Origin of the sequence: Paenibacillus selenitireducens, assembly GCF_002021565.1 — a bacterium.
GTDB classification, from domain to species: Bacteria; Bacillota; Bacilli; order Paenibacillales; family Paenibacillaceae; genus Paenibacillus_K; species Paenibacillus_K selenitireducens.
The window spans coordinates 1-57671 of record NZ_MSZX01000020.1 but is presented as its reverse complement, the minus strand read 5'-3'; the positions used below and the strand labels follow the sequence as shown (position 1 = coordinate 57671).

Genomic DNA, 57671 nt, shown 5'->3' with positions numbered 1-57671 from the left:
AAGAATACCATGTGCAGTTGTTTGATGTCCAACCCTCTGGTTTCATTAAGAAACCTATACATGGTGAATCCTTTGAACAGAAGCTTATGTCCGTCATATACAAAATAAAGCGCCAGCAAAACAAACCCAAGCTGCTGCCTGTGCACCAAAAGGGAAGCAAAGTTCTGTTTCCGATCCGGGACATTATGTATCTGGCCAGTGACCGCAGAAAAGTAATTCTCCACACGGTAGAGGGTCACATCGAATATTACAGCACATTATCGGAAGAAGAAAACAAACTTCCTGCGGAACATTTCGTTCGCATTCATCAGTCTTATCTCGTGAACTTCTACTATATTAAACAGATCTACTCCAAAAAAATCATTTTAATGAACGGGGAGGAATTGCCGATCAGCGAGAAACAAAATGCTGCGGTAAAAAAGAGTTATTTAAAATTCAGGGGGAGTCTGATTGGATAATATCATTCTTGAGGAGTTAGCTTATGCCATTACACTAGTGGCTCTCCCGTTTATCATCCATTATTTTTATAGCCGCTACTTTGTCTGCCGTGTGGAATCCAAACTGGTGATCCATGTAATATACAGTGTCTATTATTTGTTTGTGTTGCTGTTGCACTTCAGCCCATTCCCTAGTTTATGGCTGATCAGCCTCAATACAGGCTGCATTGTCCTCCTGTCTTTTTTCTATAAAGGAAATGTAAAATGGCGCATAGGCGCTGCATTGTTTATATTTGCCTTGATTGTACTGTCCGATGCGGCCATGGCGGCCGTGTATACCACCAGCGGCTATATCATTTCTCTATTTTTATCCAAAATTATGATGTTTATATTGGTGCAAATGACCACTCGTTTTACCAAATCATTTGGTGCCGGCAGTCTGAGTATATGGTATTGGATCGGACTGGTCTGTTTCCCGTTCATAAGTATCTTCGGGGTTGTTCTGTTAAACGACAACTTAACTCTCCGAAACTATCCAGTCTTTTATCCCGTTATTTCCAGTGGAATGTTCTTAATTAATTTTCTGATCATCCTCTTATGTGATCGTGTATTATGCATACAATCGGCTCACCATAAAAACTACCTACTGGAACAGCAAAACTCATACTATATAAACCAGTATCAGCTTACAAAAGAAAGACAGGAAGAAGTTTTCAAGTTCCAGCATGACTTCAAAAATATTTTATTGGGCTTACGCGCACAATTACAGGCAGGCGAAGGAAAAACGAGCTTAAAAGAGGTGGACAAACTTCTTGGCATCATTGAACAAACTTCGGGTAGCTGCAACAGCGGGTCCATCCTCATCGATTCGATCATCAATTACAAAGAGCAAGTGGCCAAGAAGCTGGGTATTTCTTTCTACCTGGATATCAGCATTCCGCCCCAGCTTGAGCTTAACACCTCTATAATCAGCATTATTCTGGGAAATACACTGGACAATGCAATCGAAGCCTGCAATCAACCTGGAATCGCCAAGCCCTACGTCAAATTTCAGATGCATTACCTGAATGAAACATTATTCATCAGAATCCAAAATCCATATCAGCACAAGATACGTAAAAATCGTTACGGAGAGCTAACGTCTACCAAAAACAATAAGCGTATCCATGGCATCGGTCTAAAAAGCGTTCAAAAGATCGTCGAAGAGTCCGATGGCATATGGGACATCTCTTATGAGAATCAGCTTTTTCAAATCGAATTTTGTCTATTTAATATTGAAACTTCACATCAATTTCAGCGAGCTTCGCAGCATTTCGAGCCAGTAGATGTCATTTTGTAATATCAAGTAACAACAAAATAGAGGGTGTCTCAAAAGTCATGTAAATGGCTTCTGGGATACCCTCACTAGCGGTATTTACCACGTATATTTCCGGTAGTACATTACCTTCTTCTATGATGTAATACTTTAGCGCTCAACTTCTGTCCTGCCTACGACAGCGCCAACATCGTATTCATATCTTCCTCGGCCGTAGTAATCAACTTCAATCCAAACATCTCTACTAGCACTTCCAACACGCCAGACGAAATAAACTCAGGCGGCTTCGGTCCGATGCGAATGTCCTGAATACCTAGGCTGAACAAGCCTAGCAGGATCGCGACCGCTTTTTGCTCGAACCAAGAAAGTACGATACTGACGGGCAGCTCGTTCACGGTACAGCCAAATGCATCAGCTAAAGCCAAAGCGATTTTTACCGTAGATCCGGAATTGTTGCATTGCCCTAGATCGATATAACGCGGAATACCTGTGTTCCCTACAGTGCCATAATCTACGTCATTAAAGCGGAATTTACCGCAAGAAGTGGTTAAAATGACCGTATCGTTCGGCAAGGAAGTCGCCAACTCACGGTAATACTCGCCACCTTTGCCTGGCGCGTCGCAGCCTGCAATGACGAAAAAGCGGCGGATATGCCCGTCTTTGACAGCCTGAATGATCTCGGGAGCGAGACCGATCACGGTTTCATGATGGTATCCGGTTGTAAGCACCTGCTCTGACTCCACATCGGCCGCTGGCAGCGATAAAGCACGTTCAATTAGTGAGGTGAAATCGTCATCCAAGATCTTGGCGACGCCTTCCAGACCAGCAACTTCATAAGAGAAAAAGCGATCCGCATACGTACCTTTAATCGGCATGACACAGTTCGTGGTTGCTAGAATAGCACCGGGGAACTGCTCGAACAGTCTTCGCTGATCATACCAGGCTTTACCGATATTCCCTTTTAGATGTGCATATTTCTTCAATGCTGGATAACCGTGGGCGGGTAGCATTTCCGAGTGGGTATAGATGTTGATGCCCTTTCCCTCCGTCTGCCGCAGCAATTCCTCCAGCGCATACAGATTATGTCCTGTGACCACAATGCAATGGCCTTCGATTTTATTCTGGCTGACGGTGATTGGCTGTGGAATGCCAAAACGATCCGTATGTGCGCGATCCAGTACATCCATAATCCGCACCGCAGCATTTCCAACCTTCATCGCCATATCCAGATGCTCCTGCGTATTAAAGTTGGAATTGGTCAAGGTCATGTATAAGGCTTCGTGGGTGATACGATCCACTTCAGGATCGCTGTACCCTAATTGTCTGGCATGTGTCGCATACGCGGCAATCCCTTTTAATGCAAAAATCATCGTATCCTGCAAACTCGCTATCGTTTCGTTCTTGCCACACACCCCAACAACGGTGCATCCGCCAGTTGGCGTTTGTTCACACTGGTAACAAAACATATCGTTATCCTCCCCTATGGATCATCATTCGTAACCTCAGCGTAACAGAGGGATAATCCCCAAGGTGTGATTACACACACAATATTTGCAACGATATCGTTGCAATTTATGAACCCGATCGCAGCTTCCCCATCATCCTTACTTGTATAACTCATATGATCTGTGTGTGGCATTTTTTATAATTTGTACACAAAAAAACGCTAGGTAAAAACCCAACGTATTTGAAATGATTACACGTCTTGCAGATCTGCGATCGGCTTCCCTAGCCCTCTCCAACATGCTGGAATGTCTTCGATATCTTCAATATAAATCGCAAGAATATATTTAGACAGATTGTGAACCTGCTCTTCAATGAGAACTTCCCGAACCTCGGAGGCTTTTGTTGGCACGGTATTATTCACGATGCTTTTGAAATGTTGTAATGGTAGGAATATATCCCGGCTCTTCTTATAGGAACAGCGGGCCGGAAACCGTGGTGAACTGCCCGAATCATATTTCGTTATTTTAACGACCGGATAATAATCAAATAATAAGGAGTACGCATCAATTTCTAAGACGACAAACCTCTCTTCCGGTTCCCTTCGCGCATACGTGTCCATCATTTTTCGGCAATCTTTTAGTGTTGGCCAAAAAAACACATGCTGATCCAGGCAAGCTCGAAATTGTTCCTGTGTGTTGGCAGGATCAATCATTACATCAGGAATCTTGATATGAGAATTTATCGTTATCGCGTAATCCTGATAGTTCACTTGGATTGGCTCCGCGCGCCGCTCACCGATGGACCATGGATGAATCTTATTGCTTGCGAATAAAGCATCAAAATGCACGATTGCCTGTAAATTGCTTGCCCTCGTAAAGTGATAAAGACTTGTTCTGTTGTTGGTTTTTGTGATTGTAGCAATGATCGTTTCTCGCATGATTCCACTCCGATTCTGTACACCTAACTACTCATAGGATTCCAAAAACGTGTGTAATTCAAACCTCTCACCCATACGTTTTCTCTTCGCTCGTAAACAGATGGAGGCCTTGAATTAACATCGCCACACTTACTGCGTTCCAATGAAAGAATAATAGATTCAGGACGATCGGAATACAAGAAAGAAGCTTCAGCTTGAGATGCTGCGGCCGAATGAAATCAAATTTCGTCCCAAAAGGCGATAATGACAACGTAAGAAATAGGGTGATGACATCGACCCACACCACATAATCCGACATGAAATAACCGGCAATCCACGGACTTGCCACAAATATCAAAGACGTATAGAGAACGCAAAGATCCGACGACGGTAAATGATGTCCACCCGAATACTTTCGGATCATGCACAAACCTAAGGCTGCAGCCAGCGTCGCCCAGAACGTATTGGCCCAAAGGGAAATCACGAGTGTCAACAAGACGATGAGGATGAAGTTCACGATGACTTTATTCCCAATATCGATGTGCTCCTCGTCATACACGCCGTCCACGTCTTTTCTCATCATCCATCTCGTCAATAAGCCTGCCAAGTAATAGACCACGGTGCAACCATCCCCCTATTCATTTGTTTAATTATCCTAAAATCTCAACTTTTGCAGCTCTCTTTCCTTCCCTAATAATATTCCTGAACAGGTCACGCAAAAAAGATTGAATCTTGTAGAAACGTGTCGTATGATTCAGATACATACATAATTAAGGTGGCATGAATCTATGTTTCAGCAAGGTACTGAAGTATCATTATATTATTTAGAATTTACATCTTTAATCGTTCTTTCCTTGTCTATTTTTAGACAGCGTCTAAAAGAAAATATATTCAAAATTCTGCTAGCTGCAGGTTTCATGACGATATTTTCCTTATTTATCGAGTTTTTTTCCAATAGCACGACGAATTTATTGTTCCGGATTCTTTTTTTATCCATAGTACTTCGGTACCTTTTCGCGTTGAAAAAATGGTATATCGCCCTGCTTCATGCATGTGTCGGGTACATCACAAACATCTTTATTCAATTCATTATCGCTACGGTAACGGTTACGACCGGCTATATGGACCTTGCAGAAACCACACAAGTTACGTCAAAAGGATATATCATGAGAATCTTGTCTGTCTTTATTGTACTAGCCATTTGTTCCTATATAAAACTATTTAACGGCGGCATTAATTTAAAGGCTTCCAATACTTCAAGATTAAAAATTTTTACGATTTCGTCTTTCGTCTATGCCTTTTTCATCGTTATCTCGTTCATCATCTTTAACCGGTTTGCTAGTCATATTCATTTTATCATTCTTTCGCTAACGATTTTGCTGTCCGTAACTACCGTATTCCTCATGTTACAACACAAAGAGGAGACCAAGGACAGCTGGATATAAAACGTAATATTCCATAACAAATATCAGGAAAGGAGGGTGAATTAACTCATGAAAAAACTAGCGAATAGAATCACAAACTCATTCACGAAGTTAGCGAGTACGATTGGCGATCCAAAGTCTGATGATAAACCTATCATCTTTTTTCATGATCCATCAAAACAAAAAAAAGCTCAAAACACTTTAAAGCAAAAGCAAAAATAATAGACATCATCGCAAAAAGGTATGTTCCTCTCATGAATTTGAGAAGAACATACCTTTTTTTTACTGCGTCATTTTCATAGGACCTATACATGAGAACGGATCGAAGCGGTCAAATCATTCACTAACCGTCCGATTTCTTCCGGTGTCAGATGAAATTCATGTATTGTCCACTCAATTAGCATCAAATGTACAATCGAAGACAAGGATTTATGGGCATATAATTTGTACGTATTCGTTGGCATTTCTATGATCTCTTGTTCTGGTGCAATGCTGTTGAATAGCTGATCGAAGTAATCACAGATACTTTTATAGATAAGCTGTCTAATCTTTCGATCTTTGATAACGATGTTATGTATCAATGCGGAAGGCGCGTAAAGTCTCCAATTGCGAAACAGTGTAACGAACATCTCCTCATTGACTTCAAATATACTACTAACATCCTCCATCATTCTCTTCATGAATTTATCTAAATAATTCAACAGAATATCGTCCTTGTCTTGATAATTACGATAAAGGGTTTGCCGCGCAAGCCCTGCCCGATCTGCAATTTCTGTGATCGATATGTGAGAGTACGGTTTCTTCTCCATGAGTTGAAATAATGCGGTTTGGATCCATTCTTGCGACCTTAAAGCTAGCTTGTTGGGCTGCCCATTCAAAGTGTGACACATCCTTATATCTGTCTATTTTTATCATGATTAACCGATGAAACATTGCATGAAAAATATATTTATATTAATGTTACAACTATACCACATGTTACACATGTCACATTACTTTGATAAAGTAGCTCTTCACATCAAATGAGGGGGATCTCTGTGATTTTTCAATTGATAATGATAATCATTATTGTAACATCGTGAACGAAAGGGGACGTACTTCATGTTCAGATCAAAAAAATGGGTGGCCTTCACCCTACTCATTGCCATGTCTTTGCTCTTTGTCGCATGCGCTAATCAAAATGTAGTCAATTCATCGGAAGAAAGCAGCAATGAAGCGCCTGCCCGTACCATTAAACATGCGATGGGCGAAACCAAAATTACAGGAACCCCGAAGCGCATCGTTGTTTTAACGAATCAAGGCACAGAGTCCCTCTTGGAATTAGGGATTAAACCCGTCGCCGCGGTGAAGTCTTGGATAGGCAATCCATGGTATGATCATATCAAAGATCAAATGGACGGTGTACAGGTCATTGGCGATGAAACGCAGCCGAATCTTGAACTCATTGCCAGCTTAAAACCTGATCTTATCTTAGGAACGAAGGTTAGACAGGAAAAAGTGTATACGCAGTTATCCAGCATCGCGCCCACTGTTTTTACAGAAAATCTCGGTGACAGCATGATTGAGAATTTTCAACTGTATGCACAAGCGCTCAATAAAGAAGCCGAAGGGCAAGCTATTGTAGATTCATATCATCAATCTATCGAGCAGACGAAAACAGCGCTCGGCGATAAAACGAAGTTGCGTATTTCATTGGCAAGGTTTCAACCAGAGAAAGTGCGCGTATACTACAAAAACAACTTTGCAGGCATCATCTTGGATCAATTAGGTTTCACTCGTCCAGAAGCGCAGAACAAAGATGAATTCTCCGCCGATATTACCAACGAGCAAATTCCAGAACTTGATGGAGACGTATTTTTCTACTTCACTTCGGATCGTGAGGGTGAGACGGGTGCCACGAAAACGGCAAAGGAATGGCTGGAGAGTCCCTTAGGAAAAAACCTGAATGTCGTTAAAAACCAACGAGCCTTTAACGTGAACGAGCCGATTTGGAATACAGCAGGCGGTATTATCGCCGCGAAGCTATTAATCGAGGATATTCAAGCTCGGTTTGAGAAATTGAATGTATAATGTCGAATGAAGCTGTCAGCGATGGGAAATCTCAACTCATCGCTGACAGTTTTTTTGTACAAAAAAGCCCCAAACAGATAATAAATCTCATCTATTCGAGGCTCGATCACAATTCACAATGACTTCACAATCTTAGTACGCGGTCCAGCCGGCATCCGCCGTAACAACGGTTGCATTCACAAAGCTAGAATCTTCCGAAGCCAGGAATAAGGCCACTTTCGCAATTTCTTCAGATTCACCCACTCTTGGGTTAACGTTCATTCCAACCATCGCCCGCTGCATCCCAAATTCATTCGGTTGATTGATCGAAGTACTGATATTCGTATTCACCGCACCGGGAGCGATCGCATTGCAACGAATACCGGATGTCGCATATTGAAACCCTACGTTTTTCGTCAATCCGATAACGGCGTGCTTCGCAGAGGTGTATGCTGCTCCCGCTCTTGAGCCCATCAATCCGCCTGCCGAGGCTACGTTAACAATGACTCCGTTTCCTTTTTCCAAGAAAATAGGAAGCGCTTTGCGGATTGCACGCATCGGACCTGTTGTGTTAATAGCAAAAATTCGTTCCCAAAGTTCATCTGTTACTTCTGCCGCAGGGACAAAATTATCCATGATTCCCGCATTATTCACTAAAATATCCAAGGTGCCATACGTGCTCACAGCCGTGTCAATGAGCTGTTGGATATCTTCTTCTTTCGTAACATTCGCAGCCACTGCGATCGCTTCGCCGCCGTTCGATTGAATCACTTCAACGGTTTTTTGAGCAGCTTCTAAATTTATATCGGAGACAACGACTTTGGCCCCTTCCGCAGCGTACAGCGCAGCAATCGCCTTGCCCATTCCTGATGCTGCTCCAGTAACGACTGCAACCTTATCTTGAAGTTTCATGTGTATGTCCTCCCTATTCTCAAATGATGTTCCAAAGTTAATTTTATTGAACAAATGTTCATTATTTAACTATTTATAGTATAATAAATCATAGACTCTTTTTACAATAAGCAAAACAAGTCCCACCTGTTGACTAACGAACAGATATGTCTCGTTTCGTACACGAACTCGTAATATTGCACAAAGGAGCATCATTATGCCTAGAAAAACAACTACAACGGATCGAAGAATTCAAAAATCGAAGATGGCTCTACAAGAATCCCTGCTCTCGTTAATGCAGACGAACGATTTCAAAGAAATCACCATTACAGACATCGTCCTCCGAGCGAACCTAAATCGAGGAACCTTTTATAAACATTATCAGTATAAAGAGGAACTGTTAGACGAGATCGTAGATGATGTCATCACGGATCTCATCGCATCCTATCGTGAGCCGTATCAACATACCGATACATTTGCTTTGAAAGACTTAACCTCTTCAGCCATTAAAATATTTGATCATGTGGAGAAAAATGCGACATTCTACACCCTTGTCATGAAATCCAGAGCATTATCCGGGTTTCAGATTCGAATCGGCAATGAATTGAAGCAACTCGCTCTACAAGATCTCGATAATTGGCAGTCCAATCCGGACATCAATTATGAGTTGTATGCCAGCTATCAAGCCTACGCCATTTTAGGCATGATTATGGAGTGGATCCAGGATGATTATAAATACACCGCGAAATATATGGCAAAACAATTGCTTGCGTTCCTTCAGGATCGTCGGATGAATACCGTTTATCGAACGAAGAGACAAATGCCGCACCCTACGGGACTTCATCAAGAAGGCGATCGTCCGGATGATATCCATGCAAAATAATGCCTCAAAACACATCTGTGCGCTTAATCAATTAGATCCGATTATTTATCACGGATATGCATATGACGTTCCGCTTCCGTCCAAGGTACGCTATATGCTTGTCCTTTCGAACAAAAAATAGAGGAAGACGTATACACCAGATCGGCATTCTTATCATATTTCCGCTCAGAAATCACGGCTTCCGCTTGATGACAGGGCTGATATCCGGCCAGTTGGAGCGTAAGAGCCCCCTTGCCCTTCGTGAAAGAAGCCAGCTCCAGTCCGTACTGCATAAAGGTTGCTACAGGAGCGATTCCTGTCAGAATGGCTTTATCCTCATACATTTCCGGTGCGTCAAAAGAACCGTGTGCTTGCTGAATGTCGGACATCACTCTTCCGATATGAACCAAATCCACTTTAATTTTAAACGTATAATAAGGCTCTAGAAGCACCATCTCAGCCTGTTCTAATCCTTGACGTAAGGCTCTGCGGGTCGCTTCCCTGAAATCACCGCCGCTGGTGTGCTTATTATGCGCCCTCCCCGTCATCAACGTTACGATAACATCGGTCAGCGGTGACCCTGTTAATAGTCCGTGATGCTCTGCTTCTGTCACATGCTGCAAGATTAAGTGTTGATAGCCATTACTCAGATCATCCGCATGGCAAGCGTTCATGGCGACCACACCGCTGTTCGGGACACCCGGTTCCAGCTTCAAGTGGACTTCCGCGTAATGCCCTAGCGGTTCAAAATGTCCATACCCCCGCGACTCTTTCGTTATCGTCTCATAGTACAATATTTCTGGCGTTCCGAAGCTGACCATCATCCCAAAACGCTCTCTAACAACCTGTTCCAAAACCTCAAGCTGTATCGCGCCCATCACATGTACATGCAGCTCCTGAAGTCCTTCATCCCATGTCACATGAAGGGAAGGGTCCTCCGCATCTAATACTTGAAAGCAATGCAGCACTTCCCGCACAGAATAGGTTGCAGGATAGATCACCTTCGACTTGAGTGCTGCAATCAATTGATACTCCGCTCGGGTATCCAGATATCCAAGCCCATCTCCAGCACGCGCTTGCGTTAGTCCAGTTACGGCAATCAGCTGCCCTGCCTTTGCATAATCTGCCATCGTATATTTATCTCCATTATAGACCCGGATTGAAGTGATCTTCTCCGTCATCTCTTCGCCGTTCCCGTTCGTATAAGTCAACTCATCCCTGACCGACATCTGTCCTTGCGTTAATTTCATAAACGTGACACGGGAACCTTGCGGATCATGACGTATCTTGAATACCTTGGCTGCAAAAGCCTGATTATCATCATACACAGTACGGGTCAAATGCTCGACATTCTCCATAAATTCGGTCATCCCTTGATCTAATAAAGCGGATCCGCTCATCACCATAAAGAGTGCGCGTTCCTGAATGAGCTGAGCCATGGATTCCGTCACTTGTGAGGAACGCGCCTTCCCCTCAACGTAAGCTTCGAACAATTCTTCATCCCGCTCCGCCGTAAATAGAATAACGTCCTCCGTCATCTCCCCATGCAACAAAGATCCATTGACGTGTAGCGCATGCGGTGTCAGTTGGGCGTGGATTTCGGATAATACCGCCGATACATCCGCACCGCTTCGATCGATTTTATTGATGAATAAGACCGTTGGAATGTTATACTTCTCCAGCAGCTGCCACACGGTTTCCGTATGTCCTTCAACGCCTTCTACAGCGCTCACAATGACAACCGCGTAATCCATGACCTGTATTGCCCGTTCCATTTCTGCTGAAAAATCAACATGTCCCGGCGTATCCATGAGGTAATAGGTTGAGTTTTTGTAGGTCATGACGGCTTGACCCGCGAAGATCGTAATTCCGCGTGCTTTCTCCATGGCATGACTATCGAGAAAGGCATCTTGGTGATCCACCCTGCCTCGACTGCGGATACTATTCGTATGATAAAGGAGTTGTTCCGCAAATGTCGTTTTACCCGCATCGACATGAGCTAACAACCCTATTGTTTTGTTCATGGGTATCATCACTGCCTTACCACATCCTGTCTCGTGTTCATATTCTAATATTAGCCGTCGTTGGCTTTCAGCTCAAATGATTTTCAAACTACCTTCCCATGGACTCTCTGGGAACGACAAAAAACACTAGCCCGAAGCTAGTGTTTTGAAATAGCTACAAGCTAGTGACTCGGTCATTTACTGCAATTGATCTAACGCCATCAGAACCGCGCCTGTAGATGCATCATTCTGTGGTGTGATACAGTTCAGCTTCGGATAACGTTGCTTCAGCATGTCGACGAACGCACGCTGAACATACGTATTTTCCAATAAAACACTACCGGCCATCGCGAGACTCGCTTGCTGCATCATCAACTGCTCCACCACCGGCTCGGCCAACTCCAACAAAGATTGTGCGCTTTTGCTCGCGATATGCAGTGCTGCTGTATCCCCTTGCAAGCAGGCATCCGATAGAATCGGAGCCAATGCAGCAATATCCTTCTTGTTGGTTCCCTTGTCATACACGAATCCGATGATCTGCTGTAAGGAGGACACCCCGAGTTGTTCATACACCAATCGGGTGATCAACGTCTCGGGCAATCGGCCATCTTGGGCACGTACCAATGCCGAGATCAAATCTCGACCAATACTATAGCCGCTGCCTTCATCATCGATCAAATATCCACAGCCGCCAGCACGATGAGTTAATCCGCTGTCATTTTTGCCATAACAGATCGACCCGGTTCCTGCGATGAGGATGATCCCGTACGGGCGGCCATGCGCACCCCATAAAGCCGTTTCTTGATCTCCTGTAATCCATAAGCCATGCTGGTAACCGGTTGCTCGAACCATGGCTTCTAATCTTAATCGTACCGTAGGATTGCTAACACCAGCCGTACCTACACAGACTTGAACACAATGATCGATACTGCCACAAACCCTTGCTATTTCTGCAAAAATAGACTGTAAACTATTTCCGATACTTTCTTCATCTTGACCATTAAAGTTCAATGCACCAGAACGAAAGGTATGCACAATACGACCGGTTTCATCTGCAATGCTTACCGCAGTCTTCGTGCCGCCTCCATCCAACCCGGCAACATATCTCAACATTTGCTCACGTCCTTTTATAGCTGTTCAGGCTTAATACAAATGATAGGGCTGCTTCATTTGAGCGAACGCTTCACTCTCCGTTCGGAATTGCTCCAGAAGTCGAGGAACATCTACAGACGCCTCGCGATACACGTTGTCGCCGCCTAATAGATCTATAAAAGGTCTTGACCCTTCTTGGATCGGCGGCAAAAAGGAAAAGGCTTCATAATTCTTCTGTATCGTATACATGAGCGTGACGCCTATCGCTAGCGGTTGCACCGTATGACGGTCGATGATATGAATCTGCACCCCGCTGCATAGCTCCCCTTGAAATTTCGAACATGTCGGTTGATAATACACAGGGCGGAAGATCACGCCAGGAAACTTCTTGCTGTTCATCTCATTCGCAAGTTCCTCAGCTTGTATGAACGGTGCGCCAATGATTTCGAACGGTGCAGTCGTTCCTCTTCCTTCGGAAATATTCGTTCCTTCAAATAAGCAGGTCCCAGGATACAAGAGCGCTGTATCAAACCGGGGAATCCCCAAAGACGGCATAACCCATGAACGTCCCGTATCCGGGAACTGCATTCCCCGCGCCCAGCCATCACAACGAACTACATGTAATGGAGCATGCCATTTCATCTGATCATTCACCATCGTAGCGATCTCGCCAGGTGTTAGCCCATAACGAACGCACAACGGATAGTTCCCCACAAAGGATTGATACCCTTGCTTTAAGATGTTTCCTTCCACGGTCACCCCATCCAGCGGGTTTATGCGGTCCAGAACAACAAATTCCTTGCCTGCCGCAGCACAATCTTCTAACGCGTATAACATGGTATAGATAAACGTATAATACCGAACTCCAACGTCCTGAATATCATATACGACCATATCGACATCATCGAGCATTTCTCTGCTGAGCCGTTTGGAATCCTTGCGATACAAGCTATACACCGGAATGCCTGTCATCGGATCCGTGTACGTGTCCACTTGAGCTCCCGCGGGCTGATCGCCGCGCACACCATGTTCTGGCGAGAACAATGCGACAAGATTAAATTGCTCATGCAGAATTTGAATCGTCGATTTGAATTCGCTGTTCAACCCCGTCGGCGTCGTAATCAACCCCAAGCGTTTCCCTCTCAAAAGATGGACGTAATCTCCGATGCAATCAATACCGTTACGAATCATCATGGCCTCCTTCGCCCCTTACAATTCTGACTTCAATACGCGCATCGACTCCTCAGGAATCATAAAAGTTTCGGCATACTCTTTTCTCGCTTCAATTCCTCGAACCCGAGCTAAATGTTTGTAATATTCGAGATACGGGAATGATTTACTGCCGGTGACGAACCAATGCAAAGATACGGCCTTCATCCACAAATCATAAGCTTCCTGCGAAAAATCCACATATACGTAAGGCTTATAGTCGACCGCATCCTCCCAATTCTCAGCATAATAGAGTCTGGAAGCAAAAAAAGACGGTTTTTCCCGTTCAAAGGAGGCTAATCCCGCAAAAAAACGTGCGTCATTCACAATTCGATGTGTTGTCATGTGGTCCTTATGCATACTGTTCTTGAAATGGGTAATGATGATATTCGGGCGAACATCGCGTATAATATCACACACCTTGAATCGCATTTCTTCATTATCTTGCAATTCGCCATCCGGAATATCTAAGACGATTGACGCTCCGCCTAGCATCTCTGCAAACGCTTTGGCTTCATTCACTTTCTGCTCCCGATATTCCATCACATCTCTGCCTGCGGGAACACCGCGTTCACCCGCCGTCAACGCCAGCGTGACGATCCGATCCCCTTTCAGCGAATGACTCGCCAATACGCCGCCTGCCGTTAATTCCATATCTCCCACATGACCGCCTATAGCTAAGACCGTTAATTGTTGTTCGCTCATGAGCTAGAACTCCCTTCTCATCACGGAAAATGATTTGACCGTCTTAAATCCCGCCTTTTCATAGATGCGCATGGCTGGGTTTGTGCTTCCCGTATATAACGACATGTATTCTGTTCCAATCTGCTGAAATGCTTCGCATAGCTTAAAGAACAGCAAACTCCCCAAACCATGTCCTTCATGATCCGGATGAACGCCAATACCTGCGAAATAACCTCGGCCATTTGCCTGACGTATCACTGGACCCGCAAATCCGACAACGTCGCCTTGAAGTGATGCAATAACAACGGGAATACCCGCTGCGGTACATTGCCCAATTTCCTGCTGCCAGCGTGAATTATTCAAACCTCGGAGCATGTTCTCCACGCCGAAGTGTTTGTCCGCATCGAAAAGTTCTACGCTATAGCCTTCTTCAGCCGCGCGTTCTTCTTTCAACTTGATGTCATCTGGAATCGTGAAAAAAGACAGAAGCAAGTACATCGCGCACTGTCTTGCACGTTCTCGATACCCTTCTTGAATCAGAAATTCATAAAGTCTGCTGTCTACAGGAACCCCCGGCGCATTATTGTGTTCATGACGGGGCGTATTCGGAATATACCAAGGCAATAACATTGGATTAAAGAACAGAATCTCCGCCTGCTTCTTCCCGACTTCGCGGAACCGATGCTCCAAGGCTTCCAACATCTTTTTGTAGTTCTCATTGGTATTCCATTCGCTGGATAACACGACGCATGTGATGTACCCTGCATCTTGTCCATACGGTAAATCTTCTCCTGTGCAGCCGCAAGCAAATCCAATCACTTGATCTGATTCCAACAGAACAAATGTGTTCTCACGATCAAAATACGGATTCGCTAGAAAAATATCCTCAAAACTCTTTTCCGTTACCTCTTTATAGCCGTCTTTCACGGCCTCCCTGTTCCATAAAGAAATGACCGCTTGAACATACTGGTTATCCCAACATTTGATCATATGAAAGGCTCCTCACCAATATAGGAATCTAATATGATATTTTCCCCAGGATGACAGCGCGTTCAGCCCCAGTCACATTCGGAAGCGTATTGGGCCGTCTAGCTAACGTATAGTCCGCCAACACGGCGAACGCGATCGCTTCTTTGGCGTCACTATTCTGACCCATCTGCTCCTGGGTGAACACCTGCACCCCCATCGGTTCCATCTCTTGCCGAATGAATGCCATAAGCACGGGATTATAACTTCCGCCGCCACCCACGAGCATAGCATCTGCCTGGTGATCCATCTGGATATACCGGCGGTAGGAATCGCCGATCGACCATGCTGTCAACATCGTGACCGTGGCTACAATATCTTCAGGTGCCATGCCAAGTTCACGAGCATAAGCTAACAATCCCTCGATATAAGGTGCGCCAAACTGCTCCCGACCCGTAGACTTTGGCAAAGGTCTTGTATAATACGGCTCTTGCTGCAACCATTGAAGAAGATCTGGATGAATGTTTCCCTTCTGAGCAATGGCTCCCCCCATATCCATTTTTTGTTCGCCATGGGTTAGACGTTCGACGACACCATCGATGAGCATGTTGCCAGGCCCCGTATCAAAGGCATACACATGCTCTGGCATGCAGTTGGCAGGAATCACAGTCACGTTGCCAATACCGCCAATATTTTGCAGTAATAACGTACGATCAACCTCTCGATACAACAGATATTCTGTGAATGGTACCAAAGGAGCTCCTTGCCCACCCACAGCCATATCTGCCGGGCGAAAATCCGATACACAAGGAATTCCAGTTCGTGCTGCAATCACAGAACCTTCTCCAATTTGCACCGTATAGTGCAGATCGTAGCCATGTACCCGCGCAAGCGTCGGTGCGTGATAGATGGTCTGCCCATGTGACCCGATCACAGAAATATCCTGTACAGCAAGCTTCGCTTGCGCAATAACAGCAAGTGCAGCCTCCGCATATAATTCGCCTAGCAAAACGTTCATGCGGCCCACCTGATCGATGGTTGCATGTTTCGGGTCAAATAGAGCAAAGATATCTTCCCTAATCTGCCTGGGATAAGCTGTATTCTCAAATGCGACGAGATTAACGCGGGGCGGTTCACCCGGATGACCGCAAAGCTGAACAACGGCCGCGTCGATCCCATCCACGGAAGTACCGGACATCAGGCCAATAGCGTAGCGACAGGGTAGACCTTCGTTCATGTCCTCACGCATTAGCCTTTCACCGCTCCAACCGTTACGCCTTTTAAGAAGTACTTTTGCAAGCTAAAGAAGAGAATAAACATCGGCAGCGCCGAAATGGTCGCCCCGGCCATCATCGGAGCGAAATACGTCGTATTTGCAAAGCGGAAGTTTTTCAAGCCGACCTGAATCGTCTGCATATCCATCGTATTCGTGACGAGAAACGGCCAGAAGAACGTATTCCAACTGTCCATGAAGGTGAGTATGGCCATGACAGCCAACACGGTTTTGGATAAAGGTAATACAATTCGGAAATAAATCTGGAACTGATTACAGCCCTCAATCTTCGCGCATTCGAGAATCTCTGTTGGGATGCTGCCCATGAACTGCTTCGCAAGAAAGATATTATAGACCGTCACGAGCCCCGGAAGAATCAAGGCGCTGTACGTATTCTGAATTTCAAAAATGTTGACGATCAAAATATACAACGGCACTTGGGTCACCTGATAAGGAATCATCATGGCAACTAACAACAACGTAAATAACGCATTTCTACCTCTAAATCGAAGCTTCGAAAAAGCATACCCGGCCAGGCTGGCAAAAAACACATTGGATACCATGACAGCAGTTGCTACAAGGGTCGAATTCCCGAGCCAACGCAACGAATACTTGCTGTATTCAAAGAAAAACTTATAGGACTCGAACGTAATTTTGCCAGGGAATAAGGAATAGCTCATCGATGCTGCTTCGACTGGATCTCCAAAGGAAGAAATGATCATAAAATAGATGGGGAATAACGTAGCCATAGCGAACAGCACAAGTACGATGATAATCACGGCGTTTCTCGTATATTTTGCCGCAGACTTTCCAGAGTGATTGTTATATAATGCCATATTTCATGCTCCCCCTTCCTCTAATATTCCACGTCATTGCCCAGGAACTTGAATTGAGCCAAGGCGATTCCTGCAATAATCGCAGCTAGAATTAAGGATTGCGCTGCTGCTTTGCCGAATTCAAAGTATTTAAATGCATTATTAAAAATTAACAAACCTACCATTGTCGTTGCATTATCCGGGCCACCGCCCGTCATGAGGTAAGCATTCTGGAACACTTGGAACGAACCGATAACACCTGTCACCAATAGAAATAACGTCGTTGGTTTAAGACAAGGAATGACGATATACCATAATTTCTTCATGAATGAAGCTCCATCGAGCTCTGCCGCCTCATAATAACTATCATCAATGCCGAGTAATGCGGCCAAATAAATAATAATACTCGTACCGTGGCTGGATAACCACGCCATAAGCACCAAGGAGAACATGGCTGTCGCACTTGATCCAAGCCAGTTCTGGTTGCTGATTCCAAAGAAGTTAAGGAGTTGATTAAATATTCCCGAAGGCAACGGATCGTAGATCCACAGCCATACCACGGATAGGGCAACACCTGAAGCCACGGCTGGCAAATAATACACCGCTTTGAATGTCGTCTGCAATTTCTTCCGTAACGGCAGGATCATAATGGCTACCGCGAAAGAGATAAACAATCCTACAGGTACGGTTAACAAGGTATACACAACGGTATTCACAACTGATTTCCAGAATAAAGCGTCTTTAAATGTCACGATATAATTATCAAACCCAACAAAGGTAGAACCCAGCGGCTTGTATTTCTGAAAACTAATGATAAATGCACTAACGACGGGGTAGGCCGTAAACATGGCAAAAATCACAAGAGCAACTGCGATGAACGCGTATCCCCAAGCTCCGTCTCCTTTGATTCTCCGTCTTTTGATCGGTTTAGCTAATTGAGTCATATCGGATACCCCCTTTCCCTTGCATACCAGAAATAGTGATCGGATAGCCGCACATCAATTCACGCGACTATCCGAAGAATGTTGCTAATTATTTGACAACGCCATCTTCACCAAAAGTTTGAATGGCAGCTGTTTTCACAGCTTCATACATCGCATCCGGCGTCATTTCACCAGAAATCAGCGCTTGAAGTTTAGGAACGATCACTTCATCTTCCAATTTAATAGCCTTCGCACCCAAATCCGTTGGAATATCTGGACGTGCAGGTGCCGCTTGTGCAAGCATCGTCTCTACTGCCGCTTTATTGAACTCATCTCGAGTTACCGGCATGCTTTCAGCCGCCTTTTTACCCGATGCTGTAATATGAGCGACGAAGAGGTCATTATTGGTCGATGCTGCAACCTTACCGCTCGCTAAGAAGTAAGCCGCTTTGACGACGTTGGCTTTATGTTCTGCCGTTGGTTCTTTCTTTCCGCGGAAGGTGACATATCCGTCAACCGCTGCGCTGGCTTGCATTTTTTCACCTGCGAATGTTGGAACAGGCAAGACGGTATATTGAACTTTAATACTTCCTTTCACAGCACTTCCGTCGTTAGCTTCAATTTTGGCATTGTTTTTATTCGCAGAATTCTCGAACGTAGCCAAGCCTTTTCCTGTAATCATCGTCTGACCCGTTAAGAACATGTTCCAGCGTTTACCTGCGTCAATCGAGCTAAGCTCTTTCGGCATAGAACCATCGTCGATCATTGCGCGGATATCTTTTAAAACTTCAAGGAAGTTCTTGCTGGTATACGCGTATTTCAGATCTGACGTGAACGGGGAAGGCATGCCTGCATTTTTGATCAAGATGCCCAGATAGTCTTTGGACGTAACCCCTGCTGTTGCGAATACAAAGCCATAACGGGACGTCTTTCCGCCTTCCGATACGACGCCTTTTTTGATCGCTTCACGGAATTCATCGAAGGTCCAGCCCTCTTTTTGCACCTTTTTCCAATCGATTCCTGCTTTTTCCAAAAATTCACGATTGCCGCCTAGTGCATGAATTTCCATGTAAGCCGGGAAACCGTACAGACCGGTGCCGTTCTTCATATATTCCAGCGGCACTTTATCATAATCCTCAACCATTTCCTTTGTTGCCGTATCGGTAATATCCATCAGCATGTCTTGCTGCATATATTTCGAGATGCCGTCAGAACCGATGAATGCGATATCCGGAGGGCTGCCTGCATTGACCTGTGTATCTAACTTCTGTGTCATGTCTTCCCAGCTCGCAGGTTCAATTTTCAAGGTCAAATTCGGATATAAGGCATTAAAATCTTTTTCCATTTGCGGGAAATTGTTCTGATATTCAGAGGAAACCGGTGGGAGCAGCGCCGTGATGGTGTCTTTTGCATCTGCACTTACGTTCGTTTTACTCCCTGTATCGGACGGAGTCGGAGGATTCGCTTCCTTCTTAGTCGAGTCACCACAAGCTGCTAGAGACGATAAAGCCAAAGTCAAAGCAAAGATCGATGCTAGCACACGCATTTTTCTTTTCATAAAAAACATGCCTCCCCAAAAATTTCTAATTTTTTACACCACTTTGATAAAGGTTCGAATGGCTCTCTTCAAGCTGCCATCGCATTGATGCAACACGTTTTCTGCTTCTGCTGCATCCAGACCGGTCTTAATCATCATAATCGCAAGCTTACAACTCATGGAAGCGCTTTCTAAATACTTATTAGCTGTAACCTCATCAACGCCTGTAGCTTCCTGGATGATCCGAACGGATCTGTCATACAATTTGATATTGCTCGCCTTCAAGTCGACCATGAGGTTGTTATACGTCTTACCGAGCTTCACCATCGTACAGGTGGTCAACATGTTGAGAACCAGCTTCTGTGCTGTCCCCGCTTTCAATCGGGTAGATCCCATAATCGCTTCCGGCCCTACTACGGGCGCAATACATACATCGCAGACGGGCTCTAATTTGGATTTCTTGTTATTCACAACACCGATCGTTGCAGCTCCAATTTCCTTCGCCTTCTGTAAGGCTGCAATCACGAATTGTGCGCTTCCGCTCGCTGTAATTCCAATAACAGCATCCTTGTCTGTCACGCCGCATCGCTCAATGAGCGCGATCCCCTCCTCAACATTATCTTCGCAACCTTCCACAGCAAGTCTCAGTGCCCCATCGCCTCCGGCAATATGTCCCTGCACGCGTAAAGGATCAATACCGAAGGTAGGAGGACATTCTGATGCGTCGAGCACACCGAGTCTGCCAGAAGAACCGGCCCCTACGTAAAGCATCCTGCCACCGTTTTTCAACACATGATGTAAGATGTCAACCGCTTGCACAATCTGCGGAATTTCGGCTGCTACAGCACCCGGAACCATCGTATCCTGTTCATTCATGAGACGTACCATTTCTTCTGTTGAACATTCATCAATCGTCCGTGTTCTGTCGTTGATCTCTTCCGTAGTCAAACTCGCCAGATATTCATCCATAGCCATCCTCCTATCCTGTTTATTTAAAATTCTTAATTTCATATTATCCAGAATTTTCATATTGGTCAACAGTTTTTGAAATAAAATTTTATAATAAAATAAAGTATTGTTATTTTATTTTGGAGCATGGACAAAAAAAACACCGGCTCCATGATGCTTGGCCGATGTCTTGATAAGCTATTTGCGATGTTTGCTCGCCAAAATATTATGTGTCTTGGTTAAATATTTCTTCACATTCTTGTATTCTGCGCTTGCTACGCCAGCGAACAAAATATCGACGACGGTCAGCATGGCAATACGCGATCCCATGGCGCCGCTGCGGATCGTAACTTCCGGCGTAGAAATGCTCAGAACAATATTCGCCTTATCTGCTAACTCGCTTTTATTATACTTCGTAATGGCAATCGTTGTTGCGCCGTTCTTTTTGGCGATTTCCAGCGTATCGAGAATTTCCATCGTATCCCCTGAATTGGAGATAAAGATCGCCACGTCATTTTTCTCCAGCAAGGTGGCCGCAGTCAGCTGACTATGTCCATCAGTATAGGTATGGCACATCTTATTAATCCGCGAAAATTTCTGCTCCGCATCAATGCCTACAAGTCCCGAAGCCCCTATCCCGAAGAACACGATCCGCTTGCATTCGCGCAGCACTTTGACGGCACGGGCAATCTCATTTTTGTCGATGACACTCAATGTGTCTTCAATGGATTTACTATTGTTCCGCGAAATATTCGAGATAATAATGGACAGATCGTCTCCAGGCTGAATATCTGTATACTGATGTTTCTGTTCTTCATCCATGGAACCTAGTGAAGCCGAAATGCTTACGATAAAGCTGCGGTACCCGGTGTACCCCATCGTTTTGCAGAATCGCAGCACCGAAGCATCGCTCGTCTTGGTCAACTGCGCTAAGCTTTTAATTGATAGATGAGGAATCTCTTCCAAATTCTCTAAAATGTACTCGGCTACGAGTCTCTCAACTGGCGTCAAGCTTTCTTTCATATCACGAATCTTAATTAAAATATTATCGTTTATCGACATATGAATTTTCCCTACTCACCCTATATTCTCCGAACCAAAATCAATATCATCATAAGCGTATTTTTGCAAAAAAACAAGTTTGTTCATCAAATCAAAAATATCGTTTTCTGTTCATTTCATGAAAATATATTTCAAAATGTATGCTTCACATTAAAATTAAATTCTAAATTATATTGCACCGTTTCAAAACGCAGTGTTATAATAGCACCGAAATTACCTAGAATATTCTGACAAATATGTGTTGAAGGGTGGATCCGTCGATGAGCAAGAAATTAAAGATCGCGATCATTGGTTCAGGCAGTACTTATACGCCCGAATTAATCGAAGGCATGATCAAACGCAAAGATGTCTTACCTATAGATGAGCTTGTACTTATGGACATTGACGCAAGAAAATTAGAAATCGTAGGTAAGCTATGCGAGCGTATGATTCAGGCCGAGCATATCCCTTGCCGTGTCGTCATGACGCAAAACTTGGATGAGGCCTTGCAGGATGCCGATTTCGTACTCTCTCAAATCCGTGTAGGCAAACTTCCTGCTAGAGTGCTCGATGAAACGATTCCTCTGAAATACAATTTGATAGGTCAGGAAACATGCGGGATCGGCGGCTTTTTCAAAGCGATGCGCACGATTCCGGTGATGCTGCATATTGCGGATCGCATGCAAGCGTTATGTCCTGATGCCTGGCTCATCAATTTCTCGAATCCCGCAGGTATTATTACCGAAGCCCTGCTCAATCACTCCAAAGTGAAGATGCTCGGTCTATGTAACGTTCCCTTCAATATGTTCAAAAGCATCCGCGAAACCTTGCAGTTAGATGATCCTCACTTCACCTATGTGGGCCTGAATCACTTAAGTTGGATTACAGCGATTGAACAAGCGGGTACAGATTATCTGAAAACAGCGCTAGATATGGGTCTCAATAGTGAAGCAATGAAGAACATCCCTTCCAGCGGTTTCAGTAAAGAAATCATTCAAATGGTCGGAGCGATTCCTTCCTCCTACTTGGAGTACTATTATTTCAAAGAGAAAAAACTTCAATTGCTGAAGGAAAGTGAGTTAACACGCGGCGAGAAGTGCATGCAAATCGAAGAGGAACTTCTCAAGATTTACTTGGACTCCGAACTGCACGTGAAACCTGAGCTTCTCTCCACCCGCGGCGGCGCCAACTATTCTGAAGTCGCTATTAGTCTCGTGGATGCCATCTATAACGATAAGCAAGAGGTACATGTCGTGAATCTGCTCAATCAAGGTGCGCTAGATTTCATGGAGGACAACGATGCCGTCGAAGTCTGTGCCGTGATTGGCAAGGATGGCGCGGTACCGATGAAAGTTGAGAACTTCCACAATCCGCATATTGCCGATTACATGCGCATGGTCAAAGCTTATGAACGTGAGACGGTAGCTGCTGCCGTATACGGCAGCGAAGATGCTGCTATGCGTGCCTTATTGATGAATCCGCTAGTCGGTGACTACCATACTGCCCATGCGTGTTTCCAAGAGCTAAAAGCTGCTCATCAAACGTACCTCCCTCAATTTTTCACCAAGGAAACGCCTGAATGATGGACCATAAATACATTATCGGCGTGGATGGCGGCAATAGCAAAACGGACTATTTTCTATTTCATATCCAGGGCAATTTCATCGATCACATTCGTGCGGGTACATGCAGCCATGAGCAATTCTCGGATGGTTATGCTAGCACCTATCGCATCATGGGTGAACACATTCTTGAATTACTTGCCCGAAATCAATTATCCATGGAAGATATCACGGCAGGTGCTTTCGGGTTAGCCGGCGCGGACATTCCATCCCAGAAGAAGCAATTATCCCGGGTCATAGAACAGATCGGATTCACGAATTACGCCGTAGATAACGATTCTTTTCTTGGGATCAAAGCTGGGAGCGAATCGGGAATTGGCATCTGCTCGATTAACGGATCCGGTACCGTTACTGGCGGGATCTCACCGTCCGGAAATCGGCTGCAAGTCGGCGGGCTAGGCAGCGAGCTAACCGGTGACGAAGCTGGTGGATTTTTCTTAGGGAGACGGGTTCTGCGTGCTGTATATGATGAATTCTACCGGATGGGTCCACCTACGAACATGACAGAACAAGTCATGACGCTGCTGCAAATCCCGAGTAAAGACGTCATGATTGAATACGCGATGAACAGTGTTCTTCAGAAGTCGCTTCCGAACACACAACTCATGCAAATTCTCTTCGCGTGCGCAGATGAAGGGGATTCTGTCGCGCTAGAAATTATCAACCACACAGCGAGACAACTCGCCAACTCTACGGTAGGCTGCCTGCATGAATTGGATTTCGAGAAAGAAGTCGATATTATTCTTGCCGGTTCGGTGTGGGTCAAAGCTGAGAGCCCGATATTACTGGAAACCTATAAATCCTATGTTGAACAATTAACAGATCATCATTGCCGTTACAAACTTCTGACCATACCACCCGCTACGGGAGCGGTACTCTGGGCGCTGGAACTCGCATACGGCCAACCTGTGAATCAAGAAACACGAAATCGAGTGATTCAAGCGGTAGAACAGATTCATGCCCATCATACGAATACCCGCCTCATTCATTAAGTACGGACTCAAAGCTCTGCGAGCTTTATGTCAATCACATGAATTAGAGATGGATAGTGGATCAGATGTTTTCTGAACCGCTATCCTTTTTTATGTGTCAACAATGATGTGTATCGTCATGCCATCCCTCAATGAAAATTTTTTACATCAAAATCCTCATGATATGGGAATTATTGTCATAGAATGGATTTAGCCCATGGGCCCAAAACCTTTTTTCTTATACATAAGATCGTTCGCATCCACTTGCCTCGTTTATTTGATACTCTGCATTCCTCGAAGCCTGGTAACACCCACAGTTCATGTTAGATCCGCATGATCATTTACGGGAATTGCCCTTTTCGTCTGCCTATCAGACCTTGTCCGTATATAAGCTCTTCTTAGAGTTTATATAAATATGTCCCATAGAAAGGAGCCATGGTGTCAACCACGACAACACGCAAGAAATGGATTCGGAGTAAAGCATTACCCACATTAAAGGAGGTTAATTAAACATGTCATCGATCCGTTATGCTCGTTCACCCTTTTCCAAGCTGGTTACGTATGTTGCAGCTGCGTTAATTGCGGTAATCTGTATGGTAGTCCTATCTGAAAAGGCTTTCTCTCACGGTTATGTGGAAGGTCCTGCTAGCCGAGCCGCCCTCTGTAAATCAGGACAAAATACCGATTGCGGCCCCATCGTCTACGAACCTCAAAGTCTTGAAGCGCCAAAAGGATTCCCTGCTGCAGGCCCAGCCGATGGCAAAATCGCTAGCGCGAACGGTGCATTCCCTAAACTAGATGAACAATCGGCAACACGCTGGTCGAAGGTGAATATTTCTCCTGGACAAAATACGTTTACCTGGAAGTTAACCGCAGCTCACGCGACAACCAGTTGGAAGTATTACATGACGAAAGCCAATTGGAATCCGAATGCCCCACTTACACGGGACTCCTTCGATCTGACGCCTTTCTGTTCCGTGAACTACGGCGGTGTTCAACCACCCTTCTCGTACTCCAATACTTGTGATGTGCCGGTCCGCAGCGGGTACCATGTTATCTTGGCCGTCTGGGAGATTGCGGATACGCCAAACGCTTTCTATAATGTCATTGATGTGAATTTCAGTGGCACCAACCCTGTAGACACACAACCGCCTACGGCACCCGCTGCTCTTACTTCAACGGGCAAAACAACCAACAGTGTAGCCCTGGCATGGAATGCATCGACAGATAACGTTGGCGTTACGGGGTATAAAGTATACAACGGATCTGCTCTCGTAGCTACAGTATCCGGTTCGACATTGAACTATAACGTTACCGGACTCACTGCAAATACGGCTTATACCTTCAGTGTCAAAGCCGTCGATGCCGCAGGAAACTTATCCGATTCGAGCAATGCATTAAGCGTCACCACGAACGCAAATGACGGTCCCGATACAGAAGCGCCTACAGCACCTGGCGGTTTACACGTCATGGGGACACCGACTTCCTCCAGTCTTCAATTGATGTGGAATGCTTCAACAGACAATGTTGGCGTTACAGGTTATCGTATTTACCAAGGATCCACATTACTTACTACGGTATCCGGCACTTCGACGTCTTACACCGTAACTGGACTTAGCCCGAGTACAACCTATTCATTCAGCGTGTATGCGTTTGATGCAGCTGGTAATCAATCGACAGCAAGCACGGTCAACGGTACGACTGCAGAAGCTTCAACAGCACCAGCTTGGGCTCCGAACACGGCGTATACCGTTGGCACGTTAGTAACTTATAATGGCTCCGTTTATGAATGTCGTCAACCTCACACATCATTGAACGGCTGGGAGCCTTCGAATGTTCCTGCACTATGGCTGCTGAAATAATCTCATTTACTCATTTACCGAATAAAAAATCCACGAGGTTTACAACCCTCGTGGATTCCTTATGTTATGAATCATGACGATTTCCACATGTCTTTGTTAGACTACTCTTCGCCCTCATCCAACAACAGCATTTCATCGTAATTAATATGCTGACGCAATTCCAATGCGGTTTTTGCGCTTACTTTATGTTCGTCTTCGAGCTCCTGAACCAAATCCCGTTTAATTTGAATGCCGCGAAGATTCACTTGGGTCAGTTGATGCTGGAACTTTTCACTTTCAACATCTTGACCGCTTAATTGCTGCATTCGACGGGCGTAATGCTGCATGACGAACAATGCTTCTTGAGAATTCTCTTTTGTACGATGTGCCTTAATGGCATCAATCGCTTCTTGATACAAGAGATGTTCGATTTCACGAAATTGATGGACCGCCTGTTGAATCTGATTGACATAGGGTTGCGCCTTGTGTCCCATTTTCTTGGACTCTGCTAACTTCCTGAAACGACGCTTCACGAAGTACATTTTAATATGAAACAATCCCCGACGCAGATTCGATAACAGGGTGTATTGCTCGCGTCGCTGATGATAGTAGTCATAGATAGACTGCATTTGCGGTGAAATTCTTCCCTCACGGATCAAATCCGCACACTTATTTCGCTCCGCGTCCATAGCGATTTGTCGGATCTCCCGGATTTTCTTCTCCGATAAATCTTGAACTCCGCCTTGCTCCGCATAGGCCAGTTGCTCACTGAACCCTTTTAGCACCATATTTGTTGCGACTTGATTCTCAGGTGTTGCTTCGGCGCCTAATAATTGGATGGATTTAGAAATCACATATTGGTTCGCTTTTTCCCATGAAAACTCCTGATCCGGCGTCGTCTCCACGTTCCCCTTGGCATTGAAGAAAGGAAGCGCGATGGTCGCATAGATCAGACTAATCAGGATCACACCCGCGGAAATGAAAATGATCGTGTCTCGCAATGGAAACGGAATCCCTGCAGAGAGTTCATAGGGAATCGATAAGGCTGTTGCCAAGGTGATCGTCCCATGGATTCCGCATGTCGCTGCGATAAAAGCATACCTGCCTCGAGGTGTGTGCTCTTCAGGCAGCTCATTCACCGGCTTGCTTCCGCGAAATATTTGCTCAAAGATGGACACTTTTTCACGACCATTAAATTTCTTATGGAAGATCAGCACCCATATATATCGAATCACAAATAATCCGATCGCGATAAGCAGTGTTAATAGCAATACTTTGCTCAAACCTACTTCATGACTCGCTACCATCCCACGATAAGCATCCGGCAATAGAAATCCGAGTAACACGAACACAAATCCATTCAGGATATAACTGAGTACGGACCATGTGTTGCTCGAAATGATCTGCAGCTTGGTTGTCGTCTGCTGCAACCGATCACGTTCTATCCCGTGTATGATACCTGCGGTAACCACCGCCAAGATGCCAGACACATGTAATTCCTCTGCTAGCAAATAGATCACGAAAGGTGTAATTAATTGAATAACGACGAGGGTATTCACTTCTTCAAATCCATATTTCCGTAAGGATAAGCGTAATTTGACGAATAGGCCGCCTAACAGAAATCCAGCAATAACGCCGCCAATTGCAACGAAAATGAAATTGATCGCAGCGCCTTGCACCGAAAAGACACCCGTTAATACTACGGCAAGCGCTACTTTAAAGGAAACAATCCCTGCAGCATCATTAAGGAGAGACTCTCCTTCTAAGATCGGCATTAACCCTTTGGGTAACGACATGCCCTTAGTAATGGATTTCACTGCAACCGCATCCGTGGGAGACAGAATGGCTGCCAACGCAAATGCTGCCGCAAGCGGCATGGAAGGAATGAGGTAATGAATTACATATCCAATGCCGATCACCGTGATTAAGACTAGTCCGAGCGACATGAGGAGAATCGGCGTTTTATACTTCCACATCTCGACTCTGGACACCGCTCGCCCATCTCCGAAGAGAAGTGGAGCAATAATACAGACCATGAAGGCCTCGGGTTCAAACGTAAGGGATAAATGCAGAGGGAGCCATGATACGACAGCCCCTATTGCAATTTGAAATAATGCTACTGGAATCTTAGGAAACCTTCGATTCAGTACTGTAGCTGTGACAACGACGAGGGTAAGAGCTATTAATAAGATAAGAAAATGCATAATCGTGTAAGAAGTACTCTCCTTTACAAATGTAGTTGTTTCCAAATTGGAAATACTTTGGTCGCCTCAGGCAAGGTCGATAACGTTGTCATTTCCGCCACTTGCATCATCACGTCCCATATTTGCTGAATAGCGGGAGAATAATGTGCTTGATCTTTGGCAGACAATGACTTCCATTCAAAAATCTCGAGGATTGTCCCATCCTCGGATTGAAGGTGTAATGACGCGAATTCTGTGATATAACCTTCTAAACGCAGCGTTGGTACATGACGTTGTACGATATCCAGGAGCTCTCGCTCTTTGCCTGGGTAAGGTCGGTATAATGCGATCGTGATTTGTCCGTCTGACATGGGAATTCCCTCCAGTAACAGGTCTCAAAATGAACAGTTCTTCGTGTCATATTATGCACCAGTTCTCCGTAAAACTCTCCCAAGGATAGTACTATATAAAGATAGTACTGTTGAACGACAACGCAAGCCGATACAATGAATCTCATAGGGAAACTTTATTCCAATAAACGAGGTAGGTGCAGATAGATGGATTTTCAATCGATATTTGACCTGAATGCAAGTGAACTCTTTCATATGTATTCATCGTCTCACGTGATATGGATCATCATCTTCGTCATGATGGCCTGGATGCTCTGGCGGTTCCGACATCGGATTCGAACGAGCACCGCGACGCAACGCGTGCTTCGTTATAGCCTCATCGGTATGCTAATCCTGCCGGAAGGCATACGGTATCTGTGGTATACGGTAGAAGGTTACTGGGATATCCGCGTTCATCTACCTTTAGAATTATGTAGCATATCGTTGTATTTATCAATCATCATGCTCATCACCCGTAATTATCTGCTCTATCAAATCATGGTATTCGCTGGCGTAGGCGGAGCTATGCAAGCCTTATTAACACCTAATTTAGAATATGCTTTCCCTCATTTTATCTACTTTCACTTTTTCATTTGTCATCTGGCGATTATTCTTGCTTCGTTATATATGACATGGGTGGAGCAGTTCAGGCCTCGTCTCAAATCCATCGGGATTACGATGATTTTCTTGAATATTCTTGCCGTGGTTGTCGGAACCATCAATTACATCCTTCAATCGAATTACATGTTCCTAAGACATAAACCCAACACGGCGTCCATTCTAGATTGGCTCGGGCCCTATCCTTATTATTTGCTTGTTGAAGAGTTATTTGCTCTCACCGTTTTTCTGCTCCTCTATGTCTTCTTCCGCGAAAAAAAGAACGTCAGGCAATCTGCCTGACGTCATCCTTACTGCTTCAACGAACGTAGTTCGTTTTCGTTCTCTTGCATTAACTCGCCGACGAGTTGTATGTAGTCCATGGAGCGAGCGATATCATCCAACGCTGGAGAGATGATATACGATTTTCCTGTTAGCAGCGTGACGACTTCCATACGGGCAGGCATCATTCCGAACGTGTGGTAAGCGAATACCAGACACAAATGTAAGTATGATTTAATGACGTGAGGTTCATCGTGTATAAACCATTTTTTGATGATATAGGAAGGATGGTCTGACGAACCGTACCACTCAATGACATGGAACATCATCTGTAATTGCGTATTCAGCTCCTCGATATAAATGGACATATCTTGAAGCAAAAACATAGGTTGTTCGCTCCAGCCCTCCGCATCCAATAACATGAGGAGATGCGCTGTGATGACATGTTTCACGGATTGATGCTGCTCCTCTGATTCAAAACCGAACGTCTTTGCTGTCCATCTTCGCTCCATGATCCGTTGGATCACGGAACTCGTTCGTGAATTCATGGGCAGCGTGAAAAAGTCATTCAATATTTCTTGAACGCACTGCTCCACGTGTTCCTTCCAGCTCCATTTCATCCGATGCTCGGCATTCCGTAGTCTGTGATAGCAGCATGGGCAGCGAATATATTGTTCGAGTGCACGTTCATGAATAACAGGACAAGAGGATGATGGCTCGACTTCCATTTCATGATACATCACGTCGATATCCCTCCAATTATGAACGAAACAAGCTGCGGCCTAATTCCCTGCATTGTTCCTTTTCTGCCTCTGATGGACTCAACTCTACTTTTAACCCATCCGCGACGACGCTTGCGCCGCGCTCTTTCAATTTATCGATAAGAAGATCTACGGCTGCGCCATATGCCGGATAACCTGAATCGCAAGAACCAAAGACAACCGCTTTTTTCCCGCTTAAATCGAGCTCATCCATTTCTTCATAGAAATCTAGGAATTCATCCGGCAATTCACCGTCGCCCCATGTATAGGCACCCAGGACGATCCCGTCATATTCCAGCAGCTCGGATGCATTCGCATCGAAAACCTCTTTCACCGTAACGTCAGCGTTCCCTTCCCGTAACCCTTTCTCAACGGCCAGTGCCATCTCTTCCGTGTTCCCCGACATACTAGCAAATATCATAATCAATTTATTCATCACGCTATCTCCTTCCAATCACTTTAATATTCAACTATGATAATGATAATCATTTTCATTTGAATTATAACGTCGTTCTCCTCCGTTTACAAGTAGACCTGCAAAAAATTTTATGAGAAACTTATTTGGCTACTGGAACGTATGAGATATAGGACATTTTTCGGAAGGAGTTGCGTCGTTATCCGCATCTTACAAGAAGCTTCACGTTGGGTACTTTCCTTAGCGGTATCCTTTGTACTCGCACTACTCATTTGCACGTATATCATTCAACCGACTAAAGTGTCTGGTCACTCGATGGAGCCGACGCTTGCGAATTCTGAACGACTATTCATATTAAAATGGACACATACCTTCTCGATTACGCCGAATTATGGCGATATTGTTGTCATTGATAGTCGCGTAGATCGTGTACGAACATTTAAAGACGAATTGCTCGACAATCCTTTCTTTAATTTCGTGACACATCAATCCGATCAAGAAATTTTCTATATCAAACGCGTCATCGGTAAACCCGGCGACACGCTAGAATTCAAGAATCATCATGTGTACCGGAATGGCGAAGAGTTGAATGAGCCTTACCTCAAAGAAACGATGCTCTACACGTCGGAGCAGTCCTACACCGTTCCCGAGGATCATATTTTTGTCATGGGCGATAATCGAAATCATAGCAAGGATAGTCGCGAGATTGGATTCATTCCTTTGTCTCATGTCCTCGGCAAGAAGCTTTAATACACGAACAAAAAGAGATCTCCTACGGGAGATCTCAGGCGGTTGTGAAACCCTAACTTTTTGCAAATCCGTAAAAAAACGAACTATAAGATGAGGTAAACCATAGAAAAAGGCGAAAATGACACGCGCGGCTGCATGAATGCTGCGTTGAACCGGGCGTAACTCTTCTTACCTGTTATCATTTTTAATACTAACTTTGAGGAGTATTTTGATCTCTCATCATGTAATGATAATGATAATGATGGTGATGATGGACCATGTGATGACCATGTGAGGTTCCATGGGCATGATAATGGGGTTGCATATGTTCATGACCATGATGTGAATAAGATTGTGGATCGGGATCCCTTTGTTGAGATCCTTGAATGCTATACTTTTCTTGATTCATTGATTTTCTCCTTTCGTCTTTTGCTTAATTCATATTATGTCTACACATGATTAGTGATACTTGACCTAAATAAATTGGGCTATCGCTAACCCTATAAAAAATAAAGTGCCGAAAAGTCTGCAGGACTTTCTCGACACGCTGAGATCTCCCACGGGAGATCTCTTTTTAGATACAATTCGTAACTTTAAATCTTAAATTTTACACAATCTATGAATTTACACTTGACATGATACAATTTGTATCATAAATTACTATTAGTAGTATGTTTTACGATTGGATCATACTAGAAGTCGAAACCATTACCATTCTTTTTTAAGGAGTCCACTAAAAATGACAATGGGTGAACGTTTAAAGCAGCTACGACTACAACGAAATATTTCGCAAGAAGAAGTCGCACGAACCATTGGTATTACTCGCTCGGCCTACAGTCATTATGAGATCAATAACCGTCAACCCGTGTATGAAACACTGCTTAAGCTTTCCACTTTTTTCGAAGTTTCATTAGATTATATTGTTGGCGGAGACGCATTCGCTTCGACCTCCCAAGATACGCAAGAAATAATGAACATGCTAAATACGATGGACCATACGAAACGAAAGAACACCATTAATCTTATGTTAGATGTTTTAAAGCAAAGCAATAATTCCGCAATATAATATAAAGACATGATCTTTTATCGTAAAAAAGCCGGTAACGTAATATAAAAATGACAACCTTGTCCCAATTCACTCTCCACCCAAATGGCACCATGATGGGACTCTATAATTTCTTTGGCGATGGTCAGACCAATCCCGCTTCCCCCACCCGTTGAATTTCGTGAATAGTCTTTTTTATAGAATCGTTCAAAGACCCTTGTGATTTCTTCCTCCGATAATCCGATACCCGTATCAGCGATTTCAATCCGAATGCTCTGCTCCGCTTCCAAATAGCAAAAATGTATACGAATATCTCCGCCAATCGGTGTAAATTTCACCGCGTTATACACGAGATTGTTAAACACTTGGAACATGCGATCCAAATCCACCTGAAGGAACAATTTCCGGTCGCATGTTGTCCATTCTAATGGATATGTGCAATAGAAGTTTAAGCCTCGATTTTTCACTTCAAACTCATAGCCGTCTTCTATGTATTCGATCAACTCTTCGATCTGGATTTCCTTGCGTTCAATGGATACTTGTCCCGCTTCCAATTTAGCCAGCTCGAAGACATCGGAGATTAAATGATTTAAACCTGTGATTTTCCTTAACATCAATTGTATATAATCTTTGCGTTCCATAGGATCTGTAATGATATCATCACGAAGGGCCTCAAGATACCCTTGAATTAGCGTCATCGGCGTTCGCAAATCATGTGAAATATTCGTTAACAGCCGACGCCGGGATTCTTCCATACGCTCCATTTCGTGATTCGTCTTCTCCAAGTCAGCATTCATTTCCCGCAGTTCCAGCGTACGATCCTGAATCCGCGTCTCAAGGGTATTGTTCAGCTCACGTAACTTGAAAGATACATGCTCTACCTCATGCATAGCTCTTGTAAATCGATCGGAAATGATCATCGACTGGATAATAACAAATACTAATAGCCCATATTGTGAGATATCCCCGGTATACCAAACCTCATTGTAAAAAAGGACATCGTTCGCAATCGTAATCCCAAATACCAAAATCCCAACCAACGCGAGACCCGCATTGGAACGTCGATGATGAAACGCTCGAATTAATACAATAATACTCAAAACCGCTGTAAAGACCAGATGGGCCTGATAGATATATACATACTTTGTAAACACAATCGGCTCTGTCAATACAACGAAGATAGCGAGTAGTAGGGCAGTATACATTAATGCTTTTTTGATCCGAGGATACGCCTCCTTCGGAAACATCTCACTAATATATAAGATTCCAAATAGTGAACCTAACGCAAGACATATATATTCAGCTTGTAAGGATTGGCTCCAAGTCACCCCAATAAACCACTGCACGAGAAAGCAATCGCCTACGGCAAACATCCGTAGTCCGATAAACAGACCGACAAGGCCAAAATACAACGCTGCTCGCTCTTGTCTCCGCAACAGGAACAACCGCAAATGATATCCTGCCATCATCACGATCATACCCAGAATCAACATATCCTTCGATGAATGAATAAATTGATGCTGTATAATTTGGTCACTATGACCGTATTCGAATTCTTTCCATATCCCCCCTCGCCGGTGATCAAAGTTAGATACTTGAATCACAAGCTCGTCCATCTCACGATTACCATCCATAAAGACTAGCCTTGGCATTTGCTCCGGAATCGCTTCATCGGACGAGGTCCCTACCTTACCGACGGATTGTACGAGCGTACCGTTCAAATACATCCGATAAGCGGTTAATATATTGGGCACACGGATCGCGAAGATTCGATCTTCTGGTCGATGTTGTATGGAAAGACGATATGTAGCATAACCGCTTGAGGGTGTTTTGTCTCCATGATACATCCATGAACCGGGAACTTGTATAAAATTTGCAGCTGTCTTCGTCATGAAATCGCTTGGTTGAAGTAATTGAGACCAGGCAAACTCCCATTTCCCCTGAAGCATCACGGTCCCTTGTTCCCCAAAATCCCAGCTGCGTAGGTCTAATATCCCTTGTTGCGCAAGAGGAAACTCAGATGTCTGTCGATCTTGAAAGCTCAACCACCCCAAAAGCCCGATGATCGCAGTTAATATGATATACCCTAGATAACGTTTGATCCCATTCCCCTCCTATATTTTCCTATTGTATAAGAAAAGAGTCCTGGTGGCGATACTATAAAAAGATCAATATATCTCCTAATCTTCCACAAATTATACGATTTTTCACGTTTTCATTGCCTTCAAGCTGCACAATTCGCTATAATGTTCTTTGCGGAGGTGTAGTAAGTGGGTCCTATGAATATTCTTGTCGTCGATGACGAAGTCGAAATAACGGAGCTAATCTCTTTGTATTTGAAGAGGGAAGGTTTCCATGTTCAAATCGCTCATCGCAGCGAAGATGCGTTACAGATTGCCGCTGAATCCGAATTGGATTTAATTATATTGGATATTCTGCTGGAGGACATGAACGGCATTGAAGTGTGCAAAGAAATTCGTAAGCACTCTATGGTGCCGATTATTTTTCTAAGCTGTAAAAGCGAAGACAATGACGTTATTCTTGGATTAACGGTTGGCGGCGATGACTATATCAGCAAGCCATTCAGTCCAAGTCAGCTTGTCGCTCGCGTCAAAGCGCAATTACGGCGCAATCGATTTCCATATATTAACCGGGAGCGTCAACCCCAACAGCTTCTTTCATTCCCACACTTGGAAATTGACCTCTCGAGTCGCTCTGTTCGACAACAAGACCGTGTCGTATCCCTCTCGACGAAGGAATTCGATTTACTCGTCTACTTGGCTCAGACGCCAAATACGGTCGTAAAGATTGATCACCTTTTTCAACATATCTGGGGTTCCGAAAGTTTCGGAGATACACGGACATTAATGGTACATATCAGCAACTTGCGCAAAAAAATTGAACCTGATCCGGCGAATCCGACGTATGTTATTACGGTACGCGGCGTAGGCTACAAGTTCAATAGCGAAATATCATAATCATCACACAGCAAGGATACTAGAAACTGAAGGATGGGAATTACAGCATGCATTTAGCAAATGAATGGCAAGATTACGAACTTATTGACACCGGCGGCGGCGAGAAGCTGGAACGTTGGGGGGATATTATCCTACGTCGTCCAGATCCACAAATTATTTGGCCATTAGAGAATGAGACACATCAGTGGAAACAAGTACACGGACATTATCATCGCAGTTCATCCGGCGGCGGACAATGGGATTGGAAAAAAGAAATTCCTGAGCGCTGGACGATTTCGTTCGATAAATTATCTTTCTATATCAAACCTACCAGCTTCAAACACACGGGACTATTTCCCGAGCAAGCGGTGAACTGGCGTTGGATGATGAATAAAATCCAACAAGCAAATCGTCCCATTAAAGTATTAAACCTGTTCGCTTATACAGGTGGTGCTACGGTGGCTTGTGCTTATGCGGGTGCCGAAGTGTGCCACGTCGATGCGGCCAAAGGAATGGTACAATGGGCTAAAGAAAATGTTCATCTCTCAGGACTTGGGGACCGCCCCGTGCGCTTCATTACGGATGATGTATTTAAATTTGTTCAACGTGAAGAACGCCGCGGCAATAAATATGATGCGATTATTATGGACCCTCCTTCTTACGGTCGTGGACCGAACGGGGAAATGTGGAAGTTAGAAGATAACCTCTATCCTTTCCTACAGTCCTGTACACGCATTATGACGGACAACCCTCTCTTCGTTCAAATCAATTCGTATACAACAGGGCTATCCCCTACGGTATTGCACAATCTATTAAGCATGACCATGAAAGAACGCTTCGGCGGCTCCATTACTTCCGGCGAGGTTGGCATTCCGATTACGAACTCTGGTCTCAACTTGCCTTGCGGAATTTTAGGTCGTTGGGAGGCTTAAATCTTGAAGCCTGTGCATATTCTATTTGAAGACAATCATGTACTTGTCGTAGAAAAGCCGGTGAACATCCCCTCGCAAGAGGATGCAACCGGCGATCCTGACATGCTAACGATTCTTAAAGAAGACATTAAAGTTCGCTATAATAAGCCAGGGAACGTCTATCTCGGGCTTGTTCATCGTTTGGATCGGCCTGTTGGCGGAGCCATGGTCTTCGCCAAAACATCCAAGGCTGCGTCTCGCCTCTCTGAGACCGTACGCAGTCGAACCTTACACAAAGAATATATTGCCGTCGTGCATGGACATCCTCCGACCACTCATGGGAAGCTTGTTCATCATCTCCTTAAAGATGTACGGACGAATATCGTGTCTGTCGTACCGAAAGGTACACGGGATGCGAAGGAAGCTATTCTTGAATACCACGTGCTTGAACAAGCTGACGGTATGAGTCTTGTACGCGTTGTCCTGCATACAGGACGACCTCATCAAATTCGCGTTCAAATGAATGCGATCGGCTGCCCGCTCTTCGGAGATCAAAAATATGGGGCACATGTCAACAAAGCTGGCCAACAAATTGCACTCTGGTCCTTTGAGCTTGGATTCCCGCATCCTGTAACCAAAGAGTCCTTGTTGTTTCATTCCCTACCTCCTGACATGTATCCTTGGAATATATGGAGTGAATTACATGTTCAATCAAAATCCGATTTATAGGCGCAAGGCTCAACTTGCGCTTCTTTTTTTCTTCATAAGCTGCAGCTTTCTTCTGGCTAGTTGCCAGCATAACAAACAAGATGCACAGCCTGTGGATGCACAACCAAGTACGATCGTTCCTACGAGTCCGAAAAATGAATCAACAGATGCGGTGGCACAGAACGTGCAACAACCCGTCACAGACCCTTCCGAATCTGGTCCTGCGTTCGATTCAAGCACCGAGCCTGCGACACCCCCTGTAGAACATCCTATTGAAACTTACACGAAGGAAGCCAAGCTCGTCGCTGTAGGGGATATCATGATGCACATGCCGCAATTGCCATCTTACTACAATAAAGCAAAAGGCACTTATAACTTTAATCCATTTTTTACACAGGTTAAGCCGTTATTGACGCAAGGGGACTTCGTCTGGGCTAATTTAGAAACCCCGATTGCGGGAGCAGATCTAAGGTATTCAGGATTTCCGATGTTTAACGCCCCTGCTGAGGTCGCTGCGGCTTTAAAGTATGCGGGGTTCAACATTGTAAGCACGGCCAACAATCATGCCTTAGACCGCAAGGAAATCGGCGTCATTCGTACTTTAAAGCGATTGAAAGAACAAGGGCTGACCACCAAAGGAACCGCTGCCTCCCAAGCCGAAGCCAATGAACTGACGATCATCACGAAGAACGACATTCAGATGGGGATTCTTGCATATACCTACGGTACGAATGGCATTACCGTTCCTGCCGATAAATCCTATCTTATTTCCCTCATCAATCCGATTCAAATGAAACGAGATATCCAATCTCTACGCGATGCCGGAGCAGATGTTGTGGTTATTGCACTCCATTTCGGTATCGAATATCAACGGGAGCCGAGTGCGCGTCAACAACAATTAGCCCGCTCGCTGATCGAAGCAGGCGCAGATATCATCCTTGGCTCTCATACCCATGTGGTTCAACCTCTCGAAGAGGTCCATGTAACGCAGTTGGATGGAACAACACGTAAAGGTTATATTATTTATTCCATGGGTAATTTCATTTCGAATCAGAAAGATGAATACACCGATTATGGCGTGATCTTTAACGCGACCATACGCAAGACATTTCCATCGGGTGCGATTGATATTACTGACGTTACAGCCTTGCCCACATGGGTACAAAAAACCGGCACGGGAAACCAACGTAAATACGTCGTCCTGCCGGTTGAAAAGACGCTTCATGAACATAAACTTCCCTTGTCAAAATCGCAATACAGCGCACTTGCAACGAAGCTTCAAGCATTAAATAATCACATTCATTCCATGCCTGTGGTGATGCAAGCTGAAACGGAGAAAAAAGCGGGTTAGTTATTTGTAATTTTTCCGAGTAAATAAATGAATAATTGTTGATTATGAGCCGAGATGCGATTCAGAACGGAACCGATGTATTCGTTGCGAATCTGCAAACCTCGGCTCTTCTCTTGAATACCGCGCTCTGTGATTTGTATCCACACAATTCTTCGATCGACAGAATCACGTACCCTCTCAACTAATTCATTCTTTTCCATCCGATCGAGCAAAGTCGTTATCGCAGCTGGTGTCGTCTCCAAGTATGGCAGTAAATCGGAAGGCTTCATTTGTTCGCGCTGTTCCAGAACTTCCAGTACGGTAAGCTGGGATTCGGTCAGCGATGGAGCAAGTTGATCCTCCATATGATTTTGATAATCTTTGGATAGCTTTGACCAAAGTTTTACAAAGTCCGACGTGTGCATTCGTTACCTCTCCCCCTAGGACATATTCTGCGGTAGCTCTAGCTCGTCTCCATGTAGAAAATTATACCATAGAGTACCATAGGAACACATCTGATCTTTTTGACATACGATGTAATATAGGCATTCGCCCGTTAAGCTCATGCAAGACATACGTTGAAGGAGGGCTCAACATGGACCTTGATAAGCAAACGATTGCGATGAAAGCGATTGAAGCTGGAATTATAAAAGACCCACAATGGCTGGATCGTTTGGATGATACGGTCCCGCTGTGGGTTATCCTGGATATCGCGTTGAAACTGAAGGATCAATTGGATCCGCCGAATAAACCGTTTGATTAAGGAGTTTTCGTGAGAAAAACCTCTACCCTCGGTCCTTTCGAAGATGAGCGACCGCTAATCCCCCCTAAAACAAAGATACCATCCCCACAAAACGGAAGGATGGTATCTTATATGTTTTATTTCGTCCCAGCCAAACTCAATTGCCACGACACACCATATTGATCAGCTACCCAGCCGAACTTCTCGCTAAACGGGTACGCAGCCAATGGCATCAGAACAGAGCCGCCTTCAGACAATTTCGCATAAGCACGGTCAATCTCTGCTTCCGTATCGCAAGTAACAAATAAGGAAATCGCCGGTGTAAACGTAAAGTCATGCTGTACATTACTGTCTATGCACATAAATACCTGACCATGGAGCGAAAATGTTGCCTTTACTACGCTTCCTTCAGCACCGGGTTGGTTCGGGCCATAGCGCTGAATTTGAAGAATTTCAGAGTCGTCGAAGATCGAGATGTAATAATTCATAGCCTCTTCTGCTTGACCCGAGAACATCAGAAAGGTCGTAATTTTAGGTGTCGAATGACTCATTGAAAACACAGCTCCCTTATTTACATAATCAAAATCAATCTCCCAAGAAGGAAATTATAGCCGCCAAATATCTGTTATCGTCTCTTTCTTCTCCAAAGGAACGATGAGCTTCCCGATGGACTTGCGATCTTCAATCGGTGCCTGCTCTGTTACGAAAGTGTGCAGCGTACCTTCACTCGTTGCCACGGTAATGGTATACGCTTCGGTACAATGGAAAGCTCTGACTAAACGGCTGCCATTCGGACGAACACGTTTGCCTTCTTTGAACTCGAACGTAATAATACCTTTGCCTCCGCGTCCTTGCGTCATATAGTCGACAAGTAAAGATCGTTTTCCGTAACCGATATCCGTCACGACTACGATCTCCCCTTCATCCCCTTCTACCCAAATCGCAGAGATCACTTCGTCGCCATCTTTAAGTTGAATTCCACGAACACCACCGGATACCCGGCCCATCGCATTCACTTCAGACTCTTTAAATCGAATACTCATCCCATCTTTGGTCACGAGCAACAAATCTTTCATCCCATCACTCAAAGAAACGGAAATAACCTCATCTTGATCACTTACTTTACAAGCTGCGATCGCATTCGATCGATTGGTCATATATTCTTTTAAATCCGTACGCTTAACTTGTCCGCGCTTGGTGACAAATACAAGGGATTGGTTCGGTTCTTCAAAGTTCTTGATTGGAATCATATTCACGATCCGGTCTTCCTTCGAAATCGGAATGACATTCACAATCGCTGTACCATTATCTTTCCACTTGAATTCTGGAATGAGATGGGTCGGAAGCAAGAAATATTGCCCTTTATCCGTGAATAACAACATGGAATCAATCGTATTCACTTCGAGAAGATGCTTAATATAGTCTCCTTCTTTGACACCCGAGCTTTCCAGCTCACCGCCCGAACGAGTAAATGACAGCATGCTCGTACGTTTCAAATATCCCTCATTGGACATCGTAACCAATACATCTTCCGGATTAACCATCACTTCAAGGTTCACCTTGATCTCTTCGACTTCACCTTGAATAACAGAACGACGATCAATACCATACTTCTCACGGATATCTAACAACTCACTCTTGATCACGCCTACGAGCTTTTTATTGCTATCCAGGATGGAACGTAGATAATTGATCTTCTTCAAAAGTTCTTTATGTTCTTTTTCAAGAGATGTAATCTCTAAATTGGTTAAACGGTATAATTGCAAGGTTAGAATGGCATCAGCTTGGCGCTCCGTAAATTGGAACTTGTCCACTAAATTGTTCTGCGCGTCCTGACGATTCTTCGATGCCTTAATCGTCGCAATGACCTCATCCAGAATGTTCAACGCTTTGACCAGACCTTCTACAACATGCGCCCGATCCTCTGCTTTTTCCAACTCATATTGCGTACGATTCGTAACAACTTCTTTTTGATGCGCGATATACGCATTCAGAATCGCCCGAATTCCGAGCTGCACAGGCGTCTTATTGACGATGGCAACCATATTGAAGTTATACGTTACTTGCAGGTCTGTCTTCTTCAATAAGTAAGCTAGAATCCCATGCGCATCGGCATCCTTTTTCAACTCGATGACGATCCGTAGGCCTTCCCGACCGCTCTCATCTCGTACTTCGGTAATGCCCTCGACCTTTTTCTCAAGTCGGATATTCTCCATCGCCGTAACTAGACGTGCTTTCACCACTTGATAAGGAATTTCAGTAATGACGATTTGCTGACGTCCACCGCGGACATCTTCAATTTCCGTCTTCGAACGAATATAAATTCGTCCCTTTCCCGTTCGATAGGCGTCACGAATTCCGTCTTCGCCCATGATCATACCGCCCGTTGGGAAATCCGGTCCTTTGACGATTTGCATAATATCTTCCACCGTCAAATCTTCTTTCTCCATCATTGCAATACAAGCATCAATCACTTCGCGCAAATTATGAGACGGGATTTCTGTCGCAAAACCTGCGGAAATACCACTAACTCCATTCACGAGCAAGTTCGGATACCGTGCCGGAAGGACGACGGGTTCCTGTGTCGTATTATCGAAATTATCTTTAAATAGTACCGTTCGTTTATCAATATCACGCAGCAGCTCACTCGCAATCGGTGAAAGCCGGGCCTCGGTATAACGCATCGCAGCAGGGGGGTCATCATCAATGGAGCCCCAGTTGCCGTGACCGTCAACGAGCATATGTGCCATTTTCCAAGGTTGAGCCATACGTACCATACCGTCGTAAATGGATGAATCGCCATGCGGATGATAGTTACCCATCACATCCCCGACCGTCTTGGCTGATTTACGATATGGCTTGTCCGCTGTATTGCCCGAATCATACATCGCATACAGAATACGGCGTTGAACAGGCTTTAGTCCGTCACGTACATCAGGTATCGCCCGATCTTGAATAATATACTTGGAATAACGGCCAAATCGGTCTCCGACGACATCTTCTAAAAATGCTGGCAAAAACTGTTCCAATGAACTCATCTAAACTCCCCCCTTACTCTTCATATTCCGTAAAGTCAACGTTCTCAACGATCCATCGCTTACGAGGATCTACCTTGTCGCCCATCAATGTGGAAACACGGCGTTCTGCTTTGGCAGCATCCTCAATTTGAACCAGCAATAACTGACGCGATTCCGGATTCATTGTCGTTTCCCACAGTTGTTCAGGGTTCATCTCACCAAGTCCTTTATAACGTTGAAGCTCGTAGTTCTTACCGAACTCTTTCAGATAATTGTTTAATTGCTCATCTGTCCAAGCATAACGAACCGTCGTTAACTTGCCGGACTTCCTTGTAATCTTATACAAAGGAGGTTGTGCGATATAGACGCGGCCGGAGGTAATCAACGATCTCATGTACCGATAGAAGAAAGTTAATAATAACACTTGAATATGCGCTCCATCGGTATCGGCATCCGTCATGATAATCACTTTGGAATAGTTACTCTCATCACTTTCAAACTCGGTACCAACCCCTGCACCAATGGCACTAATGATTGCACGATACTCATCATTCTTCAGAATATCTGCCAATTTCGCTTTTTCAGGATTCATAGGTTTCCCTTTAAGCGGAAGGATGGCTTGAAGCTTCGAATCCCGTCCTTGCTTGGCAGAACCGCCGGCCGAATCACCCTCAACAATAAACAATTCCGTACGAGAGTAATCCTTCGATTGAGCTGGCGTTAATTTCCCGTTCAGGTTGGAGCTTTCGCTGCGTTTCTTGCCATTCCGAACATCTTCGCGAGCTTTACGCGCCGCTTCCCGCGCTTTGGAGGCTTGAACAGCCTTCTTAATCAGCATTTGTGCCACTTGCGGATTTTCTTCTAGGAATAAGGCCATCTTATCGGACACCACCGCATCCACTGCACTGCGAGCGGACACACTGCCGAGCTGATCCTTCGTCTGACCTACAAACTCCACTTCAGACATTTTGATATTGATGACTGACATCATCCCTTCACGGAGATCGTTGCCGTCAATATTCTTATCCTTTTCCTTCAGAAAAGCATTCTTGCGTGCATATTCGTTCATCGCCCGGGTGAATGCCGTTTTAAATCCTGTCTCATGCGTTCCGCCGCCGCGCGTCGGAATCGAGTTTACGAAGGAAGCGATGGTCTCGGTATATCCGTCGTTATATTGAAGGGCAACTTCAACCTCTATATCTTCTTTTTCCGCAGCAAAATGAATGACATCATGCAATACCGTTTTATCCTCATTTAAGAATTGGACAAACTGGCTTGCGCCACCCTCATAAAAGAATACATCTTGCTTATCACTACGTTCATCTTTGATCGAAACCTTCAGTCCGGAGTTCAGAAAAGCTATCTCCTGTAACCGTTCGGCTAATGTATCATAATTAAATTGAATGGAACCGTGGAATACGCGTACGTCTGGTTTGAAGGTTACTTTGGTTCCAGTACGGTTCGTGTTCCCAATGACCTCTAGTCCTGTTGACGGCGCACCCACATGCTCTTTACCGGCAGCATCCACCCAATATTCAAAACGTTGGCGATGAATCTTGCTGTCACGATAAATTTCGACTTCCAGCCATTCCGACAACGCATTGGTTACCGAGGCGCCAACCCCGTGTAATCCCCCGGATTTTTTGTAACCTGAACCACCAAATTTACCACCTGCATGCAGCATGGTAAAGACGACTTGCGGCGTAGGAATACCTGTTTTATGCATCCCTGTCGGAATACCGCGTCCATTATCAAAGACGGTAATTGAATTGTCTTTATGTAACGTCACGTCAATTTTGTTACAATATTTGGCTAAATGTTCGTCAACAGCATTGTCGACGATTTCCCATACTAAATGATGCAATCCCGATGTGCTCGTACTGCCGATATACATCCCGGGTCTCTTCCGGACGGCTACAAGCCCTTCGAGCACCTGAATGTCGTCAGCATCGTAGCCTGTCGCGGAATGTTCACGCTCTTTAGATTCGCTGTTGTACAAATCGATCTGCTCGACCATTCATGCTCCCCCTTTAAATGTCATAATTGTTCATTTTAATTCAAAATATCCTGTTTCGTAAAGACACGGAAACTTACGAACAGTGCCGCAAGTGCCCATATACTCAATATCATGAGTGAAAATATCAGATTCATCCCTTCAATTGGCGGTGGTGAACCTGCTAGATATGTCGTCAATTGTAAGTTAACCATAAATAGAAACTTCGCGCTCGGCCAGGATGATGCCATATTCGTAAGAAGGCTGCCTGCGATCAAAGCGGCCATCATCGTTACAATGCTCGCTGCTGTGCTGCGCACTAATACGGAAATCATAAAAGCAAGGATGGCCACGACCATACTGGAGAACCAAATCAATCCTCCCTGCATGACGAGGTACAACCATTGCGGCACAGGATGAACTGCTGAGTTATCCACTTCGACACCGTTGATCTGAAATCCTGTAAAAATAGGTTGATCCCATCCACCATATCCAAATACAAGCCCTGCTATTAAATAACACAACACGAATGTTGTCAATATAATCAATCCAACGAATAACGTCAACGTCAATAATTTACTAAGTAAAATCCTCCAGCGCCGAACAGGCCGTGTTAACAGCATTTTGATGGTGCCGGACGTCCGCTCCGAAGATACGATATCCGATGCCACCGCCATGACCATCAGCGGAATAAATAGGGATGAAGAATTCTCCATAAAAGAACGGACAAACGTTACGCCGTTCGGTGTGCTTGGATCAACATCATGGTCCAAATAATACTGCCACTGCTGCACCATGATCTTGCGATACTTCTTCCACTCATCAGGAACTCGATCGCTCGCCAGTGAATTTTCATTATCCGTAATTTGCTGTTGCAACGTATGCCGCCAATCCTTAAATTTCTCACGATTATTCTGAGCGACTTTCATCTGAGCATACGTGAAAATGGGAATCAGCACCAACAAGATTAAGACAATCACAAGGAAACGCTTCTTTTTGATCATCTTTATCGTTTCATTCTGGACTAAAGGAAGGATACTATTCAATAGATTCACCCTCCGTCATACGTAAAAATAACTGTTCTAGCGTAGGGTTCATCTTCTGCACGGTATGCACTTGCACGCCTGAAGCAACCATTTTACGAATAAGATCGGATGTGCGATCTGAGTTCATCTGCGTAATAATGGCATCTTGGTCAATACCCGCAAGCATGGCTTCATCAATATTTATATCGGCAATATTCACAATTTCTACATCCTTCTCGGCATGAAGCAGTTCGCGACCTTTGTGAGCAGGCTCTAATTGCCATACCACATAGTTGCTCCCTTCTTCAATCAGATCTTCTACATCTCCAACAGCCAAGACACGTCCATGGCTAATGATCGCCACGCGATCACACATCAACTGAATTTCTGTCAACAAATGACTGGATACGAAAAGAGCCATCCCTTGATCTGCAAGCTCTCGGATGAACGTACGGAGTTCCTTAATACCTTTGGGATCTAAACCATTTGTCGGCTCATCCAAAATCAATAATTTCGGACGCCCGAGCAATGCCTGCGCAATGCCAAGCCGTTGTCGCATCCCTAATGAATAAGTTTTCACTTTATCATGAATCCGTTGATCCAACCGAACAATATCTACAACTTCCTGAATTCTCGTCTGATCCACATGAGGTTGCATTCGAGCAAAATGCTCCAGGTTCTCCCATCCTGTTAGATAATTGTATACTTCCGGATTTTCAACAATACAACCCACGTGCTGCAGCGCTTGTTCGGGATCTTTATTGACATTATAACCGCAGACTTCAATCTGGCCCGATGTAGGCTTGATGAGATCTACGAGCATCCGGATCGTTGTTGTTTTCCCCGAACCATTCGGACCTAAGAAGCCAAAAATCTCGCCTGCGCGCACATCAAAGGAGACACCATGAATAATCCATTTTTTCCCGATTCGCTTCTTGACTTGATCCACTTTCAATACGATTGAATCTTCTCGATCACGCATGCTGTTCCCTCCTTATGGCGCAAGGCCTTGTATGACCCGATAAGCAATTTGTTCATATCCTAACGCATTAGGATGAAAGTGATCTGACGAAATATACGATGGCAGCGCGGCTTGGAACAAATCCGCCGTTGGAACCAACGTCATATTCGGATGCTTATTTATCGTTGCAGCAGCAAGGTTATTCCAGCGTTGTACGACGGTATCTCCGATTTGACGCATGGATTGAATATCTGCTAGCGGATTGTATAAGCCGATATAGACAATTTTGGCGTTCGGATTCAGTTCATCGATTTGTAAGAGAATCTTCTTCAAATCCTTGGAGCTCTCGTCCACTTTATCAAGGAGTGTATCTAGCTCAAATGACTGTGAAGTGAAATCCCCATCCAATGCACTGTTAAATATGTCATTACCGCCAATAGTAAGCAGAATTAAGTCTGCTTCTGTTATTGCGTTCTTGAAGCCCTGCTCATCCAATTTATGCACTAATTGGTCTGCACGCAAACCGTTAATTCCTAGATTATTCAACAGTTTAACCGGTTTATCCAGCTTCACACTTAATTGTTTGACGACTTTACGCACATATCCTTCGCCCGACGGATCTCCTGTCCCTCTTGTTAAGGAGTCCCCGATAGATGCCACCTGAATACTGGTCTTCGCAGCAAAATCCGATGTAGCTGGAGGTTGCTTCGGCGTACTTGTATCTACACTTAATTCCATCCCTTGCGGGTTGAGGATATCATTCACGCCATAACCAAAGCCAACGACGAGCAGCAACGTGGATACAATGCCTGCCATAGCAGTCCATCGCCATACGATGTTCGATTTCATCATCATCCCCCGTTCCGTTTACCTATAAAAATAATCGTTATTTCCGTATTTTGCAAATTCTCACAGAAAAAACAGGGTCCGAACACAAGTATAGAACATACATTCTCATAATGCAAAACAAAAGAGTGATCTAAAGCCTGTTCACCTTTAGACCACTCCATTTATCGTTCTACTTCAACGGACCTATTCATATTGCACAGTGATTTTGGCAGCTGCTGCTTTGGCTTGTACCCTTGCTGTATCGACATCATTAGCTGTGCTTAACGCGACAGCCATGCGGCGTCCTACTTTGGTCTCAGGCTTCCCAAAAAGCCGAACTTGGGTATTCGGTTCTGATAAAGCTTCATCTACGCCATGCAGCGAATATTTGTCAGATTCTCGATCTGCTTTGACCGTTGCCGAAGCACCAGGTGTCAATAAACGGATCGATGGGATCGGAAACCCTAAGATGGCACGTACATGCAGAGCAAATTCAGATAAATCTTGCGTAGCTAGCGTAACAAGACCCGTATCATGAGGGCGTGGGGATACTTCGCTAAAAATAATCCCGTTCTGGGTCACGAATAATTCTACGCCATATAAACCATAACCCCCAAGTGCATCTGTCACCGTCTTCGCGATATGCTGAGCTTCAGCAATTTGATCCGCTGTGATGTGATGAGGCTGCCAAGACTCGATATAGTCACCGTCTTTTTGAATATGACCGATCGGTTGACAATAAGTTGTACCCGATACAGATCGAACCGTAAGCAATGTAATTTCAGATTCGAATGGGATAAATTCTTCAATAATCACACGCGTCTTTTTGGCGCGTCCGCCTTCCATAGCCAACGTCCAACAATGCTCCATATCCGCAGGCGTCTTACATACACTTTGGCCTTTACCCGAGGAACTCATCAGCGGTTTAATGACGCACGGTGTTCCGATAACGGCTACAGCTTCTTTCAATTGCTCCAAGCTATCCGCGAATTCATACTTTGCTGTCGGAAGGTCTAAGGTTTCGGAAGCTAATCGACGAATCCCTTCCCGATCCATCGTCAATCGCGTGGCGTTCGCTGTAGGGATAACGCGATACCCTTCTTGTTCCAATTCAACCAAGGTTGCTGTTGCTATCGCTTCAATTTCAGGTACGATGAGATCTGGCTTCTCTTGTTCAATGATACGGCGTATTTCCTCACCGTCCAGCATGTTCGTCACATAACTCCGATGTGCTACATGCATCGCAGGTGCGTTCGCGTACCGATCTACGGCGATGGTCTCAACACCTAGTCTTTGGGCCTCAATGATCACTTCTTTACCTAGTTCGCCTGAACCAAGCAATAACATTTTCTTCGCTGCGTTTGAGTAAGGAGCACTTAACACTTGTCCCATCTGTCGAACCTCCACAATCAATATCTACCATTGTGCTGTCTTTTATCCAAAATTGCAAGTTTTGATGATAGAATAGAAGGATATATACAAGCCACAATTTTTGACGCCGCTCCTACCGATGTAATGACATCCGATGCTGGGTTAGGTATTGGCGCGAATGCGATTCAAGTCCTTGCGAAGCTCCAGTTGAAAGATTCTTTTCTCCGTGTGGACCAGACGCTAAATTCGATACAATTCCTCTTGTACGCCAAACGAAAGTCGTTTTCGAATGGCGAAAACAAATATTCAGATGGAGTAAAAACATAAGTTGTATAGCACCCTCGATCTTTCGATCGAACCGTCTTCTTCTCACCTTGATGCTATGTTGGATTTATGTAAGATAGGACGTCCCAATGAGCCTTGTTTCTCATCTATAATGGATTTATACAGCATAAGAGCCACGAATTAAGGATCTCTAGCGATTTCATCGTTTTATGTTGGTAATATACAATATAGACGCTCAAATATAGGAAAATCCGTTAAAGTTATTGGATTTATACAATATAGCAATTTTCATACAAGAAAAACTCCATCGTCCATCATATCCAAGCTTCGAACCACGTTAAGCGGTATGTCTTTCGTTTCTTTGACACGGGTGACATCGTTTATCATCCTCTCCAGACATGCTCTTGCCGTGGTACCCTTCGCACACCAGCAGCTTAAAGCTATTTCGAGGATCTCCACATTTGCGGAATTTCTCTACTTCCTTTAGAACATTTGGACGAAGCTTGTTTTTATGTTTCGTAACAAAGTAATCCCAATGTCTATGCTCATCAAACTTATGTGATAAACAAACGCCCGGTGATTCACTCGATCATCGGGCGTTAATTGTTCCGCTTATACGTCAACAGCGATTGGAGTTGGGATACGCGTTGAATTCTCTTTTGCCTGCTCCTGTTCTGCCATACGCAGCCGTTTCTGACCTCTCCAACGCATGAAGACCAGAATCCCGCGCAAGTACTCATCTGCAATCATACAACCATAGATTCCTACCAATCCCCAACCTAGATGAATGCCTAACACATAAGATAGACCCGTAGCCACAAGCCACATGGAGATAATCGCGGTCATCATGGTATAGCGCGTATCCCCTATCGCATTCAGACAGTTGCCCATCGCCATGTTTAACATTTTCCCCGGCTGCAATAAGAGATTTAGTCCGAGTAACGAAGCACCTAGCGCGATGATTTCGGTATCCGATGTGAACAAACCAAGGAAATGTTTACCGAACAGATAAATGACAAAGGCATTTAATGTCACTAATATTAGCCCAATGCCCAATGCTCGATAGGCACTTTTATACGCCTCTTTCGTTCGTTTGGCCCCAAATAAATGCGCGACTTGAATTTGAACGGCCATCGCAATCGAAGAACCTAACATAAAGCAGAAGGATTCGAGTGTGTTCATGTAAGTTCTTGCCGCCATTTCCTTCGAGCCCAGTATGGAGATGAACGAGAAAATGATCAGCTGGGAAAACACCCAACAAGCCATATTAATGCCTAACGGCCAAGCGATCTTCAGTACTTCCCGGAATAGCTTGGTATCAACAGCGAACATCTCCCGCAGCATGACTCTTCGTTCGAATGAATACATGAACATAATAACCAAGAACACCGTGGCAAGCAGTCGACTAATTAATGTCGAGATGGCTACCCCCGTTAAACCCCATTGCGGAAATCCGAATGCACCGAAGATAAACGAGTAATTCAAGAAAATATGAACGACGTTCATGCCTAACGCGAGATACATCGGACCTTTGGTATTCCCCGTATTCCGGATGACCGTGCTTAAGGTAGACATCATCGCGGTCAGCACCATGCCTCCGCCAACAATCGAGATATACACCTTGCCTAGAGGCAACAAATGCTCTGGCAACTGTAATACGCGTGCAATTTGAACAGGAAAGGCAATGAGAATCATACTTAGAATCAACCCAATGCCTGTTGAGGCTGTGACCGCCATCATCCCAATCGTGCGCGCCTGATCCTTCTGCCTTGAACCAAGCTTTTGCGCGATGAGAATTCCCGCACCACTTGCTACCGTCGTAAATAAAATCATGAGTGCATTAAACAATTGATTCGAAAATCCAACCACCGCGACAGCGTCATCTGAGATTCGACTGACCATCAACGTATCGGCTGCACCCAGTAAAAACTGCAAGAATAGCTCTATAAAAATAGGCCATGCAAGCACCCACATTGTAAATTTCTTATTATCCTTATTCACGAAACAAACCTCCTGATGCGAAAAAATATGGCGAGATAGATCGATTAAATTATAGATGGTATACTGTTTAAAGAATATTAAGAAATCAACTTAATTTTATAAAATTCAAACCTGCCGTAGATAAGGAAAAAGGTGACAAAATGCAAACGCTTCAATTCACGGCTCCACCGCTTCCACACTATATTACTAGCGGTCTCCACACGAATAAAGTCGGCCAGATCCACCCTGGTCGAAGAAATATCAATGTGTTCGATTTACTGCTTGTCAAAAAAGGTACGCTGTTCATGGAGGAAGAACAGGAAACCTTTGAAGTCCGAGAAAATCATGCACTTATCCTGTTACCTGACCGATATCACAGCGGTACCAAGCCGGGCCTTATCGATACGGAATATTACTGGCTTCACTTTCAAACGGAGGGCATGTGGACAACGATCCATACGAATCATCATCTACAATCCGTCAAGGAAGAGCAGCCGAAACCGCCTCATTCCGCATTTCTAACTCGTACCTTTCATCTGTATGTCCCCCAGTTCACTGCAATGGATCAACCGCAAAAAGCCTTTGATCTGATTGATCAGCTAACTTCGTTAAATGAAGGACTAAACATGCATCAGATTCGATGGCAGCAGCAGGTACTCTTCCAAGAATTGCTTCAACGGATCTCGGCTTCTATGCAAATTCAAACAACCAATACCTCGAGGCAATGTGCAGAACTTGCTGCCGCTTATCTTCGCCGACATTATCAAGAGGAGATCACTGCCGCGCAGTTAGGCGAGAATACGAATTTCCATCCTGTATACATTGCACGATGTATGCATCGTCAATTCGGATGTTCACCGATGGAGTACTTGCAACGGTATCGGATTGATCAGTCCAAGCTTTTGTTACTACAGACGGACTATTCCATCGCTCGAGTAGCCGAAGAAGTTGGCTTTAACCAAGGCGCTTATTTCACTTCATGCTTCACGAAATTTGAGGGGATATCCCCTAGCAAATATCGTCAACGGTTTCGATAATCTAAGGCATGACAAAGGGCGGTACCACCGGATAAGAGTGGTACCGCCCCTTCATGTGAACTTATAAGAATCGGTATTGCGCTTCAATGAGTCCAAAATACGTGCCGCGCTGCTGCATGAGCTGCTCGTGTGTCCCTTGTTCTTGAATACGTCCATGATCCAATACGACAATGTGATCCGCATGGCGAATCGTTGAGAGTCGATGCGCAATCATGAAGGACGTACGTCCTTGAAGCAATGTTTTTAAGGCTTCTTGAATCTTGACTTCCGTCTCGGTGTCAATACTTGCTGTCGCTTCATCCAGGATCAGTATCCGTGGATCTGCGAGCAAGGCACGAGCGAAGGATAGCAACTGACGTTGACCCATCGAGAGCACATTCCCCCGCTCTTCGACTTCGGTATCGTATCCTTTCGGCATCGTAGCAATGAACTCATGCGCATTGACTGCCTTCGCCGCTGCTTCAACTTCCTCATCCGTTGCATCCAAGCGACCGAATCGAATGTTATCACGAATGGTGCCCGAGAAGATAAAGGTATCCTGCATGACGATCCCAATTTGCGAACGTAGACTTTCAATCGTGACGTTCCGAATATCCACGCCATCGACTAGAATTCTTCCTTCTACCGGATCATAGAACCGGCTCAACAAGTTAATAATCGTACTTTTACCGGATCCCGTATGACCTACGAGCGCAATGGATTGACCTGCCTTGACGTCTAAGGAGATACCTTTTAACGCGTGTCGGCCCTTTTCATATTCAAAGACGATATGATCAAAGTTTACGTCACCTTTAATTTTATCCAATACTTTGGCATTGTTGTGTTCGGCTACATTCGGTTCTTCATCCAAGTATTCAAAAATACGTTCAGAAGAGGCCATCGCGACGAGTAACTGCGAATACATTTGCCCGAGTCGGTTAATCGGATCCCAGAAGTTCCCTACGTAGTTCGCGAATGCGACTAACAAACCTACGGTAATCGCTTCTGCCTGAAGCAAATGTGCGCCATACCAGAACAAGATGAACGTTCCGAGCGCTCCTGTAATCTCAATTACGGGTCCAAACGATTGGTTCATGGCTGTAGCATGATCCCATGATTTCCGATTGACATTATTCATCTCATTGAAGAAGTTAATGTTCTCTTTCTCTTGCGTGTACGCTTGCGTTACACGAATCCCTTGGATCGCTTCGTTCAAGTGCGAGTTAATCCGCGACTGCTTCACACGTACATCCTGCCAAGCATGACGAATTTTCTTACGCAATTTCGTCGAGACGATAAACATCAACGGAACGGTAATCATCACCGCAATCGCCAATTTCACATTTAAGAATAATAAGATCACGATAATCCCTGCTAATTGCACGCAGTCAATCAACGAGTTGACAACCCCGTTCGTGAACAAGTCTTGCAACGAGTTCACATCATTCGTAATCCGTACAAGCACAGACCCTGCAGGTCTTGTATCGTAGAAACGGAAAGATAATTTCTGAATATGGCGGAACAACGCAGAGCGTAAATCATAAATGACGCGTTGACCGATGATATTCGTGAACTTAATCCGGTACGTATTCGCTGCCCATTGGATAATATAAAGTACTAATACAACTGCTGTATAAATATAGAGCAGCGAGTACTGCTTATCTCCCGTTAGCGAAGGCGTAATCGCTCTATCAATCGCCAGACTGATAATGAGCGGTACGGCGAGACGCGTAATGGTACCCAGCACCATCATGATGATAATGACAGGAAGCATTTGCTTCGCATACGGTCTCATGAAAGCAAAGAGTCTTCTGAACTGTGTCCAGTTAAATGATTTTTCAATGACTATATCATCTTGATAAACAAAACGTTGATTTTTCGTACGTTTCACTTCGGCTTCTTGACTTTGTGCACTCATGATGTCACCTGCTTTCCTGCGACAATCGATTCGAGTTCATCACGATCGGCATATTGGATATCATACACATCTCGGTATGGACCTGCTTGTTGAATCAATTCTTCATGTTTACCGCGCTGCACAATGGATCCTTGATCTAAGACTAGAATTTCATGAGCATGCCGTAAGGAAGAGATACGATGGGCGATGATGAAGGTCGTTCTGCCTTTCATGACTTCGCGGAAGCCGGATTGAATTTCATGTTCCGTTTCCATATCGACCGCACTCGTTGCATCGTCTAAAATTAATATTTTCGGATTTATCAATAAGGCGCGTGCAATCGCGATCCGCTGCTTCTGGCCTCCAGACAAGCCCATTCCCCGCTCGCCGACAACCGTGTTATACCCCTCAGGCAGTTCTGTGATGAAATCATGGGCTTTGGCTAATTTCGCTGCCCTTTCAATCTGCTCATCCGATACATCTCGTAATCCATAGGATATATTATTGCGAATCGTTGCTGAGAATAGGAATGTCTCTTGGAATACCGTAGCGATTTCTCTGCGCAAGCTCTCAACCGAGATATCGCGAATATCTACGCCATCCAATGTGACCTTGCCTTCCTGTACATCATAAGCCCGCATGATCAGCGAAATAACCGTTGATTTCCCGGATCCTGTTCCGCCTAGCAAACCGATAATTTTTCCTGGAGGTGCGTCTAAATCGATATGATGCACCGAATGCTGTTCATTAAGATATCCGAAGGATACGTTTTCAAAACGAACATGGCCTTTCACTTGACTCCGCTCCAATGTGACCGCATCTTCTGCATCTTGAACATCGATAGGCTGATCAAGCAATTCTAGAATCCGTTCGCCGGACGCCTTCGATTGCGTGTAGTTGTTGATATGATATCCTATACCCCACATCGGGCCTACGATATACCAAATCATACTGAAGAATGCAACAAGTTCACCTAAGGTAAGCTTCCCATTCATGACTAGCGTACCGCCGTATCCGAGCAGGATGACGATACTCATACATGCCAGAATCTCCATCACCGGAAAGTAGGATCCCCACAACATCGCCGTGCGAATTTGGTTCGCCTTATACAATTCATTCTTAGTGGAGAATTTATCCACTTCATACGATTCCCGTGCAAAAGATTTGACCGTTCTTACCCCTGTAATATTCTCTTGAACCGCTGTCGTCAATTGACTCATCGCTTGACGCATTTCACGGAACGCAGGGTGAATTTTTGATTCAAATCGAATCGCCGTGTAAGCTAACAACGGAATACATACCAGCGTAATCAGCGTTAGCTGCCAGTTAATCGAGATCATCATGATACCGCCGAACAAAATCATCAGGAACATATTCAGAATTTGCGCGAATCCAAATCCGACAAAGTTACGAATAGCTTCCAGGTCGCCTGTGAGACGTGACATTAGGTCTCCTGTTTTGGCTGTGTCATAATATCGGTATGACAGATACTGCAATTTCTCATAACAAGCATTACGCATCACGTAAGCGACGCGGTTTCCTAGACGGCCTCCAAAAAAGCCGTGTAAGAACTGTAAACAACCCTTAATACTGACAACGATGAGTACAGCGAACGATAACTGGGGCACAATCCCATAATTTTTGTTACCGATTACATCATCGATTAAGATCCGGAGCAAATTCGGATAGACCAGTCCTAGCGCCGTTGCCACAATCAAGCAGATGATCGACAAAAATAAAAATCGCCGATGTGGCCAATAAAAAGTTTTAAGTCTCCTGAAAACGTCCATGTTCTCTCTCCCTTTTCTGTAAAACTTTTTTAGCTTCATGCAGTTTAACATCATGCTTTCATCACTTCAAAGAGAATTTAAGCTCATTTACTCCCATTAACCACATTCTACCGACAAAATGAAGAACAAATGTACGATGTTCTTTGATATCATCGAAATACATCCCGTTTGGTGGCTTTCTTTAAAAAAGGCAAAAAGAAACGCCGCACGAATACTCCATTTGTACGAGGTTTCTATGTTTTTATAAAATATTTTGAAATTTTATGCGGACCGAATGTTCTGAATTAATCGTTCCAGCTGCTCGATATTCGCCTGTTGTGTAAGGGTCGTACGAATCCCTTCGCTTTGCTCAGCAATTGCATAATGCAATTGATTTGCATAAGCCTGAAGCATTCGTTCCGAGTACGCTGCATAATGGGCGATAAATCGTTGTTCATGCGCAAAGACAGCGGATTGCATCGGATCCTGATAGGCGGATTCGACCAGCTGCCGCATTTTGGCTTTTCCATCTCCCTCAAAAAATGCCTTCGGATTCTTAAAGATCGACCACATCTGCTTTGCGTCCAAATTTGGTGACAACAGGGATTCCTCAACAGCGGGAGGTGCGTCCTCTATCGCTTGTAATGCGATTGGCTCGAAACTTGGGAGCGCCTCTTGGACGGCCCGTGTCACTTCCTCTGCATGCTTCGCGGATAGTTGGCGAACTTTTTGCTCTAAACGCAGCGTCGTGGCTAGCAGCTCTTGCGATAATTCCATGGCTAGCAACCGATGGAGCTCGAGTGAGCAGCTTCGTAACGCTAATCTTAGATCTTGGCCATCGTTACGCAGCGTTGCTGGATTGAAACCATAGTGGAAAAGATCTCCGAATCGGTACCGAATGCGCTGCTTCACGTAATACAACAGCTCTTGTGTTTCTTGGGCGATGAGAGGCTGATCCGCTTCGTGTCTATTCGGCAATGCAACACATCGTTCAAGGGCTTGTTGCTCGTTCACGTGGAGCTGTCCCAACTGCCGCTGTTTCTCAACCTCATCTGCCTGTGCCGCTTCGATCCATTGACGGATCATCTTCTCTGCACGAAGCAAATCCTGCTCTCCGGATTGAATGGCCATTTGACCCAATTCTTCCATCGAAAAACGAATAAACTCTTGTTCGAACACAGGTAACCCAGACTGTGATAATGCGACATGATCGCCAGACCATTTCGCGTCCAGGGCTTGAATACTAGATACCGGGTAGAGCCTCGGGAATCGAATCCCGTAGGTCTGCAATTGACTTTCTACATATTGAAGTACGCCATGCAATTCGTCCTCTGAGCTTGCCAGATCTGCCGCATTAACGATAAAGAACATTTTATCGAGCTCAAAGGCATCCTTCACCCTGCCAAGCTGTTGAAGAAATTGCCGATCCGCTTGGGAAAAGGCATGATTATAATAAGTTACGAACAGAATCGCATCCGCATTCTTTATATAATTAAACGACACACCGGTATGACGGGCATTGATGGAATCTGCTCCCGGGGTATCCACCAGCACAATCCCTTGATCTGTCAATGGACAGCTGTAATGCAAGTGAATCACATGGACGAAGCAAGATTTGTCTTCTTCAGCCACATATGCCCGATACGCTTCCAGGTCTGCTGCAAAGCTCTTGCCAAGCTGTGGTTCCGCGTGACTCCATCCCTTGCCTACGGCTTTCAGAAAGCTATAATGCGGACGTCCTGAAGGTTGAACTTGATCGGGCTTCAAATTTCGAATGATCTCAAGCAGCCGATCTTCAGCTGGCATCTCTAAGCCTAGCATGGAGAGTGAGAACGCTATGTCCTCGAGCATAGATGCTTTGGATTTCATCTGAATCTCCGCAGTTCCATGCGGAAAGGCTTCCGTCGGCGCCATCAACTGATTAATGGCCGCTGTCGTCGGGTTCGGCGATACCGGCAGGACGTCTTCGCCAATCAGTGCATTGGCGAACGACGATTTGCCTGCGCTGAATGCGCCGAACAACGCGATTGTGAAGCGGCTGTCGTCGAGCCGCTCTGCTTTCTTCAGCAAGCCCGCCCCAAGCGATTTCATCGCCGGGAAGGGCGCTAGCAGCGCCTGCGCGCTGCGCAGCCGTGCTGCCGCGCTGCGCGCAGCTTCGCGCACGCGTGCCGCTGCGCTAGCCGGCGCGGHGCTNDGRYANAGTATHNATSSGYAS

The 57671-nt window shown here is 44.8% G+C and carries 53 protein-coding genes and 1 pseudogene (1 of these 54 running past the window's edge); 19 read left to right on the top strand and 35 right to left on the bottom strand.

What is annotated here, in order from left to right; genetic code table 11:
• Both BVG16_RS29770 and BVG16_RS29765 read left to right on the top strand, forming a co-directional pair.
• Window positions 1-458, top strand: the 3' portion of a protein-coding gene (locus BVG16_RS29770; protein WP_078502838.1) for a LytR/AlgR family response regulator transcription factor. The gene continues 274 nt to the left of window position 1, outside the view; the window shows 458 of its 732 coding nt (coding positions 275-732); its start codon lies beyond the left edge, outside the window; it ends in the stop codon at window positions 456-458.
• Window positions 451-1776: a sensor histidine kinase gene (locus tag BVG16_RS29765; RefSeq protein WP_078502837.1), complete on the top strand. Its 1326-nt coding sequence runs from the start codon at window positions 451-453 to the stop codon at window positions 1774-1776. Before BVG16_RS29770 ends, BVG16_RS29765 begins: the two co-directional genes overlap by 8 nt.
• A 149-nt stretch (window positions 1777-1925) precedes the next feature.
• Here BVG16_RS29765 and hcp read toward each other — a convergent pair whose 3' ends face one another.
• The 3 genes from hcp to BVG16_RS29750 form a co-directional block, all read right to left on the bottom strand.
• A complete protein-coding gene (gene hcp / locus BVG16_RS29760; RefSeq protein WP_078502836.1) occupies window positions 1926-3218 on the bottom strand; it encodes a hydroxylamine reductase in 1293 nt (430 codons plus the stop codon).
• Between the two features lie 230 nt (window positions 3219-3448).
• Window positions 3449-4135, bottom strand: coding sequence for a DUF7002 family protein (locus BVG16_RS29755; protein ID WP_078502835.1), 687 nt, complete (start codon window positions 4133-4135; stop codon window positions 3449-3451).
• Between the two features lie 67 nt (window positions 4136-4202).
• Entirely contained in the window at window positions 4203-4733 is a 531-nt protein-coding gene (locus BVG16_RS29750; protein ID WP_078502834.1) for an accessory gene regulator B family protein, read from the bottom strand.
• Window positions 4734-4902: 169 nt separating this feature from the next.
• Between BVG16_RS29750 and BVG16_RS29745 the strand changes: the two genes are divergently transcribed.
• Together BVG16_RS29745 and BVG16_RS32995 are read left to right on the top strand one after the other, a co-directional pair.
• Window positions 4903-5559 carry a hypothetical protein gene (locus BVG16_RS29745; RefSeq protein ID WP_078502833.1) on the top strand — a complete coding sequence of 219 codons (657 nt, stop codon included), beginning with the start codon at window positions 4903-4905 and terminating at the stop codon, window positions 5557-5559.
• Between the two features lie 48 nt (window positions 5560-5607).
• Complete coding sequence (locus BVG16_RS32995; protein WP_158081836.1) at window positions 5608-5760, top strand: hypothetical protein; 153 nt, start codon at window positions 5608-5610, stop codon at window positions 5758-5760.
• Between the two features lie 83 nt (window positions 5761-5843).
• On the opposite strand, the gene BVG16_RS29740 is transcribed toward BVG16_RS32995, so the two are convergent.
• On the bottom strand, window positions 5844-6416 hold the full coding sequence (locus BVG16_RS29740; protein WP_078502832.1) for a TetR/AcrR family transcriptional regulator: 573 nt from the start codon (window positions 6414-6416) through the stop codon (window positions 5844-5846).
• Between the two features lie 223 nt (window positions 6417-6639).
• Between BVG16_RS29740 and BVG16_RS29735 the strand changes: the two genes are divergently transcribed.
• Entirely contained in the window at window positions 6640-7608 is a 969-nt protein-coding gene (locus BVG16_RS29735) for an ABC transporter substrate-binding protein (RefSeq protein WP_078502831.1), read from the top strand.
• Between the two features lie 132 nt (window positions 7609-7740).
• On the opposite strand, the gene BVG16_RS29730 is transcribed toward BVG16_RS29735, so the two are convergent.
• A complete protein-coding gene (locus BVG16_RS29730; RefSeq protein WP_078502830.1) occupies window positions 7741-8499 on the bottom strand; it encodes an SDR family oxidoreductase in 759 nt (252 codons plus the stop codon).
• Window positions 8500-8695: 196 nt separating this feature from the next.
• Between BVG16_RS29730 and BVG16_RS29725 the strand changes: the two genes are divergently transcribed.
• On the top strand, window positions 8696-9361 hold the full coding sequence (locus tag BVG16_RS29725; protein ID WP_078502829.1) for a TetR/AcrR family transcriptional regulator: 666 nt from the start codon (window positions 8696-8698) through the stop codon (window positions 9359-9361).
• Between the two features lie 41 nt (window positions 9362-9402).
• Here the strand turns inward: BVG16_RS29725 and BVG16_RS29720 are convergent, their stop codons facing one another.
• From BVG16_RS29720 to BVG16_RS29670, 11 genes are all read right to left on the bottom strand, one after another.
• Window positions 9403-11364 (bottom strand): GTP-binding protein, encoded by a 1962-nt coding sequence (locus BVG16_RS29720; protein ID WP_198957557.1) that lies wholly within the window; start codon window positions 11362-11364, stop codon window positions 9403-9405.
• 177 nt (window positions 11365-11541) lie between these two features.
• The gene (locus tag BVG16_RS29715; RefSeq protein ID WP_078502827.1) at window positions 11542-12456 is read right to left on the bottom strand and encodes an N-acetylglucosamine kinase; all 915 of its coding nucleotides are present in this window, start codon (window positions 12454-12456) and stop codon (window positions 11542-11544) included.
• Window positions 12457-12486: 30 nt separating this feature from the next.
• On the bottom strand, window positions 12487-13626 hold the full coding sequence (locus BVG16_RS29710) for an exo-beta-N-acetylmuramidase NamZ family protein (RefSeq protein WP_078502826.1): 1140 nt from the start codon (window positions 13624-13626) through the stop codon (window positions 12487-12489).
• An 18-nt stretch (window positions 13627-13644) separates the two neighbouring features.
• On the bottom strand, window positions 13645-14349 hold the full coding sequence (locus BVG16_RS29705; RefSeq protein WP_078502825.1) for a PIG-L deacetylase family protein: 705 nt from the start codon (window positions 14347-14349) through the stop codon (window positions 13645-13647).
• Between the two features lie 3 nt (window positions 14350-14352).
• The gene (locus BVG16_RS29700) at window positions 14353-15318 is read right to left on the bottom strand and encodes a GNAT family N-acetyltransferase (protein ID WP_078502824.1); all 966 of its coding nucleotides are present in this window, start codon (window positions 15316-15318) and stop codon (window positions 14353-14355) included.
• A 28-nt stretch (window positions 15319-15346) separates the two neighbouring features.
• Complete coding sequence (locus BVG16_RS29695) at window positions 15347-16543, bottom strand: anhydro-N-acetylmuramic acid kinase (RefSeq protein WP_078502823.1); 1197 nt, start codon at window positions 16541-16543, stop codon at window positions 15347-15349.
• Window positions 16543-17403, bottom strand: coding sequence for a carbohydrate ABC transporter permease (locus BVG16_RS29690; protein WP_078502822.1), 861 nt, complete (start codon window positions 17401-17403; stop codon window positions 16543-16545). Before BVG16_RS29690 ends, BVG16_RS29695 begins: the two co-directional genes overlap by 1 nt.
• A 20-nt stretch (window positions 17404-17423) precedes the next feature.
• On the bottom strand, window positions 17424-18326 hold the full coding sequence (locus BVG16_RS29685; protein ID WP_078502821.1) for a carbohydrate ABC transporter permease: 903 nt from the start codon (window positions 18324-18326) through the stop codon (window positions 17424-17426).
• Between the two features lie 88 nt (window positions 18327-18414).
• Window positions 18415-19863, bottom strand: a complete 1449-nt coding sequence (locus BVG16_RS29680; RefSeq protein WP_078502820.1) for an ABC transporter substrate-binding protein — start codon at window positions 19861-19863, stop codon at window positions 18415-18417.
• 33 nt (window positions 19864-19896) lie between these two features.
• Complete coding sequence (gene murQ / locus BVG16_RS29675; RefSeq protein ID WP_078502819.1) at window positions 19897-20811, bottom strand: N-acetylmuramic acid 6-phosphate etherase; 915 nt, start codon at window positions 20809-20811, stop codon at window positions 19897-19899.
• A gap of 177 nt (window positions 20812-20988) precedes the next feature.
• Window positions 20989-21852: a MurR/RpiR family transcriptional regulator gene (locus tag BVG16_RS29670; protein ID WP_078502818.1), complete on the bottom strand. Its 864-nt coding sequence runs from the start codon at window positions 21850-21852 to the stop codon at window positions 20989-20991.
• A 260-nt stretch (window positions 21853-22112) separates the two neighbouring features.
• Between BVG16_RS29670 and BVG16_RS29665 the strand changes: the two genes are divergently transcribed.
• The 3 genes from BVG16_RS29665 to BVG16_RS29655 all read left to right on the top strand — a co-directional run bounded on the left by BVG16_RS29665 (window position 22113) and on the right by BVG16_RS29655 (window position 26286).
• Complete coding sequence (locus tag BVG16_RS29665; protein WP_078502817.1) at window positions 22113-23414, top strand: 6-phospho-beta-glucosidase; 1302 nt, start codon at window positions 22113-22115, stop codon at window positions 23412-23414.
• Window positions 23411-24445: an N-acetylglucosamine kinase gene (locus tag BVG16_RS29660; protein ID WP_233147211.1), complete on the top strand. Its 1035-nt coding sequence runs from the start codon at window positions 23411-23413 to the stop codon at window positions 24443-24445. Before BVG16_RS29665 ends, BVG16_RS29660 begins: the two co-directional genes overlap by 4 nt.
• A gap of 491 nt (window positions 24446-24936) precedes the next feature.
• The gene (locus BVG16_RS29655) at window positions 24937-26286 is read left to right on the top strand and encodes a lytic polysaccharide monooxygenase (protein ID WP_078502816.1); all 1350 of its coding nucleotides are present in this window, start codon (window positions 24937-24939) and stop codon (window positions 26284-26286) included.
• Window positions 26287-26387: 101 nt separating this feature from the next.
• Here the strand turns inward: BVG16_RS29655 and BVG16_RS29650 are convergent, their stop codons facing one another.
• Both BVG16_RS29650 and BVG16_RS29645 read right to left on the bottom strand, forming a co-directional pair.
• On the bottom strand, window positions 26388-28469 hold the full coding sequence (locus BVG16_RS29650) for a Na+/H+ antiporter (protein WP_078502815.1): 2082 nt from the start codon (window positions 28467-28469) through the stop codon (window positions 26388-26390).
• Window positions 28470-28492: 23 nt separating this feature from the next.
• Complete coding sequence (locus tag BVG16_RS29645) at window positions 28493-28819, bottom strand: hypothetical protein (protein WP_078502814.1); 327 nt, start codon at window positions 28817-28819, stop codon at window positions 28493-28495.
• Between the two features lie 186 nt (window positions 28820-29005).
• On the opposite strand from BVG16_RS29645, the gene BVG16_RS29640 reads away from it, so the two are divergent.
• The gene (locus BVG16_RS29640) at window positions 29006-29737 is read left to right on the top strand and encodes a YwaF family protein (protein WP_078502813.1); all 732 of its coding nucleotides are present in this window, start codon (window positions 29006-29008) and stop codon (window positions 29735-29737) included.
• Window positions 29738-29745: 8 nt separating this feature from the next.
• Here BVG16_RS29640 and BVG16_RS29635 read toward each other — a convergent pair whose 3' ends face one another.
• Window positions 29746-30459 (bottom strand): hypothetical protein, encoded by a 714-nt coding sequence (locus tag BVG16_RS29635; RefSeq protein ID WP_144027536.1) that lies wholly within the window; start codon window positions 30457-30459, stop codon window positions 29746-29748.
• Window positions 30460-30475: 16 nt separating this feature from the next.
• Complete coding sequence (locus tag BVG16_RS29630) at window positions 30476-30913, bottom strand: flavodoxin (RefSeq protein ID WP_078502811.1); 438 nt, start codon at window positions 30911-30913, stop codon at window positions 30476-30478.
• A 141-nt stretch (window positions 30914-31054) separates the two neighbouring features.
• Here BVG16_RS29630 and lepB point away from each other — a divergent pair, with 141 nt between their 5' ends.
• Window positions 31055-31642 (top strand): signal peptidase I, encoded by a 588-nt coding sequence (gene lepB, locus BVG16_RS29625; protein WP_078502810.1) that lies wholly within the window; start codon window positions 31055-31057, stop codon window positions 31640-31642.
• 190 nt (window positions 31643-31832) lie between these two features.
• Here the strand turns inward: lepB and BVG16_RS29620 are convergent, their stop codons facing one another.
• Entirely contained in the window at window positions 31833-32030 is a 198-nt protein-coding gene (locus BVG16_RS29620) for a hypothetical protein (RefSeq protein WP_078502809.1), read from the bottom strand.
• 330 nt (window positions 32031-32360) lie between these two features.
• Here BVG16_RS29620 and BVG16_RS29615 point away from each other — a divergent pair, with 330 nt between their 5' ends.
• Window positions 32361-32687, top strand: a complete 327-nt coding sequence (locus BVG16_RS29615; protein WP_078502808.1) for a helix-turn-helix domain-containing protein — start codon at window positions 32361-32363, stop codon at window positions 32685-32687.
• A 17-nt stretch (window positions 32688-32704) separates the two neighbouring features.
• Here BVG16_RS29615 and BVG16_RS29610 read toward each other — a convergent pair whose 3' ends face one another.
• Window positions 32705-34711 (bottom strand): sensor histidine kinase, encoded by a 2007-nt coding sequence (locus BVG16_RS29610; protein WP_078502807.1) that lies wholly within the window; start codon window positions 34709-34711, stop codon window positions 32705-32707.
• A gap of 225 nt (window positions 34712-34936) precedes the next feature.
• Between BVG16_RS29610 and BVG16_RS29605 the strand changes: the two genes are divergently transcribed.
• From BVG16_RS29605 to BVG16_RS29590, 4 genes are read left to right on the top strand one after another with little or no spacing between them, the layout of a single operon-like run.
• Window positions 34937-35644: a response regulator gene (locus BVG16_RS29605; RefSeq protein WP_408635399.1), complete on the top strand. Its 708-nt coding sequence runs from the start codon at window positions 34937-34939 to the stop codon at window positions 35642-35644.
• Window positions 35645-35691: 47 nt separating this feature from the next.
• Window positions 35692-36555: a class I SAM-dependent methyltransferase gene (locus tag BVG16_RS29600; RefSeq protein WP_078502806.1), complete on the top strand. Its 864-nt coding sequence runs from the start codon at window positions 35692-35694 to the stop codon at window positions 36553-36555.
• Window positions 36556-36558: 3 nt separating this feature from the next.
• The gene (locus tag BVG16_RS29595; protein WP_078502805.1) at window positions 36559-37263 is read left to right on the top strand and encodes an RluA family pseudouridine synthase; all 705 of its coding nucleotides are present in this window, start codon (window positions 36559-36561) and stop codon (window positions 37261-37263) included.
• Window positions 37238-38593 carry a CapA family protein gene (locus tag BVG16_RS29590; RefSeq protein WP_078502804.1) on the top strand — a complete coding sequence of 452 codons (1356 nt, stop codon included), beginning with the start codon at window positions 37238-37240 and terminating at the stop codon, window positions 38591-38593. The genes BVG16_RS29595 and BVG16_RS29590 overlap by 26 nt, the downstream gene beginning before the upstream one ends.
• Here BVG16_RS29590 and BVG16_RS29585 read toward each other — a convergent pair.
• Window positions 38590-38997: a MarR family winged helix-turn-helix transcriptional regulator gene (locus tag BVG16_RS29585; RefSeq protein WP_078502803.1), complete on the bottom strand. Its 408-nt coding sequence runs from the start codon at window positions 38995-38997 to the stop codon at window positions 38590-38592. The genes BVG16_RS29590 and BVG16_RS29585 overlap by 4 nt on opposite strands.
• A 170-nt stretch (window positions 38998-39167) precedes the next feature.
• Here BVG16_RS29585 and BVG16_RS33220 point away from each other — a divergent pair, with 170 nt between their 5' ends.
• Window positions 39168-39335: a hypothetical protein gene (locus tag BVG16_RS33220; protein WP_198957554.1), complete on the top strand. Its 168-nt coding sequence runs from the start codon at window positions 39168-39170 to the stop codon at window positions 39333-39335.
• 116 nt (window positions 39336-39451) lie between these two features.
• Here the strand turns inward: BVG16_RS33220 and BVG16_RS29580 are convergent, their stop codons facing one another.
• The 7 genes from BVG16_RS29580 to purT all read right to left on the bottom strand — a co-directional run bounded on the left by BVG16_RS29580 (window position 39452) and on the right by purT (window position 48521).
• Window positions 39452-39865, bottom strand: coding sequence for a VOC family protein (locus BVG16_RS29580; RefSeq protein WP_078502802.1), 414 nt, complete (start codon window positions 39863-39865; stop codon window positions 39452-39454).
• A 54-nt stretch (window positions 39866-39919) separates the two neighbouring features.
• Complete coding sequence (gene gyrA / locus BVG16_RS29575) at window positions 39920-42352, bottom strand: DNA gyrase subunit A (RefSeq protein WP_078502801.1); 2433 nt, start codon at window positions 42350-42352, stop codon at window positions 39920-39922.
• Between the two features lie 13 nt (window positions 42353-42365).
• A complete protein-coding gene (gene parE / locus BVG16_RS29570) occupies window positions 42366-44348 on the bottom strand; it encodes a DNA topoisomerase IV subunit B (protein ID WP_078502800.1) in 1983 nt (660 codons plus the stop codon).
• A gap of 35 nt (window positions 44349-44383) precedes the next feature.
• On the bottom strand, window positions 44384-45370 hold the full coding sequence (locus tag BVG16_RS29565) for an ABC transporter permease (protein WP_078502799.1): 987 nt from the start codon (window positions 45368-45370) through the stop codon (window positions 44384-44386).
• Window positions 45363-46331 (bottom strand): ABC transporter ATP-binding protein, encoded by a 969-nt coding sequence (locus BVG16_RS29560; RefSeq protein ID WP_078502798.1) that lies wholly within the window; start codon window positions 46329-46331, stop codon window positions 45363-45365. The genes BVG16_RS29565 and BVG16_RS29560 overlap by 8 nt, the downstream gene beginning before the upstream one ends.
• A gap of 12 nt (window positions 46332-46343) precedes the next feature.
• Window positions 46344-47165 carry a GDSL-type esterase/lipase family protein gene (locus BVG16_RS29555; RefSeq protein WP_233147210.1) on the bottom strand — a complete coding sequence of 274 codons (822 nt, stop codon included), beginning with the start codon at window positions 47163-47165 and terminating at the stop codon, window positions 46344-46346.
• A gap of 177 nt (window positions 47166-47342) precedes the next feature.
• On the bottom strand, window positions 47343-48521 hold the full coding sequence (purT, locus tag BVG16_RS29550) for a formate-dependent phosphoribosylglycinamide formyltransferase (RefSeq protein ID WP_198957555.1): 1179 nt from the start codon (window positions 48519-48521) through the stop codon (window positions 47343-47345).
• Here purT and BVG16_RS32620 point away from each other — a divergent pair, their 5' ends adjacent.
• The gene (locus BVG16_RS32620; protein WP_144027535.1) at window positions 48522-48836 is read left to right on the top strand and encodes a hypothetical protein; all 315 of its coding nucleotides are present in this window, start codon (window positions 48522-48524) and stop codon (window positions 48834-48836) included.
• Window positions 48837-49203: 367 nt separating this feature from the next.
• On the opposite strand, the pseudogene BVG16_RS34220 reads toward BVG16_RS32620, so the two are convergent.
• Window positions 49204-49347: pseudogene (locus BVG16_RS34220) on the bottom strand (IS91 family transposase); the annotation flags it as partial.
• A 59-nt stretch (window positions 49348-49406) separates the two neighbouring features.
• Window positions 49407-50768: an MATE family efflux transporter gene (locus BVG16_RS29545; protein WP_078502850.1), complete on the bottom strand. Its 1362-nt coding sequence runs from the start codon at window positions 50766-50768 to the stop codon at window positions 49407-49409.
• A 167-nt stretch (window positions 50769-50935) separates the two neighbouring features.
• On the opposite strand from BVG16_RS29545, the gene BVG16_RS29540 reads away from it, so the two are divergent.
• Window positions 50936-51811, top strand: a complete 876-nt coding sequence (locus tag BVG16_RS29540; protein ID WP_078502795.1) for an AraC family transcriptional regulator — start codon at window positions 50936-50938, stop codon at window positions 51809-51811.
• Between the two features lie 61 nt (window positions 51812-51872).
• On the opposite strand, the gene BVG16_RS29535 is transcribed toward BVG16_RS29540, so the two are convergent.
• The 3 genes from BVG16_RS29535 to BVG16_RS29525 form a co-directional block, all read right to left on the bottom strand.
• Window positions 51873-53708: an ABC transporter ATP-binding protein gene (locus BVG16_RS29535; protein ID WP_078502794.1), complete on the bottom strand. Its 1836-nt coding sequence runs from the start codon at window positions 53706-53708 to the stop codon at window positions 51873-51875.
• Complete coding sequence (locus tag BVG16_RS29530) at window positions 53705-55477, bottom strand: ABC transporter ATP-binding protein (RefSeq protein ID WP_078502793.1); 1773 nt, start codon at window positions 55475-55477, stop codon at window positions 53705-53707. Before BVG16_RS29530 ends, BVG16_RS29535 begins: the two co-directional genes overlap by 4 nt.
• Window positions 55478-55738: 261 nt before the next feature.
• On the bottom strand, window positions 55739-57547 hold the full coding sequence (locus BVG16_RS29525; protein ID WP_456299484.1) for a dynamin family protein: 1809 nt from the start codon (window positions 57545-57547) through the stop codon (window positions 55739-55741).
• Window positions 57548-57671: the final 124 nt, after the last annotated feature.

Excerpts from the sequence above, each read along its gene's own strand:
- hcp (WP_078502836.1), bottom strand. The coding sequence starts at position 3,218 with ATGTTTTGTTACCAGTGTGAACAAACGCCAACTGGCGGATGCACCGTT.
- BVG16_RS29755 (WP_078502835.1), bottom strand. The coding sequence starts at position 4,135 with ATGCGAGAAACGATCATTGCTACAATCACAAAAACCAACAACAGAACA.
- BVG16_RS29745 (WP_078502833.1), top strand. The coding sequence starts at position 4,903 with ATGTTTCAGCAAGGTACTGAAGTATCATTATATTATTTAGAATTTACA.
- BVG16_RS32995 (WP_158081836.1), top strand. The coding sequence starts at position 5,608 with ATGAAAAAACTAGCGAATAGAATCACAAACTCATTCACGAAGTTAGCG.
- BVG16_RS29735 (WP_078502831.1), top strand. The coding sequence starts at position 6,640 with ATGTTCAGATCAAAAAAATGGGTGGCCTTCACCCTACTCATTGCCATG.
- BVG16_RS29730 (WP_078502830.1), bottom strand. The coding sequence starts at position 8,499 with ATGAAACTTCAAGATAAGGTTGCAGTCGTTACTGGAGCAGCATCAGGA.
- BVG16_RS29725 (WP_078502829.1), top strand. The coding sequence starts at position 8,696 with ATGCCTAGAAAAACAACTACAACGGATCGAAGAATTCAAAAATCGAAG.
- BVG16_RS29720 (WP_198957557.1), bottom strand. The coding sequence starts at position 11,364 with ATGAACAAAACAATAGGGTTGTTAGCTCATGTCGATGCGGGTAAAACG.
- BVG16_RS29715 (WP_078502827.1), bottom strand. The coding sequence starts at position 12,456 with ATGTTGAGATATGTTGCCGGGTTGGATGGAGGCGGCACGAAGACTGCG.
- BVG16_RS29710 (WP_078502826.1), bottom strand. The coding sequence starts at position 13,626 with ATGATTCGTAACGGTATTGATTGCATCGGAGATTACGTCCATCTTTTG.
- BVG16_RS29705 (WP_078502825.1), bottom strand. The coding sequence starts at position 14,349 with ATGAGCGAACAACAATTAACGGTCTTAGCTATAGGCGGTCATGTGGGA.
- BVG16_RS29700 (WP_078502824.1), bottom strand. The coding sequence starts at position 15,318 with ATGATCAAATGTTGGGATAACCAGTATGTTCAAGCGGTCATTTCTTTA.
- BVG16_RS29695 (WP_078502823.1), bottom strand. The coding sequence starts at position 16,543 with ATGCGTGAGGACATGAACGAAGGTCTACCCTGTCGCTACGCTATTGGC.
- BVG16_RS29690 (WP_078502822.1), bottom strand. The coding sequence starts at position 17,403 with ATGGCATTATATAACAATCACTCTGGAAAGTCTGCGGCAAAATATACG.
- BVG16_RS29685 (WP_078502821.1), bottom strand. The coding sequence starts at position 18,326 with ATGACTCAATTAGCTAAACCGATCAAAAGACGGAGAATCAAAGGAGAC.
- BVG16_RS29680 (WP_078502820.1), bottom strand. The coding sequence starts at position 19,863 with ATGAAAAGAAAAATGCGTGTGCTAGCATCGATCTTTGCTTTGACTTTG.
- murQ (WP_078502819.1), bottom strand. The coding sequence starts at position 20,811 with ATGGATGAATATCTGGCGAGTTTGACTACGGAAGAGATCAACGACAGA.
- BVG16_RS29670 (WP_078502818.1), bottom strand. The coding sequence starts at position 21,852 with ATGTCGATAAACGATAATATTTTAATTAAGATTCGTGATATGAAAGAA.
- BVG16_RS29665 (WP_078502817.1), top strand. The coding sequence starts at position 22,113 with ATGAGCAAGAAATTAAAGATCGCGATCATTGGTTCAGGCAGTACTTAT.
- BVG16_RS29660 (WP_233147211.1), top strand. The coding sequence starts at position 23,411 with ATGATGGACCATAAATACATTATCGGCGTGGATGGCGGCAATAGCAAA.
- BVG16_RS29655 (WP_078502816.1), top strand. The coding sequence starts at position 24,937 with ATGTCATCGATCCGTTATGCTCGTTCACCCTTTTCCAAGCTGGTTACG.
- BVG16_RS29650 (WP_078502815.1), bottom strand. The coding sequence starts at position 28,469 with ATGCATTTTCTTATCTTATTAATAGCTCTTACCCTCGTCGTTGTCACA.
- BVG16_RS29645 (WP_078502814.1), bottom strand. The coding sequence starts at position 28,819 with ATGTCAGACGGACAAATCACGATCGCATTATACCGACCTTACCCAGGC.
- BVG16_RS29640 (WP_078502813.1), top strand. The coding sequence starts at position 29,006 with ATGGATTTTCAATCGATATTTGACCTGAATGCAAGTGAACTCTTTCAT.
- BVG16_RS29630 (WP_078502811.1), bottom strand. The coding sequence starts at position 30,913 with ATGAATAAATTGATTATGATATTTGCTAGTATGTCGGGGAACACGGAA.
- lepB (WP_078502810.1), top strand. The coding sequence starts at position 31,055 with ATGAGATATAGGACATTTTTCGGAAGGAGTTGCGTCGTTATCCGCATC.
- BVG16_RS29620 (WP_078502809.1), bottom strand. The coding sequence starts at position 32,030 with ATGAATCAAGAAAAGTATAGCATTCAAGGATCTCAACAAAGGGATCCC.
- BVG16_RS29615 (WP_078502808.1), top strand. The coding sequence starts at position 32,361 with ATGACAATGGGTGAACGTTTAAAGCAGCTACGACTACAACGAAATATT.
- BVG16_RS29600 (WP_078502806.1), top strand. The coding sequence starts at position 35,692 with ATGCATTTAGCAAATGAATGGCAAGATTACGAACTTATTGACACCGGC.
- BVG16_RS29590 (WP_078502804.1), top strand. The coding sequence starts at position 37,238 with ATGTTCAATCAAAATCCGATTTATAGGCGCAAGGCTCAACTTGCGCTT.
- BVG16_RS29585 (WP_078502803.1), bottom strand. The coding sequence starts at position 38,997 with ATGCACACGTCGGACTTTGTAAAACTTTGGTCAAAGCTATCCAAAGAT.
- BVG16_RS33220 (WP_198957554.1), top strand. The coding sequence starts at position 39,168 with ATGGACCTTGATAAGCAAACGATTGCGATGAAAGCGATTGAAGCTGGA.
- BVG16_RS29580 (WP_078502802.1), bottom strand. The coding sequence starts at position 39,865 with ATGAGTCATTCGACACCTAAAATTACGACCTTTCTGATGTTCTCGGGT.
- gyrA (WP_078502801.1), bottom strand. The coding sequence starts at position 42,352 with ATGAGTTCATTGGAACAGTTTTTGCCAGCATTTTTAGAAGATGTCGTC.
- parE (WP_078502800.1), bottom strand. The coding sequence starts at position 44,348 with ATGGTCGAGCAGATCGATTTGTACAACAGCGAATCTAAAGAGCGTGAA.
- BVG16_RS29560 (WP_078502798.1), bottom strand. The coding sequence starts at position 46,331 with ATGCGTGATCGAGAAGATTCAATCGTATTGAAAGTGGATCAAGTCAAG.
- BVG16_RS29555 (WP_233147210.1), bottom strand. The coding sequence starts at position 47,165 with ATGATGATGAAATCGAACATCGTATGGCGATGGACTGCTATGGCAGGC.
- BVG16_RS29545 (WP_078502850.1), bottom strand. The coding sequence starts at position 50,768 with ATGTGGGTGCTTGCATGGCCTATTTTTATAGAGCTATTCTTGCAGTTT.
- BVG16_RS29540 (WP_078502795.1), top strand. The coding sequence starts at position 50,936 with ATGCAAACGCTTCAATTCACGGCTCCACCGCTTCCACACTATATTACT.
- BVG16_RS29535 (WP_078502794.1), bottom strand. The coding sequence starts at position 53,708 with ATGAGTGCACAAAGTCAAGAAGCCGAAGTGAAACGTACGAAAAATCAA.
- BVG16_RS29530 (WP_078502793.1), bottom strand. The coding sequence starts at position 55,477 with ATGGACGTTTTCAGGAGACTTAAAACTTTTTATTGGCCACATCGGCGA.
- BVG16_RS29525 (WP_456299484.1), bottom strand. The coding sequence starts at position 57,547 with ATGAAATCGCTTGGGGCGGGCTTGCTGAAGAAAGCAGAGCGGCTCGAC.